The following is a 55,324-nucleotide window of genomic DNA, read 5'->3' on the forward strand; positions in this document are numbered from 1 at the left end:
CAGCGGCGGTGCCAGCGTCTACCAGACGCTCACCAGCCGGCGCGAAACACTGAGCGGCTCCATCGGGCGCGCGCAGCACGACAGCGAAGCCCTGCGCCAGCAGCTGCACGAAGTGACCGCGCTGGAGGCCGAGGAACGCAGCCGCATCGACCGCATGGCCGCCTTTCAGGTGCGTGCGATGCAACCGGGCCAGGTGAATTCGGTGCTGATGCCGCAGGGCAGCTTCGTGCCGCAAGGGGCCACCCTGGTGCGCATGACGGACTGCAGCCGCATCGAAGTGGTCGCGGTCTTTCCGCCGCGATTGGCCAGGAAGCTCAACATGGGCTCGACCATCGCCGTGAAAACCGAGGACGGCGGCACGGAAGTGTCGGCCCGCGTGACCCAACTGCTGCCGGTAGCCCCGGAAGATTTCCAGAGCCGCTATGCCGTGCCCTTCCCTTTCGCGGAACAAGGCTCGCTGTATGCGGTGGCGCGCGTCGAGTCCGACAACCCGGCCTGGATCGCGCAACGCAGCCTGTGCGCGCCCGGCAAGGTGGTGTCGGCAAGACTGGCCTCCTAGCGCGAAGCATGCATCCACGACGCCGATGAAGGCATACGATGGATCACGCAACACCCGTGCGACGATGCGCGCCGGCGCCGGCGCTGGCGATGGTGCTCACGGCAATGCTGTGCCTCCATGCGCCGCAGGCACCGGCGGCCGAGGGCATCGTGCAACAGCTGCTCGCGCGGCAGAGCTGCGACGGCCTGCGCCGCGCCGTGGCATTCAGCAGCCGGGGTGAGTCTTCGGCGCCGCTACTGCTGCCGAGCTATCGCACCGAGGCGCAGATCGACGGCGTGCCGGAACTCCCGCCGAGCCTTTCGAACGTGGCCTTCGTGTACGACAACGCGCTGGCCGGCATCGCGCTGCTTGCCTGCGGCGACACCGCATCGGCAAGACGCATCGCCGACGCGATGGTGCTGGCCGTCGAGCACGACCCGCGCTACCCCGACGGCCGCATCCGCAACGCCTACCGCGCCGGCCCGCTGGTCGATGCGAAACCCGTGCTGCCCGGCTATTGGGACGCCAGCAAGAACCAGTGGATCGCCGATGCCTACCAGGTCAGCACCGCGACCGGCAACGTGGCGTGGGCCGCGCTGCTGTTGCTGAACGTGAACCAGTCGGCGCCCTCGCCGCGCTATGCCGATGCCACCGCGAGGCTGCTGGCATGGATCGAGCAACGCACGCGCTCCAGCGCTGCGCCGGATGGCTACAGCGGCGGCTGGTACGGCTGGGACGAGAAGCAGGCCGCGCAGACCTGGAAATCGACCGAGCACAACATCGACATCGCCATGGCCGCCGCATGGGCCGCACGCTCCGGTACGCGCCCCGACCAGAAGCAGCAGGCCGCCACCGCGCTGGCCTTCGTCGAACGCATGTGGAACAAGGGCGAGCAGCGCTTCTACATCGGCACGCAGGACGATGGCGCGAGCGTCTCCAGCACGGCCTCGGGCCTCGATGCGCAGCTGTGGCCGCTGCTCGCCGCGCCGCCGGGCCACTGCGCATGGCAAGCCGGGCTTGCATGGATCGATGCCAACCATCGCTACGGTGCTGGCTACGGTTTCTCGCGTCAGCCCGACGGCATCTGGACCGAGGGCAGCGCCCAGGCCGCAGCCACGCTGGTGGCCGTCAAGGGCGCGGCGCCAGAGGCCTTGTGGCAGCTGCTGGCCGCGCAGCGCGCACCCAACGGCCTGTACTACGCCACCCCCAGCCCACGCATCTCGACCGGGCTGGCCATCGGCCCCGATTCCAAGGGCCCGGACTTCTTTTACTACCGCTGGCCCCACCTGGGCGCCACGGCCTGGATCGCACTTGCCGCCAAGGGCTGGAACCCGTTCACCGGAATCACCACCGTCGCAGGAGCAAAGCCATGTTCGAACTGATCGATACGCCTGAATTCAGGATCAATCTGATGGTCGTGGGCCTGGCCCTGATCATGATCTTCCATGCCCGCGCCGACCGCGCGTCGCACCGCGTGCTGTTCGGCTTTCTCACCGCGCTGGTGCTGGTGCGCTATGTGGCGTGGCGGCTGGCCGAAACCCTGCCACCGGCGGACCTGGGCTTCGGCACGCTGATGGGCTGGGTGTTCCTGGTGTTCGAGATGGTGTCGATCGCCTACACCCTCCTGTCGATACAGATGCTCTCGCGCCGCCGCGACAACCACGCGCATGCGGATGCCGGCGAAGCGTTGCTGCGCCAGCGCGGCGCCGACGTGCCGGCGGTCGACGTCTTCATCTGCACCTACAACGAAGAGATCGGCGTGCTCGAGAAGACCATCCTCGCCGCGCAGGCCATCGACTATCCGCACGTGAATGTCTGGGTGCTCGACGACACGCGGCGCGACTGGCTGCGCGACTACTGCGAGCGCAAAGGCGTGCATTACGCGCGCCGGCCCGACAACGCGCATGCCAAGGCGGGCAACCTCAACAACGGGCTGCGGCAATCGGCCGCGCTGACCAACGCGCCCTACATCCTGGTGCTCGACGCCGACTTCGCGCCGCACCGCAACATCGTCTACCGCGTGCTCGGCCTGTTCGACGACCAGAAGTCGAAGGTGGGCCTGGTGCAGACGCCGCAGTTCTATTACAACGCCGACCCCATCCAGCACAACCTGCGCGCCACCGACAGCTGGGTCGACGAGCAGCGCGTGTTCTTCGACGTGCTGCAGCCCGCCAAGGACGCGGCCGACGTGGCGTTCTGCGTCGGCACCTCGTTCATCGTGCGGCGCGACGCCATCACCGCCGCCGGCGGTTTCCCCACGGGCAGCGTGTGCGAAGACATCTACACCACCTACACGCTGATGCGCTTCGGCTGGGTCACGCGCTGGCTCAACGAGCGGCTGTCGAACGGACTGTCGGCGGACAGCGTCATCGACTACATCAACCAGCGCAGCCGCTGGTGCCTCGGCACCATCCAGGTGGCGCTGCTGCGCGACGGCCCGCTGCGCGGCAAGGGCTACAGCTTCACGGCGCGGCTGCACTACGTGCACGGGCTGATGCACTGGCTCACCAAGCCTTTCATCCTGCTGATCCTGGCGGCGCCGGCGCTCTACTGGTACATGGGCGTGTCGGCCTTCCATGCCACGCCCCGGGCCTTTGCCATGTACGGCCTGCCGCCGCTCGTCATGTTCTGGGGCTACACCTACTGGATCAGCCAGCGCCGCTGCCTGCCGGTGTTCACCGAGGTGACGCAGATCGTGGCCGCGATGGCGGTCACGCGCACCATCGTCTCGGCGCTGATCCGCCCTTTCGGGCGGCCGTTCAAGGTCACGGCCAAGGGGCAGGATCGCAGCAGGACGGTGGTGCACTGGAACCTGGTCGCGGTGTTCGGCGCCCTGATCGCGGCGATGTTGATGGGTGCGCTGGGCGCCATCGGCGGCTCGATGACTGCTGGCGACGTGCTCAACGTGGTGTGGACCTTCATCGCCACCGTGTACTGCCTGGCCGCGCTGATCGCCTGCATCGACCGCCCGCGCCCCGAGCACGACGAGCGCTTTCCGTACGACGCCGCCACCGCCGTGCGCAGCGCCGCAGGCGTGGGTGCGGCCCGCTTCGCCGAGATCGCTGGCGACGGCGCACGGCTGCTCAACAGCGCCGCGGTGGGCCGCATTGCGGTCGGACAGGCGCTCGATGTCCACGTCGACCACGTCGGCTGGGTTGCGGCCACGGTGACAGGTCGCTCCGGCGCAGGCACCGAACTGGCCTTCGCGCACGACGAGGCGGTGCACGACCGGCTGGTGCGCCACGTCTTCAGCCTGCCGCCCAGCCATGTCGCCACGCAGGTGAAGCCGGGGCGCGCCGCGCTGGCCTTCATGGACAGCGCGGGCTGGCGTTGGCCCGGAATGCCGCGCATGTTCGCCGGCAGCGCGCCGATGCTGACGGTGCTGCTGGTCGCCGTGCTGGTGCTGTCGGGCTGCAACCTCACGCCGCCGCTGAAACCGGCCGACGTCGAAGTGCCCGCGCAGTGGGCCGAGGGAGCGGGCGGCGCCGACGCGGCGCCCATGGCATGGCAGGCCTTCGTGCGCGACGACGAGCTGCGCGGGCTGATCGCCACCGCGCTGGCCCGCAACCGCGACCTGCGCGTGTACGCCGCCAAGGCAAGGGAAGCCCGCGCCGTGTACGCGGGCACGCGTTCCAGCCTGTTTCCGGAGATCGGCCTCGCGGGCTCGGCCGGGCGCGGCAACCAGGTCACGTCGCTCGGCCCCAACGGCGTGGTCACCAACAGCCAGGCGGTCGGCAGCGTAGGCAACACCTATGTCGTGCAGGCCGGCATCATGGCCTATGAGCTCGACTTCTTCGGCCGCGTCGATGCTGGCGTGAAACAGGCGGGCTCGCAGGCCACGGCCAGCGACCGGGACTTTGCCGCGGCGCGCATGAGCCTCGTGGGCGAGGTGTCGAACGCCTACCTCACGCTGCGCGCCGACCGCGCGCTGCTTGCGCTGGCCGAGTCCGACCTCGCCACCCAGACCGACAGCTCCAGCCTGATGCAGCGTGCGCGCAAGGCGGGCGGCACGTCGGACCTCGACCTGCTGCGTTCGCAGTCGCTGGTGCAGCGTGCCGCCGTTCAGCGCGAGGAATTCCGCATGCGCGTAGCGCAGGACTTGCAAGGGCTTACCGTGCTGGTCGGTCAGCCGGTGCCGGCCAACACAGGCGCCCAGCGCCCGTGGCCAGAGCGTTCGGTGGCCGACGTGCCGGTGGGCCTGCCCGCGAGCCTTCTGCAGCGCCGGCCCGACCTGCTGGCCTCGTATGCGCGCGTCGAGGCCGCGAACTCGGGCATAGGCGCGGCCAAGGCAGCGTTCTATCCGAGCTTTTCATTGACTGCCGTGGGCGGCGGCCTGAGCAGCGAGTTCTCGAGCCTGCTGAGCTCCGGCAACCGCAGCTGGGCCACGGTGCTCGGCGTGTCGCTGCCCATCTTCGACTGGGGCCGGCGCTCCGCCAACCTGAGCGCGAACGAAGAGCGCCTGGCGGCCGCAATGGCGAGTTATGAATACGCCGTGCAGCAGGCATTGCGCGAAACCGCCAACGCGCTGATCGCCGACAGCCACCTGCGCCCGCAGCTCGAAGCCCAGCAGGCGCGCGTGCAGTCGCTGCAGCGGGTGGCGGCGATCTCGCACACCCGTTTTCGCAACGGGCTCGAAGACTACTTCGCCGGGGCCGATGCGCAGCGCGAGCTGTACATCGAGCAGCGGCAATGGATAGAGCTGCAGCTCAAGCAGGCGGTCAACACGGTGAACCTTTACAAGTCGCTCGGCGGCGGCTGGGAAGATGCGCCTGCGCCCATTGCCGCAGCAGGCGCGGCGCCGCGCCAGTGATCAAGCCGCCGGGGGTTCGGCGAACCACGCCTCGGCCCAGCCCTGCCGCTTGACGGGGTTGAACTCGCTGAATGCGAAGCTCGCGAGCTTTTCGGTGTGGAACGGGTCCTGCGCGAAGAACGCCTGCAGCGCGGCGAGCGATTCCGCGCGGGCCAGCATGAACCCGCCGGTCGCCGGCACCTTCGGCCCGGAGCAGAGCAGCAAGCCGGCGTCGTAGCCCAGTTGCAGGTAGGCGCGATGCGGCGGCACGAATTCCTGAATTCTTTCGAGCGGAACGAGATAGTTGATTTCGACGATGAAGTGCTTCATGAGGGTTGTCTTGATGGGTTCCGGAAGCCATAGCAGCGACCGTGCCCGATCGGGGCCGCACTGCTACTCCGCCTTTACCCCCGCCGTTCGAATCACCTTGCCCCACTTGGTGGTCTCCGAGGCGATGAACGCATCGAACTCCTCGGGCGTGCCGCCTGCTGCAATGGTGCCCATCGCGTCGAGCCTGGCCCGCGTTTCGTCGCTGCGGATGATGCGCGCCACTTCGTCCGACATGCGTTTGACGATGTCTCGCGGCGTGGCTGCCGGCGCCAGCATGCCGGCCCAGGTGCTGCCGGTGAAACCCGCGAAGCCCTGCTCGATGAAGGTCGGCACCTCGGGCACGGCGGCCAGTCGCTTGTCGCCCGCCACGCCGATCAGCCGCACCTTGCCTGCCTTGGCCTGATTGATGAGCCCGGTGGGCGCATCGAAGAAAAGCTGTATCTGCCCGCCCATGAGGTCGGTCAGCGCCGGCATCGCGCCGCGGTAGGGGATGTGGATCATGTACGTCTGCGTGAGCGACTTCCACAGCTCCGTGGTGAGATGCGCTGCCGAACCGTTGCCCGAAGAGCCGAAGCTCACCTTGCCCGGGTTGGCGCGGGCGTAGTCGATGAGTTCGCGCGCCGTCTTGAAAGGCGCCTCGATGTTGACCGCCGCCAGCAGCGGCGACACGCCCATCAGCGACACCCCGGCCAGGTCTTTTCGCGGGTCGTAGGGCAGCTTCGGGTAGAGCGTGGTGTTGGCCGCATAGGCCGCGATGACAACACCGAAAGTGCTGCCGTCTGGCGGCGCCTTGGCGACGGCGTCGACACCGATCAGGCTGTTGGCGCCGGGCTTGTTGTCGATCAGCACCGGCTGGCCGAGCCGGGTCTGCAAGCCCACCTGCACGAGCCGCGCCATCTGGTCGGTGAAGCCGCCTGGCGTGTACGGCACCACGATGCGCACCGGCTTGTTGGGCCATGCGCCCTGCTGCTGCGCGAACGCCGGAAGTGCAAGGCTCGCGGCGGCCGTAGCAAAAGTGAAGCGGCGGCGCGAGAGCAGCGTGGCATGAGGCATGGTGGGGGTCTCCTTCGTTGGTTCGGAATGCATCCGGCCATTCTCGGAAGGGCCGGCCATACCCGCGGTCAGGGTTTGCCCGCCGCGCCTTTCGTATTCAGCGCGCCAGCCGCAACCGCATGTCGAAGCGCGCACCGCCGCCCGCTTCGTTCGCCGCCTCCATGCGCCCGCCATGCGCATGCACCACCGCCTGCGACAGCGCCAGCCCCAGGCCGAGGCCGGGCGTCTTCTCGTCGGAACGCGCGGCGGCGCCGCGGTAGAAGCGCTTGAAAAGGTGCGGTAGCTCGTCGCCGCGAATGCCCGGCCCGTGGTCCGACACGCTGACGATCGCCTCGTCGGCCTCCAGGTCGGCGCGCACGCTCACGTTCACCACCGTGTCGGGCGGCGAGAACTTAAGGGCGTTGTCCAGCAGGTTGGCCAGCGCCAGGCTGGCCGCACCGCGGGCGACGCGCGCATCGACGGGGAATGGCGCGTCCAGCGACAGGGCGAGCCGGCGTTCGCGCGCCAGCGGCTCCAGGCGCCGCAGGGCCTCCTCGGCGAGCTGGTTCAGCGACACCGTTTCCACCGCGTCACGCTCCTGGCCGGCGTCGAGGCGCGCCAGCACCAGCAGTTCCTCGACCAGCAGCGTGAGCGATTCGACCTCCTCCAGCGAGGAGCGCAGCGTCTCCACGTACTCGGCGGGCTCGCGCGGCCTGCGCAGCGCCAACTCGAGCTCGGTGCGCAGGCGCGACAGCGGCGAGCGCAGCTCGTGCGAGGCATCGGCGGTGAAGCGCCGCTGCGCCTCCATCCCTTGCTCGATGCGCGCGAGCATGTCGTTGAGCGTGTCCACCAGCCGGCCGATCTCGTCCCTGGTGCCGGGGTGCGGCAGCCGCTCGCCGAGGTTTGCGTCGCCGATTCGGTGGGCCTGCAGCACCACGTCGTCGATGGCGCCGAAGGCGCGCCGGGTGATGAGCGCGCCTGCCGCGCCCAGTGCCAGCAGCAGCGCGCCGCCGAGGATGATGAACAGTGCGCTGGCCATGGCCACGGTGCGGTTCACGTCGTCCAGCGATCCCGCCACCTGCACTGCGAGCAGCGAGTGGTGGCCCGGCACGGGCACCGAGACCATGCGCGTGGGCTCCTCGCCGTAGCCGTCCAGCGTCTCGAAGACGGTCTCGCCCGCTGCGAGCCGCTCGCGCAGCGCGGCCGGAATGGGCAGCTGCGCCTCGCCGAGGTTGCTGCTGCGCGCAAGCACGCGGCCGTTGGCATCGACGATCTGCACCAGCCGGTCGAGCCGCACGAACGAAGGCGCGCCGGGGCCCGGCGGCGCCTCGTGGACGATGACGGTGTCGCCCTCGCCGGCCGCCAGCAGCATGCCCATCTCGGTCTCGGCCAGCGCCAGCAGTGCGGCGTCGAGTTCGCGATGCACGTTGCGCGAGAACACCAGGTAGGAGGCGAAGGCGGCGACCGCCATCACCACCACGATCACGCTGACGTGCGCCAGCGCCAGCCGCTTGCGGAAGCTAATCATGAAAGACGCTTCCGCCCCCGTTGGCATCCTCGGCCAGCGCCAGCCTGAAACCGCGCCCGCGCACCGTGTGGATCAGCGGCACGCACGGCGGTGCATCGACCTTGCGGCGCAGGTTGCTGATGTGCACATCGATCAGGTTGTCGATGGAGATCAGGTCGTCCTTCCACACCTGTTCGGCCAGGCGCGAGCGGCTGACCACCTCGCCGGCATGGCGCAGCAGGATCTGCAGGATCGCGAACTCCTTGTGCGTCAGTTCCAGCACCATGCCGCCGCGCAGCACGCGCTGGCTCATCGGGTCGAGGCTCAGGTCGGCCAGTGCGAGCACCACCGGCCGCACAAGCTCGGAGCGGCGCAGCAGCGCGCGCACGCGGGCCAGCAGCTCGTCGAAGGCGAAGGGCTTGGTCAGGTAGTCGTCGGCGCCGGTGTTGAGGCCGGCCACGCGGTCGCTGAGCGCGTCGCGGGCGGTCAGCATGAGCACGGGCGTCTTGCAGCCGCGCTGGCGCAGGTCGCGGCACAGCGTGAGGCCGTCTTTTCCGGGGAGCATCCAGTCGAGCACGATCAGGTCGTACGCGACGACGAACGCCTCCTCGTCGCCCTCCTCCGCGGTATGGACCACGTCGACCACGAAGCCCTCCTCCTGGAGGCCCCGGGCCAGCAGCCGGGCGGCCTTGCGGTCGTCTTCGATCAGCAGAATTCTCATGGCACGGATCATGCCGTGCGTTCCTGACTCCCGGCCACCGGGCCACCGGGCCACCGGTCCGGATCCTTAAGAGAACTTCAGGATTTCTTGGGAGCTTCTTCAGGCGCCTTTTCCTACGCTCTGCGGCAGGAGACGGGAGCGGATCGAGGGCATGGGAAGGCGTCCCGTGCACGGCGCGCCCGTCCCGCGAGATCCGTATCGCGATGAAGAAGAAATCCCTCTACCAGATCACCCCCGCGCGCATCGTCTTCGGCGTGATGACCTGCGCGGCCCTGTGCGTCGACTCCTTCGACGGCGCCGCCCATGCAGCCACCACGGTGGCCGCCGCCCCCGCGCCGTTGCTGGTGCGCCAGGGCAACCGTCTGAGCGTGCCCGCCGGCTCGCCGCTGCGCGACCGGCTGCTGGTCGCCACCGTCGGCCAGGACACGCTGCCGCACGAGGTGAGCCTGCCCGCCACGGTGGAAGCCAACCCGGCGAGCACCGTCAACATCCTGCCGCCGCTGACCGGCCGGCTGCTCGAGCTCAAGGTGCGCCTGGGCGATACCGTCAAGCGCGGCCAGGTGCTCGCCACGATGAGCTCGCCCGACCTCGCGCAGGCCGTGGCCGATGCCCAGAAGGCCCGCGACGCGCTCGACCTGGCTCAGCGCGCGCTGGTGCGTGCGCGCGGCGTGAACGAGGCCGGCTCCAACGCCGCGAAAGACGTGGAAGCGGCCCAGAGCGCCGTCGCCCAGCAGACGGCCGAACTGCGCCGCAGCGAGGCGCGCCTGCGCAGCCTGGGCGCGGACGGCGGAGGCACCCAAACCGGCCAGGCCGGGCAGGTGCTGAAGATCGTCGCGCCCGCCTCCGGCACGGTCACGGCGCTGAATGCGGCCGCCGGCTCGAACCTGAACGACGCCAACGCGGTGCTGATGACGGTGTCGAACCTGGATTCGGTCTGGGTCACGGTCAACGTGCCCGAGAGCGCCGTGGGCACGGTCGCGCCCGGGCAGAACGTGGTGGTCACGCTGGCCGCCTACCCGGGCCGCAGCTTCAGCGGCAAGGTCGCCTTCGTGAGCGCGGTGCTCGACGCCGACACGCGCCGCGCCCGCGCGCGCATCGTGTTCCCGAACCCCGACGGCATCTTCAAGCCCAACATGTATGCGACGGCGGTGCTGGGCGTGCCGCAAGGCGCGCAGCCGCAGGTGCCGTCGTCGGCATTGCTGATGAACAACGACAGCGTGAGCGTCTTCGTCGAGGCCGAGCCCTGGACCTTCGTGCGCCGCACGGTGGAGCTGGGCCGGGAAGACGGCGACAAGGTCCGCATCCGCAGCGGCCTGGCCGCGGGCGAGCGCGTGGTGGTGCGTGGTGGTGTGCTGCTGAATGATTAACCTCATCATCACCCAGTTCTTCCGCCGCAGGCACCTGGCCTGGGCGATGTCGGTGGCGCTGGTGCTCTTCGGCGCGTGGTCTTGGACGCAGATGACCGTGGAGGCGTACCCCGACCTCGGCGACGTCACCGTGCAGGTGACCACGCAGGTCAACGGCCTGGCCGCCGAGGAGATCGAGCAGCAGATCACCACGCCGCTGGAGCGCGCACTGAGCAATACGCCGGGGCTGGCCTCGATCCGCTCGAGCAGCACCTTCGGCCTCTCGCTGATCACGCTGACCTTCAAGGACGGCACCGACGACTACTTCGCCCGCCAGCGCGTGACCGAGCGCATCGGCCAGGTCAGCCTGCCCACCGGTGCGCAGCCCGGCCTGGGCCCGGTGGCTGGGCCGGCCGGCGAAATCTATCGCTACACGCTGGAGTCGGACACCAGGAACCTGATGGAGCTGTCGGAGCTGCAGCGCTGGAAGGTGATTCCCGCGCTCAAGCAGGTGGCCGGCGTGGTCGACATCAACAACTTCGGCGGCTTCACCCGCGAGTTCCAGCTGGAACTGGACCCGGCGCGCCTGCAGAAGTACGGACTGGTGCTCAACGACGTGGTTACGGCCATCAACAACAACAGCGCCAACGCCGGCGGTGGCCGCATCGCGCGCGGCGACCAGAGCTACGTGGTGCGCGGCATCGGCCAGATCCGCACGCTGGACGACCTGGGTTCCGTGGTGGTGGCGCAGAGCAGCGGTTCGCCGGTGCTGGTGCGCGACCTCGGGCGGCTGCAGTTCGGCCACCAGGAGCGCGGCGGCATCCTCGGCAAGGACACCAACCCGGACACCATCGAGGGCATCGTGCTGATGCTCAAGTACGAGAACCCCTCGCGCGTGCTGGAAGGCGTGCACAAGAAGATCGACGAACTGCAGGCCGAGCTCGCGCCCATAGGCGTGAAGATCGTGCCCTACATCGACCGCGACGACCTGGTGAAGCTCACCGTGGACAAGGTGACGCACACTGTGCTCGAAGGCATGGCGCTGGTTTGCTTCGTGCTCATTCTTTTCCTGGGCAGCCCGCGCAGCGCGGTGGTGGCGGCGGTGGCCATTCCGATGTCGCTGGTGACGGTGTTCATCGTGATGCACTTCACCCGCATGCCGGCCAACCTGTTCTCGCTGGGCGCGATCGACTTCGGCATCATCGTGGACGGCGCCATCGTGGTGATGGAGGCCATCCTGCGGCGCCGCGAAGAAGAGCCGCACGCCACGCTCACCGAGGGCAACATCCTCGAGACGGTGAGCCATGTGTCGGGGCCGATCTTCTTCGCCACGCTGATCATCATCACGGCGTACTTTCCGCTCTTCGCCTTCGAGCGCGCCGAGGGCAAGCTGTTCAAGCCGATGGCCTTCACGGTCGGCTACGCGCTGGTGGGGGCCCTGCTCTGCGCGTTGACGCTCATTCCCAGCCTGGCCTACGTGGCGCTGCGCAAGCCGAGCAAGCCCTTCGTCAACAAGCCGCTGGTGTGGCTGACCGGCGCCTACCGCCGGGTGCTGGCGCGGCTGCTGGAGCTGCCGGCCATCGCCTACGGTCTGAGCGTGGCGGCGCTGGCAGCGGTGGTGGTGCTGGGTGCCACGGCCGGGCGCGAGTTCCTGCCCGACATCGACGAAGGCGCCTTGTGGCTGCAGGTGCAGCTGCCCTCGGGCCTGTCACTGGACAAGGCCAGCGAGATGGCCACCGAGCTGCGGCACGTGCTGCTCGAATACCCCGAGGTCTCGTACGTGGTGACGCAGCTCGGCCGCAACGACGACGGCACCGATCCGTGGACGCCCTCGCACATGGAGGTACCGGTGGGCCTCAAGTCGTACGGTGAATGGCCGGCCGGCGTGAAGAAGGCCGACTTCGTGCGCACGCTGACCGAGCGCTTCGCGCGCATGCCGGGCTTCGACGTGGGCATCAGCCAGCCGATCATCGACGGCGTGAACGACGCCGTGGGCGGCGCGCACAGCCCCCTGGTGCTGCGCATCTATGGCGACGACCTGAAGGAAAGCCGGCGCATCGGCAACCAGATCGTCGACCTGCTCCAGACCGTGCGCGGCACGGCCTCGGCGTCGCTGTTCCAGGAGCCGCCGATTCCGCAGGTGGTGATCCAGCTCAACCGCGAGGCGGCGGCGCGCTTCGGCGTGAACGCGAACGACGTCGCCAACCTGATCCAGACAGGCATCGGCGGCGCGCCCGTCATCACCGTCTACTCGGGCAACCGCACCTACAACGTGTCGGTGAAGATGCCCAAGAGCGCCAAGGGCAACACCGAAGCCATCGGCGCATTGCTGCTCAACAGCTCCAGCGGCGCAAAAGTGCCGCTCGCGCAGGTGGCCGACATCCGGCTGCAGACCGGCGAAAGCACGATCTCGCACGAGATGAACGAGCGCCAGATCACCGTGCGCGTGGACAACCGCGACCGCGACCTGGCCTCATACCTCGACGAGGCACGCGACCGCATCGCGAAGGAAGTGAAGTTCGACCCGGCGAAGTTCCGCCTGCAGTGGGCCGGCCAGTTCGAGAACCAGCAGCGCGCGCAGGCGCGGCTTGGGGTCTCGCTGGCCATCGTGGTCGGCATCATGGCCGTGCTGCTGTTCTTCCAGTTCGGAAAGATCCGGCAGGTGGCGCTGATCCTGGGCGTAGTGCCGATGGCCACGCTGGGCGGGCTGATCGCGGTGCACGTGGCGGGCGAAACGCTCAACGTGGCCACTGCCGTGGGCTTCATCGCGCTCTTCGGCGTGTCGATACAGAACGGGATCATCATGGTTGCCAACTTCCGCCGCGTGCGCGGCGAAGGCCTGGCGCTGCAGGCCTCGGTGCTCGAAGGCGCGACCGAGCGGCTGCGGCCGGTGCTGATGACGGCCACGGTGGCCTCGGTGGGCATGCTGCCCGCCGCCCTGGCAACCGGCGTGGGCACCGACGTGCAGCGCGGCCTGGCGACCGTGGTGGTCGGCGGGCTGGTGGTGTCGACGCTGCTCACGCTCTTCATCCTGCCCACGCTGTACTTCGCGATGGAACGCCTGTTCGAACGCAAGGGCTGGGGCACGCGCTCGCGGCGCGACCGGTAAGGGGAACAGAGAAATGAAAAAGAAGACGAACCTGGCGGCGCCCATCCCGGCTGGCATCACGGCCGGCATCGCGGCGATGCTGCTGGCCGGCTGCGCGGTCGGCCCCGACTACGCCCGCCCGCAGCTGGACCTGCCCGAACGATACACGGCTGAGCCACCCACGAGCGAGGCCGCCGAGGGCGTGCCGCTCGCACACCTGTCGAGCGATGTGGACGTGCCAGCCCAGTGGTGGCAGGCCTTCCGCAGCGAGCCACTGAACGCGCTGGTCACCCAGAGCCTCGCCGGCAACCCGACCATCGAGGCGGCCGACGCCGCTCTGCGCGCCGCACAGGAGAACGAAGCCGCCGACCGCGCCGCCTTCTGGCCGAGCGTGGCGCTGGGCTATTCGCCCACGCGGCAGCGCGTGGCCAGCGCGGTAGCGAGCCCGGTGTCGTCCAACGCGAGCCTCTACACGCTGCATACGGCGCAGGTGACGGTGTCGTACACGCCTGACGTGTTCGGCGCCACCCGCAGGCAGGTGGAAGGCGCGCAGGCCAACACCGAACTGCAGCAGTTCCAGAGCGTGGCCGCAAAGCTCACGCTCAGCAGCAACGTGGTGACCGCCGCCATCACCGAAGCCTCTTTGCGCGCGCAGCAAGCCGCCACGCTGAAGATCATCACGGGCCAGAAAGAGGTGCTGCAGGCCTATCGCAGGCAGCTGGCGCTGGGCCAGGCGGCGCCAGCCGACGTCGATGCTCAGGAGGCCGCGCTGGCCGCCACCGAAGCGACGCTGCCGCCGCTCGACCGGCAGCTGGCGCAGCAGCGCAACCTGCTGGCCACGCTGGCCGGCCGCTTCCCGAGCCAGGGCGTGGAGGCGCGCTTCGATCTCGACGCCCTGCAGCTGCCGACGGAGCTGCCGCTGACCTTGCCTTCCAGCCTGGTCGAGCACCGCCCCGACGTTCGCGCGGCCGAGGCGCAGCTGAAGTCGGCGAGCGCCGCCATCGGCGTGGCGGTGGCCGCACGGCTGCCGAACGTGACGCTGGGCGTGAATTCGTACGGCTCCTCGGCCTACCGGCTGGCGGATCTCTTTAAGTCGTCCTCGCTCTTCTGGACGGTGGCCGCGAGCGTGACACAGCCCATCTTCGACGGCGGCGCGCTCAAGCACCGCGAGGCCGCCGCGCGTGCTTCCTTCGATCAAGCCGCCGCGCAGTACCGCGCGACGGTGCTCGCCGCCTTCCAGGACGTGGCGAACACGCTCGAAGCCATCGACGCCGACACCCGCGCGCTTCAGGCGGCCGTGAAGGCCGAACGAACGGCCTCGCAAAGCCTGGCGCGCACGCGGGCGCAGGTGCGGCTGGGCGATGCCAGCGCGCTTTCGCTGCGCATTGCCCAGCAGGCACAGCAGCAGGCGCTGCTCAACCTGGTGCAGGCCCGCGCGCTACGGCTGACCGATGCGGCCGCCCTCTTCCAGGCGCTGGGCGGCGGCTGGTGGAACGCGCAGCAAGCCGCCATCGTCTCGTCTTCCTCCAAATCTCCCGCATCGCCATGAACATCATCCGCCACGACATGGGCCCCCGCTTCAGCGAGATGGTGACCGTCGACCTGGGCGCCGCACGCCTGCTGTACCTCTCGGGCCAGGTGGCCGAGAACTCGTCGCTCGACATCACCGGGCAGACGCGCGAGATCCTCCATCACATCGACCGCCTGCTCGCCACGCAGGGCGCCACCAAGCAGGACCTGGTGAGCGTGACGATCTACCTGCGCACCGTGGGCGACTACGCCGCGATGAACTCGGTGTGGGACGAATGGGTGCCAGCGGGACACACCCCGGCGCGCGCCACGGTGGGAGCGAAGCTGATCGACTCCGAGTACCGCGTCGAGATCCAGGCCACGGCAGCGATCGCAGCGACAGGGCCGGTGCCATGATGCGACTGTTCCTGCTTGGGGTGCTGATGCTGGGCGGCTGCTCGTCCTTCGATGCGCATTCCTTCGACCGCTCCGCCGGCTGGCGCGCTGCCGAGGTCGTCAGCGTCGGGCGCGCGGACGAGCTTGCCGCCACGGCCGATCGCGATTGCGGCTCGGACGGCGGTGCCGCGGCGCCCTATGCCGTCGTGCGCTACCGCAACACAGGCGTGCACAGCCGCTCGCTAGGCACCGGGCGCTGGCCTGCAGGCGCCCGGCTCAATGTCGGCGATGCGGTGGAAGTGAACGTGCTCGACTGCGCCGTGCCCCTGGCGCTGCCGGGTCAGAGCGGCAGCAGCTCCGGCACGCCGTCGCGCTGAAGCCAGCCCTCGAACTCGTCGGAAAGCCGCCGCGCCTCGCGCGTGGCGCGGCCCCATGCGGCGATGCGCGCCTGCGCGTCGTTCGCGAAATGGATGAAGTCCTTGCGGTCGGGCAGCTTGCCGTTGGGCAGTGACCGAACCCATTCCGAGTCGGGCGCAAGCACCACCATCCGGTCGAGAAAACCGCTGGCCTTGTGGCGCCAGCGCAGGCCCTTGTCGAGCCAGCCCGGCACCACCGCCTGCTGGAAGTGCGGGTACAGCACGATGCCTTCGTCGGCCGGCTGGTAGTCCAGGTGTAGGTGGTAGTCGGTGATGCCGCCGTCCCAGTAGGCGCCGCGCGGCGCGCCGGGGATGTCGTGCACCGCCGCCAGCAGGAACGGGATGGAGCACGAGGCCTGCAGCACCATGTTGAAGTTGGCCTCGCTCAGCGCATGCTGGCGCGTGCGGAAGTCACGTGTGGCGAAAGGCAATGGCGCGCCGGGCGTGGAGAACACGCAGCGCTCCAGCCACGCGCCCAGGCTCTTGCGGTGCAGGCTGTTGGTGGCGAAGGCGCCCAGGTAACCCACCGGCGTGCGCGCCCTGCCCTCGCGCCCCAGGATGTGCCGGCCGCGCGACGTCACCACATGCAGTCGGTAGCGCGGATGGCTCAGCACCTCGGCGATGCGCCCGCCGTAGAACGATTCGAGGCTCTCGGCGAAGCGCTCGCTGAGCTGGCTCGGACTGAGCTTCTTCTGCCCGGGCGGCACCTCAAACTGCTGGTGCACGTAGTCGTGCTCGAAGCGCTCGAAGGCGGAATCGGGATCCGACAGGCAGGCCGTCGACAGCCGCCACGCGCCGATCGACGCGCCCACCAGGTGCACCTGCTGGCTCGACTGCGGCAGCCAGCGCCCGAAGATGAAGCGGTCGAGCGGCCCGAGGATCAGCCCCTTCGGTCCGCCCGCCGCGCCGGGAACGGTGCGCACGTCCTGCGGTCGCAGGCCATGCTGCTCGATGTGCTTGCGGGCCGCAGGGCCGGCGTAGATGCGCAGGGCTTTCATGCCTTCGCCTGCTCGAAAGGATTCAGAACCTCGACGCCGAATCCGGCGAAGTCGCTGACGTTGCGGGTCACCACTGTCAGCGCGTGCTGCCTGGCGGTGGCGGCGATCATCGCGTCCTCGTACAGCGTGTCCGAACTGCGATGCATCAGCTTCGCCCAGAGCCTGAAGGTTTCCGCATCCATGGGCAGGACGTTGTACGAGGCGGCAACCATGGCCGCCCATTGCTCGATCTCGTCGGCCTTGGCTGCGTCCTGCTCGCGCGTGAGTTCGATGCCGGCCTGGATCTCTCCGAGCGTCACCGCCGAGAGATGCAGGTCGCCGTCCGCGATGGGGGCGATCCACGCGAGCACCGCGCCATGCGGACGGGGCCTGCGGAGTTCGGAAATGACGTTCGTGTCCAACAGGTACATGCCGACCTCAGCGCATCGGGGTGACGCGGCGCCTGCGAGCGCTACCCCGCTGAGGGACGAGAAATTCGGTGCGGGCTTCTTCCGAAAGCAGCAGATCCTTGAGCGACGGCTTGGCGCTCGCGTGCAGGCGCCGCCACTCAGCAGCCGGAACGAGCACGGCTGCTTCGGCGCCGCGCTTCGTCACCATCTGAGGCCCGTCGACCAGGCAAGCCTCCAGGAATTCACTGAAACGCGCCTTGGCGTCTTGAACCGGCCAGGTTTTCATGGCGGATCACCCATTCATAACTAGTTAGATGACTAGTTTAATGGGCAATCGTTCTTTCAGCCGGACTTACTTGCGAAGCCCCTGCAGCTTGGCGAAGGCATTGGCCATCTGGCCGGCCGGTTGCGGCGAGCTGTCGCGGCGGCCGTGCTGCTGCTGGCCGCGTCCCGCCCCTTCGAAGCGGTTGTCGCGCGGCCCGTCGCGGCGTGCGGGGGCGGCGTCGAGCTTCATCGACAGGCCGATGCGCTTGCGGGCCACGTCCACTTCCATCACCTTGACCTTGACGATGTCGCCGGTCTTCACGACCTCGCGTGCGTCGTTCACGAACTTGTGGCTCAGCTGGCTCACGTGGACCAGGCCGTCCTGGTGCACGCCGAGATCGACGAAGGCGCCGAACTGGGCCACGTTGCTCACGGTGCCTTCGAGCACCATGCCCTCCTTCAGGTCGGCGATGTCTTCCACGCCGTCGTTGAAGCGCGCCACCTTGAAGTCGGGGCGCGGGTCGCGGCCGGGCTTCTCGAGTTCGCCCAGGATGTCCTTGACGGTGATCACGCCGAACTTCTCGTTGGCGAACAGCTCGGGCTTCAGCGTCTTGAGCATGTCGGCGCGCCCCATCAGCTCGGTGATGGGCTTGCCGGTCTTGACGATGATCTGCTCGACCAGCGGATAGGTCTCGGGGTGCACGCCGGTGATGTCCAGCGGGTCGGCGCCGCCGCGGATGCGCAGGAAGCCCGCGCTTTGTTCAAAAGCCTTGGGGCCAAAGCCGGTCACGTCCAGCAGCTGCTTGCGGGTGGAGAACGCGCCGTTGGCTTCGCGCCAGCGCACCACCGCCTTCGCCACGCTGGACGACAGGCCCGACACGCGGCTGAGCAGCGGCACGCTGGCGGTGTTGAGGTCCACCCCGACGGAGTTCACGCAGTCTTCCACCACGGCCTGCAGCGTGCGCGCGAGCTCGCTCTGGTTCACGTCGTGCTGGTACTGGCCTACGCCGATGCTCTTTGGGTCGATCTTCACGAGCTCGGCCAGCGGGTCCTGCAGGCGACGCGCGATGGAGGCGGCGCCGCGCAGGCTCACGTCCACGTCGGGCATTTCCTGCGAGGCGAATTCGCTGGCGGAGTACACCGAGGCGCCGGCCTCGCTCACCACCACCTTGTCGACCTTCAGTTCGGGCGCGCCGGCCTGCGCGGCCATCTTGGCCAGCAGCTTGATGAGGTCGGCAGCTAGCTTGTCGGTCTCGCGGCTGGCGGTGCCGTTGCCAATGGCGATCAGGTTCACGCCGTGCTTGGCGCACAGCTTGCCCAGGGTGTGGAGCGAGCCCTCCCAGTCCTTGCGCGGCTCGTGCGGGAACACGGTGGCGGTCTCGACCAGCTTGCCGGTGGAGTCGACCACGGCCACCTTCACGCCGGTGCGGATGCCGGGGTCCAGGCCCATCACCACGCGCGGGCCGGCGGGCGCGGCCAGCAGCAGGTCGCGCAGGTTGTCGGCGAACACCTTGATGGCGACCTTCTCGGCGTCTTCGCGCAGGCGGGTGAACAGGTCGCGCTCGGTGGACAGCGCCAGCTTCACGCGCCAGGTCCAGGCCACGCACTTGCGGATCAGGTCATCGGCCGGGCGGCCCGAATGGCTCCAGCCCAGGTGCAGCGCGATGCGGCCTTCGGCGATGCTGGGCTTGCCCGGTTCGGGCTCCACGGGCAGCACCAGCTTGGCGTCGAGGATCTCGAGCGCGCGGCCGCGGAACACGGCCAGCGCGCGGTGCGAGGGCACGCGGCCGATGGGCTCGTCGTATTCGAAGTAGTCGCGGAACTTGGCGACGTCGGCGTTGTTCTCGTCCTTGCCGGCCATGAGGCTGGAGCGCAGCAGGCCCTCGTTCCAGAGCCATTCGCGCAGGCTCTGCACCAGCGCGGCGTCTTCGGCCCAGCGCTCGGAAAGGATGTCGCGCACGCCGTCGAGCACGAGCGGCACGGTGGAGAAATCGGGGCCCGGCTTGCCGTCGTCGAGCGTGGTGGCGGGCTGCAGGAAGGCCTTGGCTTCCACGGCGGGGTCGAGCGTGGGGTCGGCCAGCAGCTTGTCGGCCAGCGGCTCGATGCCGAACTCGCGGGCGATCTGGCCCTTGGTGCGGCGCTTCTGCTTGAACGGCAGGTAGAGGTCTTCGAGTTCCTGCTTGGTGGGCGCCAGCTCGATGGCGGCGCGCAGATCGGGGGTCAGCTTGCCCTGTTCGTCGATGGCCTTGAGCACGGCCACGCGGCGGTCTTCGAGTTCGCGCAGGTAGGAAAGACGCGCTTCGAGTTCGCGCAGCTGGGTGTCGTCGAGGCCATCGGTGGCTTCCTTGCGGTAGCGGGCGATGAATGGAACCGTGGCGCCTCCGTCGAGCAGTTCGACGGCGGCCTTCACCTGGTTCTCGCCGACCTTGATCTCGACGGCGAGCTGGCGAATGATTTTCTGCATGTCTTGAGCGCGTCCCTGGCAAAGCGCGGGAGTTTGCCATAGGCGGGAACGGCATCCGCGCCGGGTCGCCCGGCGGGCGTGTTACAGCATGCTTTCGTGTTCGGGCCGTGCTTCGGGCTGCTGCGGCGGCTGGCCAGCCGCCTCGCAGGGCACCACCAGCCGCACGCACAGGCCGTGCGGCGCCACGGGAGAGATGTCGAGCTCGGCACCGATCGCCTCGGCGCGCGAATGCATGCTGCGCAGCCCCTTGCCGAGGCTTTCGGGAAAGTGCCCTTCCCCGGCCGGCAGGCTGCCCGGCGCGCCCAGCCCCCGGCCGTTGTCCCGCACTTCGAGCGACATCGCCCGGCCGCGCTGCTGCGGCTCCACGCGCAGCTCGACGCGGGTCGCACGGGAGTGGCGCAAGGCGTTGGACAAGGCCTCCTGCGCCACGCGGCAGACCTGTGACGCGGTTTCAGTCGGCATGGGGAAGGTTTCGGAATCGGGCGAGACGCTCCAGTCGAGCGCGATGCCCATGCGCTCGAACGCGGGCCTCAGCCGGTAGCGCAGATGGCCCAGCCGCTCGACCACGGTGCTGTCGCCCTGGTCGTCCAGGTCGTCCACGGTCATCTGCAGTTCGAGCAGGCAGGCCTGCAGCGCCATGGAGAGGCTGTCGGACCCGCCCGACCTGGGGTCCTGGCTGGCCAGCAGCGCCACCAGCCTGGAGCCGACGCCGTCGTGCAGGTCGTTGGCGATGCGGCGGCGCTCGGCCATCACCGCCTGGGCCTGGCGGCAGCGCGATGCGCGCCGCTGCGAGAAATACCAGATGCCCAGGATCATGCCCAGCACCAGCACGTTGACCACCTGCAGCGCCCAGAAGGTGAACGGCATGTCCTGCGCCATGACCGTGATGGCCGACCCCGCCCTGATGACCTGCGCGGCAACCGGCGTCAGGTGCAGCGCGCCGGCCAGCGCGGCCCACATCAGCAGCCGCCGGCGCGAGACGCGCGAGTAGAGCCACGTCAGCAGCAGGAGCCACGAGCCGATCGACAACCACACGAACTGGTCTTCCAGAATGTGCGGAAGCTGAAGCACCTGCGGCGCGAGCATGGCATGCCCTACAGGAGTCCCCGGTGGGAGGCGAAGCTCACGGCCTGCGCGCGGGTATGGGCGTGCAGCTTGCGATAGATGTTCTTGACGTGCGCGTTGACCGTCTGGGCGCTGATGGTGAGCTGCAGCGCGATCTCCTCGGTCACGTAGCCCGTTGCTACAAGTCGCAACACTTCGCGCTCCCGGGTGGATAACGTGGCCTTGCTGTCCGGCGGGCGCACCGGGTTCACGTTGGAGCGCTTGTGGTCGAGGTGCACGAGCAGCCGGCGGGCCAGCCGCGGCGTGATGGCGGCGCCCCCGTTCACCACCTGCAGCACGGCCTGCGCATAGCTCTGGAACCACGCGTTCTTGACGAGGTAGCCTGAAGCTCCGAGCTCGAAGGCATGCAGCACCTGGGGTTCGTCCTCGAGCGCGGAGATGACGATGATCTCGGCCGCGCTGCGGTGGCGCTTGGCCTCCTCGATCAGCTCGAATCCGCTGCCGTCGCCGAGGCGGATGTCGACCATGAGAACGTCGAATTCATGCTGCATCAGCAGCCGGCGTCCCTCGCGCAGGGTACCGGCCTGGCCCTCGATCTGGATGCGCAGGTCGCCCAGCAGTTCCTGGGCGATGACGCGACGCACGAAGGGGTCGTCGTCCACCAGCAGGACGCGTACTGGTTTGGTTTGCTGCCCTGTAAGGAAATCGGGCCACGGGAGGGTATCGGCGGAGGGAGCGAGGAGCCCTCCGAACTGCCCCGGGTTCGCATATTTCCTAGACCCATTCCCTGAATCTGTCAACGAAATGTCGAGATCGCTTTCCATTTCAGCCCCTTTGTGACAACAGGTTCACCTTGTTCGTGACGAAAAGTTAATCCATTTCCATTCAGATTTTTGGTTTCAGTTTTTTTGATTACTTTGGTTGCATTCTGTTTCGATTCGAGACTGCTGTCCATCGGAAGTTGTACTTTTCCCTTTGTCCCGGCACGTAAAGATGTCCTCCGGGTCGCTCGCGGGAGGGGCTGGAACACGCCTTTCGCCATAGCCTCCCTCTACCCAGCACTGGGCATTCTTCATTCGCTTCCCCGCCAAGAAACTGCATCCCGGTCGACGCGGAAACCACTTCAGCCCCCGCTTCTGACCGTCAGCTGATGGCCGGATGCTCCGGCGATCGGGTTCGTTTCACCACCATCTCTCGAGGAAGCATCATGAAGAAGACTCTCATCGCCATCGCAGTGGTCCTGGTAGGAAGCGTCGCCTCTGCCACGAGCACCACGGCCCTTGCCGCCACCAGCACGACGACCGGCTCTTCCAGCTCGGCCGGCTCGGTGGCAGCCAGTTCCGGCACGGGCAGTGCACTGAGCTACAACGCGGCAAATTCCAGCTCGTCGGCCTCGGCCAACGCGGGGGGCGGCGCCGTGAGCTTCCCGGGCCTGCGCATCGGCGGCGCCACCGCCAGCGGCACGGCAACGACCCAGGGCAGCGTGACCAGCATGGCCGTGACGACCGGCAACGGCCTCGCGACGGGCGGTGCCAACGCCCAGGCCAATGCAGGCGCATCGGCCAATGCCAACTACAGCGCGGGCGGCCCGAACTCGGTGAGCGGCAGCGCCGGCGGTACCGCCTCCTCCACCACCAACAACACGGCGGCAACGGCCGCCGGCCCCGGCGGCGGCATTGCCATCGTGACGCGCACCTCCGGCACGACGTCGGGCTTCAGCGCCTCCTCGGGCGCCATCAACGGCTTCATCAACGGCACCACCACCTCGGCCACCGCGGGCTCCACCGGCGGCTCCTTCGGCGTGACCAATGTCAGCTTCGGCAATGCCGGCGGCTTCAGCAACGGCGGCGGCACCGGCGGCCTGGCCGGCGCCGGCTCGACGGCTTCGGCACCCTGAGCTTCACCGGCATCCGGTTGTTGCATTCGGAAATGGGGAGGGGTGCGCCCCTCCCCCGCCACCAAAGGAGTCGAGAAAATGAAAAAACTTATCGTCCTGGCCTTGCTGGGCCTGTCCGCGGGCGCGATGGCGCAAACCACGGCGGGCGGAGCCAACAACCAGTCATCGAGTTCGGCCACCACCTCGGCACAGGGCAACAGCCAGGCCGTGAACTTCAACACCACCAACCCGTCGACGGTGACCCAGAACGTCAACAGCAGCGGCGCGACGACCAGCACCATCGACTACCGCGGCAGCTACACCATCAAGAACGTGCCGTCGGTCAACGGCCCCAACCTGACGACCAGCAACGACACCTGCATGGGCAGCACCAGCGCCAGCGCGAACGGCCCGGGCGTCGGCCTCAGCTTCGGCACCACCTGGACGGACGAGCACTGCAAGCGGCTGAAGATGAGCCGCGAGCTCTGGAACAAGGGCATGAAGGCTGCCTCGCTCGCCATGGACTGCATGGACCCCGCGGCCTTGGCCGCCCTGGAGATGACGGGCACGAAATGCCCGCAGTCGATGACGGCGGAAGAGCGCGTCTCGGCCTACGGCCCGCAGGCATCGGCCAGCGGTGCGCCGGCCTCGCCGCCTCGCCCGGTGGCCGCCGCGCCTGTCGCACCTGTCGTGCCAGCCGCGCCTCCTGCATCGCCGGCGATCGTGCCCGCTTCGGCCGCCCCGTTGCCGCCGCCACCGGCTCCCGTCGCCGAGGCGGCGCCGCAGCAGGTGGCCGCCGCGCCCGTTGCCGAGCAGGAGCCGCTCGCAGTGACGACCCCGGTCGCCAGCGCGACGGTGACGCCGATCGACCCGCGCGACGCTGCCGCCATCCGCGCCGCGCACCTGCTCGACGGCCGGTTCGACGACGGCCCCGGCCCGCGGACGGTTCCGCAATGACCGCGCGGAGCCTGAAATGACCAGGACCGTACTTCTCCTCTGGCTGGTGGCCTGCTGCGCGACGACGGCGGCCGCGGCCGCTTCCGTCGCGCAGCCCACGCTGCGCGTCGAGCGGATGAACATGGGTAGCGGCCTTCAGAACGCACGGGGTACCGAGAATGCGGAAGCGGTAGGCTCCCTGGGTGTGTGGCACGTGCCGCAGTACATGCCGGGCTACCCCACCGCGGCGACGATCTGGCCGCGCGTGATCGTGATCCAGTGCACCAGCGACCTGTGCGCCGGCTACGAGGTCACGCCGGAGATGGGCCGCGGCGAATACCTGTTCTTCGTGCCCGCCGGCAAATAGACGGGCAGGCGTGGCGGGCAGACTGGGGATGGGGGGACGGGGCCGCGTTGCCTTACGCTAGCGGGATGCCCACATTCCCGCGCGTCTTGCGCGCCCTGCTCCGCGCCATCGGCACCGCGCTGGTCGTTCCGCTGCTGCTCTTCGAGGAATGGGGCTGGGAGCCGCTGGCCGCGCTCGCGGCCCGGCTGTCGCGCCTTCCCTTCTGGGCCGCTCTCGAAGAAAGGCTTCGGCGCCTGCCGCCCTGGGGCGCGCTGCTGGCCTTCTTCGTTCCGGTGCTGTTGCTGCTGCCGGTGAAGGTGCTGGCGCTGTTCCTGTTCAGCCGGGGCCATGCCGCCACCGCCCTCACCGTGCTGGTGCTGGCCAAGCTCGTGGGCACCGCCATCGTCGCGCGGATCTTCCAGCTGGTCGAAGGGCCGCTGATGCGCATTCCCTGGTTTGCCCGCTGGTATCCCCGATGGAAGGCGTGGAAGGACCACGTGCTCACCATCGTGCGCCAGAGCCGCCCCTGGCGCGTGGTGCGGGCGCTCAACCGGCGGATCGCCCGCGGCTGGCGGCGGTTGAGGGAAGGTTGAATGAATTTACCCGGGTTATATTGCGATTCTTATTTAACCCGGGTAATATAAGAAGAATGAACCTCTCCACGGAAAGCCGCCGCGCCCTCGTGCGGCAATACAAGGAAACGCCGCGCCCCGCAGGCGTCTACGTCATCCGCAACGGCTCGAGCGGCCGCGTCTACGTGGGCGGAAGCCTGGACGTCGAAGGTGCGATGAACCGCGCGCGCTTCGAGCTGAACATGCGCAGCCACCGCAGCAAGGCGCTCGGGCAGGACTGGATCGCGCACGGCGCAGGCCATTTCAGCTTCGAGGTGATCGACCGCGTCAAGGAGCGCGAAGACCCCGCCTTCGATCGAAAGGCTGAACTCGAAAGGCTTCTTTCGCTCTGGCAGGAAGAGCTGCAGTGCTTCGGGCCGAAGGGCTACAACACGCGTTGAAACATGCACCGGGCACCCATGCGACACATGGCGAAGAGATGACGCGCACCAAAGCGCGGCAGCGAGTAGATTACGCACCTCGTTTCGCTTGGTACCCCCAGGAACAAACACCCGAATGTCATCCGACACCCCCACCACCCTGACCGTTTTCTTCGGCTTCCAGCGCGTCGCACAGGGCAGCAAGGCCGAAGTGCTCGACCAGCTGCGCCGCCGCGACGATCCCGGCCCCTATCTCGTGTTCGACGACCAGACCGGCGCGCAGCTCGACCTCGACATGCGCGAGCTTCCGCCCGAGCTGCGCGACCACGAAACCGAGCATCGCGACGATGCCCCGCGCGGCGTCGGCCGTCCCAAGCTCGGCGTGGTCGCGCGTGAAGTCACGCTGCTGCCGCGCCACTGGGACTGGCTCGGCCGCCAGCCCGGCGGCGCCTCGGTCGCGCTGCGCAAGCTGGTCGACGACGCCCGCCGCGTGAACGCGGAGCGCGACATCGTGCGCGCCGCACAGGAAGCCGCCTACCGCTTCATGACCGCCATCGCGGGCAACCTGCCGGGCTTCGAGGAGGCCACGCGCGCATTGTTCGCCGGCGAGGAGCAGCGCTTCGCCAACCTCATAGAAACCTGGCCCGCGGACGTGCGCGCCCATCTGCAGAAACTGTCGGCCGCCGGCTGGCGCACCCAATGAGAACGACAACCGAGACAACAGGGTCCGGCGGCGCCGCCGACCCGAGCGGAATGCAAGGCGTGCCCGTGGCGCCGGTCAACGCGCCAAGGCCTCTGTGGAAGGTCTTTCTTTTCTTCCTCGCGCCGATGTTGCTCAGCAACATCCTCCAGTCGCTCTCGGGCACGCTGAACAACGTGTACGTGGGGCAGATGCTCGGCGTGGGCGCGCTGGCGGCGGTGTCGAGCTTCTTCCCGGTGATGTTCTTCTTCATCGCCTTCATCATCGGCCTGGGCGCCGGCGCCTCGGTGCTCATCGGCCAGGCCTGGGGCGCGCGCGACGTCGCCAAGGCCAAGGCCGTGGCCGGCACCACGCTCACCGTCGGCGTGCTGATGGGGCTGGTGATCGCCGTGTTCGGCGGCGCGTTCACCACGCCGATGCTGGCCGCGCTGGGCACGCCGCCCGACGTGCTGGCCGACTCCACGCGCTACGCCCGCATCATGCTGATCGCGATGCCGGGCGTGTTCGTCTTCCTGCTGGTCACCGCCATGCTGCGCGGCGTGGGCGACACCGTCACGCCGCTGCTCACGCTGCTGATCTCCACGCTGATCGGGCTGGTGGTCACGCCCGCGCTCATCCGCGGCTGGGGCGGCCTGCCGCAGCTCGGCGTGGCCAGCGGTGCATGGGCGTCGGTGCTGTCGTTCGCGGTGGCGACGACCTGGCTGGGCTTTCGCCTGCGCCAGCGCAAGAGCCCGCTCGCGCCCGACGCGCAGTTCATGCGCAACCTGCGCATCCAGCCGCAGCTGCTGAAGGCCGTGCTGCGCATCGGCGTGCCCACGGGCGTGCAGATGATCGTGGTGGCGCTGGCCGAGGTGGTGCTGCTGTCGATGGTCAACGGCTTCGGCTCGAACGCCACGGCGGCCTATGGCGCCGTGAACCAGGTGGTGGCCTACGTGCAGTTCCCGGCCATCTCCATCGCGATCACCGCGTCGATCCTCGGCGCGCAGGCCATCGGCGCGGGCCGGGCCAACCGGCTCGGCGCCATCGCGAAGACGGCGCTGCTGATGAACCTGGTGCTGACCGGCGGACTGGTGCTGCTGGGCTACCTGTTCTCGCGGCCGCTGATGGGCTTCTTCATCACCAGCGCGCCGGTCATCGAGATCGCGCAGACGCTGCTGCACATCATGCTGTGGAGCCTGGTGGTCTTCGGCATGGCCTCGGCGCTGTCGGGGATCATGCGCGCCAGCGGCTCGGTGCTGGTGCCGACGCTGATCTCCATCTTCTGCATCCTGGGCGTTGAGGTGCCGGTGGCATGGGTCATGAGCCACCGCATCGGCCTCGACGGGATCTGGGTCGCCTACCCGGTGACCTTCGGCGCGATGCTGCTGCTGCAGACCGCGTACTACCAGCTGGTCTGGCGCAAGAAGTCGATCCGCCGGTTGGTGTAGTCGCCGCGCCCTTCGACCGTTTTCCTACTTGCCGTCGAAGGCGCGCTGCACCTCGGCAAGGTCGAGCTTGACCATCTTCATCATGGCCTGCATCGCCCGGTTGGCCTTGGCCTCGTCCTTGTCCTGGAACATGCGGATCATGGCCATAGGCGCGACCTGCCATGAGACGCCGAAACGATCGGTGAGCCAGCCGCACTGCACCGGCTCGCCGCCGCCTTCGAGCAGCCTGTCCCAGTAGTAGTCGACCTCGGCCTGCGTTTCGCAGGGCACGAACATCGAGATGGCCGGGTTGAACTTGTATTGCGGGCCGCCGTTGAGAACCATGAACTTCTGCCCGTCGAGCTCGAAGGTGGCGGTGAGCAGCGAGCCCTTGCGCTCGGGGTTGGCGTCGCCCCAGAGCAGCGTGTCGGTGACGCGCGAATTCGGAAAGATGCTGCTGTAGAACTTCAGCGCCTCCTCGCCGTTGGTGTCGAACCAGAGACAGGGAATGATCTTCTGCATGGGGTCTCCTTTGTTCAATGATGAACCTGAGAGTTCAGTATCGAAGCACCAGGAGAGCCTTGTCAACCTGTGCCACAGCTGTCAGTGGGAAGTTCCCATGCGCCGATGCGGGCCACAATGCCCGATGCCTGACCCGATCCCGAACCACTCCAGGCGCCGCAGCGCGATGCTCGCGGGCCTCATCGCCTCCGCCCTCGCATCGGCTTTGGCAGCGCACGCGGCCGACGCTGCAGCCTTTCCCGATGCTGCCGCCAGCGACCCCGCCACGCTGGGCTGGATGACCGGATCACCGCCCCCCGCCGACCGCACGCTGCGCTTCGAGGACGGCAGCTACTTCCGGTTTCCGGAGATGCGCTGGAGCGTGTCGAACTTCCGCCAGCTGATGCCGACGATGAACGTCTCGCGCGGCCTCGGCGCCCCTGCCATCGTGCCTCAGGCCCTGCGCAGGGACATCGATGCGCTCGGCTTCACGCCCATCGGCGCGACCGAGCCAATGAGCTGGGAACAGTCGCTCGCCGCCACCTACACCGACGGCATCGTTGTGCTGCATCGCGGGCGCATCGTCTACGAGCGCTATTTCGGCGTGCTGAAGCCGGACGGCCAGCATGGCGCGATGTCGGTCACCAAGTCGGTGGTCGGCACGCTCGGCGCGATGCTGGTGGCCGAAGGCACGCTCGACGAGCGCAGCACGGTGGCCGACTACGTGCCCGAGCTGTCGAAATCCGCCTTCGGCAACGCCACCGTGCGGCAGGTGCTGGACATGACCACCGGCCTGAAGTTCAGCGAGGACTACGCCGATCCCAATGCCGAGGTCTGGGCCCATGCGCAGGCCGGCAATCCCTTGCCGAAGCCCAAGGACTACACAGGGCCGCGCAGCTACTACGAGTTCCTGCAGACGGTGCAGCCCGAAGGTCGCCACGGCGAGGCCTTCGGCTACAAGACCGTCAATTCCGACGTGCTGGGCTGGGTGATCGCGCGCGCCACCGGGCGCAACGTGGCACAGCTGCTGTCCGAACGCATCTGGAGCCGCATCGGCGCCGAGCAAGACGCGTACTTCACCGTCGATTCGATCGGCACGCCCTTCGCCGGCGGCGGCCTGAACACCAGCCTGCGCGACCTCGTGCGTTTCGGCGAGCTGCTGCGCAACGACGGCCGCTTCCAGGGCCGGCAGATCGTGCCGAAGGCGGCCATCGACGACATCCGCCGCGGCGGCGACAAGGCCGCCTTCGCCAAGGGCGGCTATCCGCTGCTGCAGGGCTGGAGCTACCGCGACATGTGGTGGGTCACGCACAACGACCATGGCGCCTACATGGCGCGCGGCGTGCATGGCCAGCGCATCTACATCGACCCGAAGGCGCAGATGGTGATCGCGCGCTATGCCTCGCACCCGGTGGCCAGCAACTCGGCCAACGACCCGATCACGCTGCCGGCCTTCGAGGCACTGGGCCGGCACCTGCTGTCGCAGGACAAGCCTCAGGCGATCCGGTAGAAGCCCTGGTCGGGCCGCACGCCCGCGTTGCTGGTGAACGCCACGGGGTCGAAGCCCTCTTCGGCGAACTTCTTCTTCACGAACTCGGCGGCCGAGGCCACGGCCTGCTCGTCGGCCCATTCGACCAGCGTCAGCACGTTGAATTCGCCGTTGCCGCCGGTCTGGTCGAGCACATGGGCACGCAGGCAGCCCGGCAGGGCGCGCAGCGTCTGCTGGATGCGCCGCATCTGCGCGATGAATTCGGCGCGCACGCCGGCCGGCACGACGAACTTGTCGACGCGAAAGACAGGGCCGGATGCGGAAACGGTGGCGTTGTTCGACATGAAGCGGATTCCTTGAAGAGAAGAAAGAAGAAAGAAAAAAGCGCACGGGACCGGCGCGCTGGAAGTTATTCTCAAACCTCAAGTAAACCTGAGGTCAAGCGCTTTCAAAGCTTTTCTCTTCCCCATGAACGAAGCATTGCAAAAAGCCGGCATCTCCCCTGCGCTCACCGTCGGCGAGGTCGCGCGCCGCAGCGGCGTCACCGTGGCCACGCTGCATTTCTACGAGGCGCAGGGGCTCATCGACAGCACCCGCACCGCGGGCAACCAGCGACGCTATCCACGCACGGTGCTACGGCGCGTGGCTTTCGTGCGGGTAGCCCAGAGGGTAGGCATTTCGCTTGCCGAGATCGGCGCCGCACTGGCTACCCTCCCCGCGTCCGCCGCGCCCAGCCGCGAGGATTGGGCCCGGCTCTCGGCCTCGTGGCGTGCCGAACTGGACGAGCGCATGACGCAGTTGCAGAAGCTGCGCGACACCCTCGACGACTGCATCGGCTGCGGCTGCCTGTCGATCGACCGCTGCAAGCTGCGCAATCCGCTCGATCGGCTCGGCGCCGAGGGCCAGGGGCCGCAGCGGCTGCTGGTGAAACGAGGCGCCTGAAAAAACCAGGCGCCCGCGCCGAAGACACTCCGCCAGCGAGAGGTCTCGGCCGCATTGACCGCGCACGCCTGCGGCCGCAGGCGCCAAAGATAGTGCGTCGCCACGAAGGCAGAATGGAAAAAACAAAGGACGCCGAATGACGAGTACTTCATCCACCCCCGAGGCTGCCCGCGCCTACGCCGTCGAGATGCACGGCGACCAGAAGTACGGCACGCATCCCTACGTGCACCACCTCGACGCCGTCGCCGCCCTGCTCCAGCCCTACGGCGACAAGGCGCGCATCGTCGGCTACCTGCACGACGTGGTCGAGGACACGGCGGCGACCGTGGCCGACGTGCGCTCGCGCTTCGGCGACCTGGTCGCCTCCTGCGTCGCGCTGCTGACCGACGCACCCGGTGCCAACCGCAAGGAGCGCAAGGCCAGGACATACGCCGCGCTGGCCGAGGTGAAGGGCGACGAGGAACTCGCGCTGCTGGTGAAGGCCGCCGACCGGCTGGCCAACGTGCGCGCCTGCGTGGCCGACGGCCACCGCGCCCTGTGGGACACCTATCGAGGGGAGCACCCGACCTTCAGGGCTGCGGCATTCAGGGCCGGGCAATGCGACCCGCTGTGGAGCGAGCTCGACACGCTGCTTTCGCCACCGCCCGCGCCCTAGCCGACACGCGGGTTCGCGAACTCCATCACCCCGTCATCCACCCGGCCGAAGCGCAGGCTCACCAGATCGCGCGCGTAGTTCTGGTACGCCCGCCACGGCGCGCGCGAGCCCTGCTTCGGAAAGCTGTCCACCGCGCGCCGCACGTAGCCCGACGAGAAGTCCAGCCAGGGCTCGGGCACCAGGGACGGGTCGGTGTTGCGGGGCGTGCATTGCCTCCAGCCGTGCTTCTGCATGTGGTTGAGCACGCGGCAGACGTACGCGCATGTCAGGTCGCTCTTGAGCGTCCACGAGGCGTTGGTGTAGCCGAACGACGAGGCCAGGTTGGGCACGTCGCTGTACATCATTCCCTTGTAGTTGAAGGTCGCGGCCGGGTTCACGCGGCGGCCGTCCACGTCGATCTGCACGCCGCCCAGCACCTGCAGTTCTAGCCCGGTCGCGGTGACGACCACGTCGGCCTCCAGTTCCCTGCCCGACTTCAGCCTGATGCCGCCCGGCGTGAAGGCGTCGACGTGGTCCGTGACCATCGACGCGCGCCCTGCCCTGATGGCCGCGAACAGGTCGCCGTCGGGCACGAGGCACAGGCGCTGGTCCCACGGGTTGTAGCGCGGCGTGAAATGCGTGGCGACGTCGTAGCCGGGCCCCAGGGCCTGCCGCACGCCGCCGAGGATCAGTCGCTTCACACGATCGGGCTTGCGCCGCGCGAGGCGGAAGAAGTACATCGACAGCAGCACGTTCTTCCAGCGCGTGAGGCCGTAGGCGATTCCGGCCGGCAGGAAGCGGCGAAGCCGATGGGCGATGGGGTCCCGCGCCGGCCGCGCGACTACGTAGGTGGGCGAGCGCTGCAGCAGCACCACGTGCGAGGCCGTCTTGGTCAGCGCCGGCACCAGCGTCATCGCGGTGGCGCCGCTGCCGATCACGATCACCTTCTTGCCGCTGCAGTCGAGATCCTCGGGCCAGTGCTGCGGATGGACGATGCGACCCGTGTAGTCGCCGACGCCGGCGAACTCGGGCGTGTAGCCGGCCTCGTACCTGTAATAGCCGCTGCACAGGAAGAGGAAGTTGCAGCGCATGCGCAGCGGAGTCCGTTCAGGCCCGCGCTCGACATCCACGCTCCAGCAGGCGTCAGGCGTGGACCACGAGGCGCGCACCACGCGGTGGTTGAACCTGATCCTCTGGTCGATGCCGTACTGCTGCGCCGTCTCGCGCAGGTAGCCCAGGATCGACGGCCCGTCGGCGATGGACTTCTCCTGCGTCCACGGCCTGAACGAATAGCCCAGCGTGTACATGTCGGAATCCGAGCGCACGCCCGGATAGCGGAACAGGTCCCAGGTGCCGCCGCTGCGCTCGCGTCCCTCGAGGATCGCGTAGCTGCGCCCCGGGCAGTTCTTCTGCAGGTGGTAGCCGGCGCCGATGCCGGAAAGGCCGGCGCCCACGACCAGCACGTCGACGTGCTCCTGCCGATCTTCTTCCTGCATCGACATGTCTCCTTGTCTGCTCAGTTCTTCCTTTCCGCACCTCCCGCCGGAGCGCCCCGGATCATCAGCCACGCGCTCACCGCACTCAGCACGGCCAGCGCAGCGCTCGACAGCATCACCCAGCGAAAGCCCGCGACGAAGGATTCGGCCACCGCCCGTTTCGCGGCCGCGGCCGTGGCCGCATCCACGCCCGGCGGCATCGCCGCGCCGGCCAGCTTGCTGCGCTCGCCTTCGAGAAATGCTGCCACCTGCGCCGAAGCGCCCATGTCGCGCAGGTGATCCGCCAGCGCCGCGTCGAAGGCCCAGGCCATGAGCGCGCCGAACACCGCGATCGCCAGAACCGCCGCCGCGCGCGACACGGCGTTGTTCACGCCCGATGCCACGCCCGCCAGCTCGGGGCCGACCGCATTCATGACCGTTGTTGTCAGCGGCGCCACCGTCACCGTCATGCCGAAGCCCAGCACCACCACGGCGGGCAGGAAGCCGCTCCAGTAGCTCGCCCCCACGCCCGGCAGCGCGAAGAGCGCGAAACCCGCCGCCGCGATGGCGGGGCCGACGACCAGCGGCATGCGCGGCCCGAAGCGGTCCACCAGCTGCCCGGCCCACCCCGAGAGCGCGAACATGATGAAGATGAAAGGCAGCAGCGCCGCACCCGCCACCGTCGCCGAGTAGCCCTGCACCTGGATCAGGTTGAGCGGAAAGAAATACAGCCCGCCGCCCAGCGCCGCATAGAGCAGCAGCGTCAGCAGGTTCGCGCCGCTGAAGTTGCCGATGCGCAGCAGCTCCAGCGGCAGCATCGGCGCTCGCACCCTGCGCTCGGCAACGAAGAAGCCCGCGCCGCCCAGCGCGCCGATGGCCAGCGCCGAAAGCACGGCCGGCGAACGCCATCCCTGCGTCGGCGCCTCGATGAAGGCGTAGACGATGCCGCCGAGCCCGGCCGTGGCCAGCAGCGCGCCCCACAGGTCGAGCCCGCCGCTGGCGGAAGCGCCGCGGCTTTCGGGCACGTGGCGCCACACGATCCACAGCACCAGCAGCGCCATCGGCACGTTGATGAAGAAGGCCCAGGTCCAGGAAAAGTGATCGACCAGGAAGCCGCCCAGCACCGGCCCCACCGCCGCCGTGATGCCGCTGAAGCCCGACCAGGTGCCGATGGCCTTGCCGCGCTCCTTTTCGGGAAAGGCCGCGCTGATCAGCGCGAGGCTGCCCGGCACCAGCAGCGCCCCGCCGATGCCCTGCACCGCCCTCGCGGCGATGAGCTGCTGCACGTTGGCCGCAAGCCCGCAGGCCACCGACGACAGCGCGAAGATGCCGACGCCGATCGCGAAGATGCGCCGACGCCCGTAGTGGTCGCCGAGCGCCCCGCCCACCAGGAGCAGCGCCGCCAGCAGCAAGGCGTAAGACTCGACCACCCACTGCGCCTGGAAGGCCGTGGCGTGCAGGTCCGACTGGATGGCCGGCAGCGCCACGTTGACGACCGTGCCGTCGATGAAGGCCATGCTGGAGCCCACGATTGCCGCAGCGAGCACCCAGGGCTTGGAGGCGTCGGGGCAGCCGCCCTCCTCCGGGCGGGCGCCGTGCAGGATCAGCGTGTCATCGCAGGGCGCCTTGCCGATCTGAGCCATGGGGTCTCCTTTTCATGGGATTCCGTCTTGCGCCTTCCTCCTCTGGGGGGAAGGTTGGGATGGGCTGCTCCTGCACGATACGCCATGCTTCATCGAGCGCTGCCGTGCCCCCACCCCTGCCCTCCCCCGGAGGGAGAGGGAGAAACAGCCAGGGTCAGGTCGTGCAGGCAGTCGCCGAGGGATTCGCCCGCGCCGCGCTCACGCTGCGCGCCATCGCGGCTGCCGCCGCCGCCGTGACGCGCTGCGCTCCTTGCGCCACCGCGTCCATCCCGCTGCCCACCGCTTCGCCCAGGTTCAGCTGGCACACCACCGTGCGCGCCTCGTCCGAGCGCCGCAGCGTCCAGCTGAAGCCGGCGTCGACGCGGCCGCCTTCCACCGCATCGAACTGGCGCAGCTGCACCGCGATACGCCACACCGGCTGCGAGCCCTGTTTGCCGCCCCTGGTCACGTCGAGCGCGCCCAGCCGCCCGGCGATGCCGTTGGCCAGCGCGTCGCGCAGCTCGTTCTCGAAGGACGAGGCCCAGCGGTGCTGCTCCAGCACCTCGACCTGCACGCTGCCGTTGGGCTGGCGCACCACCATCTGCGGCCGCGCGAAGCGCTCGGGCACGGCCACGGGCGCGAGCTCGATGTAGAGCGGCGCGGCGCCGCCGACGGTCGAAGGCGCGGCATCGGCCGCGGCCAGCGGGCTCGCCAGCGTGTAGTAGTTGTCGGGCTTGCTGGCGCAGCCCGCGAGCACGGCCAGCAGTGCCGCTGTCGCGGCCGCGGATGCGATGTGGTTCTTCTTCATTTCTTGCCGTCGTCCGGTTTGCCGCGCAGCAGCGACTCTGGGTGGCGCTCGAGGTAGTCGGTCAGCACGCGCACCGAGCCCGCGGCCCGCGTGAGCTCCTGCAGCGTCTGGCGCATGTCCTGCTGCAGCGGCGAGTCGTCGGCCAGCGTGCGCTCGGCGCTGTTCACCGTCTTGCGCACGTCCTTCATGGCCGCGGCCAGTTCGGGCGTGACGTCGTTGTTGATGCGGCTGACCGTCTGCTCGGTGGTCGTGAGCGTCTTGTTGAGCGAGGCGAGCGTGGTGCGCAGGTCGCCCGCGATCTGCTCGTAGGGCACCTTGTTGAGCTTGGTCGCGATCTCCTGCACCTGCGACTGGATCTCGTCGAGGCTGTTGGCCACCGTGGGCAGCTCGATCGGGTTCTTCGACAGGTCGATCTTCGCGGGCGGCGCCTTCGGGAAGAAGTCGAGCGCCACGTAGACCTGGCCGGTCAGCAGGTTGCCGTTGCGCAGCTGGGCGCGCAGGCCCTTCTCGGCCAGGAAGCGCAGCCGCTCCTGCTGGGTGGCGCGCGACTCGGTGCCGCTCTCGCCCGCGCGGCGGCGCAGGCGGTCGGGGTAGACCTGCACCAGCACCGGCATGCGGAACTCGCGCTCGGCGCGGTCGAATTCCACGCCGATGGACTTGACCTCGCCGATCACCACGCCGCGGAAGTCCACCGGCGCGCCCGGCGTGAGGCCGCGCAGCGACTGGTTGAAGTACATCAGCAGGGTCTGCGAGGGCCCGTCGGGCTCCTTCATGGCGGAAGACTCGTCCTGCGCCAGCGTGAAGGCCGCGTTCTCCTTGGCGACCGGGCCCATGGCGTCGTCGGGCGCCTGGAAGGCGATGCCGCCGAGCAGGATGGTCGCCAGCGACTGCGTGCGCAGCGTGAAGCCGCTGGCGCTGAGCTGCGCGTCGATGCCGCTGGCCTGCCAGAAGCGGGTGTTCATGCCCACGAACTTGTCGTACGGCGCGTTGACGAACACGCGCAGCGTCACGCCCCGTCCGTCGCCGTCGAGCTCGTAGGCCGCCACCTGGCCGACCTTGATGCGCCTGAAATACACCGGCGAACCCACGTCGAGCGAACCCACGTCGTTGGCGCGCAGCAGGAACTGCTTGCCCGAGTCGTCGCGCGTGACGATGGGCGGCGTCTCCAGGCCGGTGAACTCGCCTGCCGTCTCCTTCGACACGCCCGCGTCGGCGCCGATGTAGGCGCCCGACAGCAGCGTGTTGAGCCCCGAGATGCCCGAGGTGTCCAGGCGCGGGCGCACCACCCAGAAGCGCGAGTCCTGCGCCGTGAAGCTCTGTGCGTCCTTGTTGAACTGCACCAGCACGCGCACGTGCGAGCGGTCGCGCGCCAGACGAAGGCTGGTGACCAGGCCGATCTGCACGTCCTTGTACTTGACGGCGGTCTTGCCGGCCTCCAGGCCCTCCGCGGTCTTGAAGGTCAGCACCACCTCGGGGCCGCGCTCCATGATGATCCGCGCCACCAGCGTGATGCCCACCAGCGCGGCCACGATGGGAATCAGCCAGATCAGCGACGGCAGCCACTCGCGCCGGCGCACCACGCGCGGTTTGGGCAAGGGCGACTGGTCGGGCTGGCCGGACGGCGCCGCCCCGTCCCTGGATTGGTCTTCTTCACTCATGCTGGTTTCTCGTCCCTGTTTCCATGTGTCTGTGCACCTTCCTCTTCGTCGCGCAGGATGGCCTGGTCTTCCCTGCTGTCCCAGGTGAGCTTCGGGTCGAAGCTCAGCGAGGCCAGCATCGTCAGCACCACCACCGAGCCGAAAGCCGCGATGCCCACGCCCGCGGTGATGACCGCGAAGCCCTGGATCTGCACCAGCCCCGTCAGCAGCGACACCACGAACACGTCGAGCATCGACCAGCGGCCGATGATCTCGATGATGTGATAGAGCTTCGCCCGCTCCCGCCGCCGCCAGCTGCTGCCGCGCTGCGCCAGCACCACGAGCAGCAGCAGCACGGCCAGCTTGAACAGCGGCACCAGGAAGCTGGCAATGAAGACGATGGCCGCGAGCCCGTAGGCACCCGACACCCAGAAATAGATCACCCCGCTCAGGATGGTGTCGTTCTGGGTGCCGAACAGTGTGCGCGTGATCATCACCGGCAGCAGGTTGGCCGGTATGTACATCATGCAGGCCGCGATGAGGAAGGCCCAGGTGAGCTTCAGGCTCTGCGGCTTGCGCGTGTGCAGGTGCGTGCCGCAGCGGCCGCAGGGCTCGCCGTCCTGCGCGTCCTTCCAGACGGCGCCGCAGTGGCGGCAGGCCATGTAGCCGAGCGAGGCAGCGGTGGGAGCCCGCGAGTCCTCGTCGTGATGGTGATGATCGCTGGAGGCCGCGAGGCTTCCGAGGCGCTGTCCGAAGCGGCCCAGCGGCTTCATGCCGATGCCCCACCCTTCTCTTCGGCCTTCGGCCGGAACGCCATTCCCCAGAACGCGCCCGGGTCGAACGACAGCACCGCCGTCAGCATCACCGTGAGCGCCATGAAGGCCCACAGCGCCGGCCCCGGCACCACCGTCGCCATGCTCGAAAGCTTGACGATGGCCACGAGAACGCCGAGCAGGAACACCTCGATCATTCCCCAGGGCCGCAGCGACTGCATCGCCCGCACCAGCAGCGCGAAGCCCACCGGCCGGTGCTCGCGGCTCAGCGGGATCAGCAGGTAGGCCAAGATGCAAAGCTGCAGCAAGGGAAAGAGAATGGTCGTGGCCAGCACCAGCAGCGCAACCAGCGACATGCCTTCGGCGCTCAGCGCCACCACGGCGCCGGCCAGCGTGGTCTGGCTGCGCAGGCCCTGAAGCTCGATCTCGACAATGGGAAACAGGTTCGCGATGGCGAACATGATGAGGCAGGCCACCGTCAGCGGAAGGATGCGGCGCTCCTGCTGGCCCGGGTGACGGTCGAGCTCGGTGCCGCAGCGGGGACAGCGCGCCACGTCGCGCGGCTCGAGCGGCGTGCGGGCGTAGACCGCGTCGCAGCCCGGGCAGACCACCGTTTCAGGTACTTCCTTCATGGGTGAGTACCCTAACTCATTCAGCCGCCGTGGCTTGTCGTCCTGAGTCGCAGCGTGCTGAAAACCGCCGCAACCGCGGCAAAACTCGCCGCCAGCACCAGCGCCACCACCGGTCCGTGGCCGCCGTGCGGGCTCCAGACGCTGAAGACACCCGCCAGCACCACGGCGCCCAGGGTCTGCCCGGTGAGCCGGGCCGTGCCCAGCATGCCGCTGGCTGCACCACTGCGGTGCGCCGGCGGCGAGGTCACGATGGTGTGGTTGTTCGGCGACTGGAACAGCCCGAAGCCCAGCCCGCACAGCGCCATGCGCCAGGCGATGTCGGCATTGCCCGGATGTGCCGGCAGCGCCGCCAGCAGCGCCAGCCCGGTGGCCAGCAGGCCCAGCCCGATGCCGCCCAGCAGCCCGTCGGGGTAGCGCCCGATCAGCTTGCCCGCGATGGGCGCCATCACCACGATGGCCAGCGGCCAGGCCGTGATCAGCAGGCCCGCCTCGATATGGCTGCGCCCATACACGTCCAGCAGCAGGAAAGGCAGCGCGATGTAGGCCAGCATCTGCGCGCAGAAGGCCGCCACCGAAGTGCCCATCGACAGCGCGAACACCGGAATGCGCAGCAGGTCGATGGGGAAAAGCGGCACGGCCAGCTTGCGCTGGCGCCGGAGGTAGACGAAGCCCACGGCCACGCCGGCGAGCAGGATCGCCCAGGCCGAAGCCTGCGAACCGCCCGCGCCCTGCACCGCACCCTCGCGCACGCCCAGCCGGTCGGCGCCCAGGAACACCAGCGAGAACATCAGCACGTTGAGCGCCACGTCCACCGGCGAGAAGCGCAGCCCGGCGGCAGGCGCCACCCGGTTGAACGGCAGCGCCTTCATGCCCAGCGCGAAGGTGACGATGCCCAGCGGCACGTTGATGGCGAAGAGCCAGGGCCACGAAGCCACCGACAGGATCGCCGCCGCCACCGAGGGCCCGGCCACCGACGAGGTGGCCACCACCAGCGAATTGATCGCCATGCCCTTGCCCAGCTGCGACGACGGGTACGTGAGCCGCACCAGCGCCGCGTTCACGCTCATGATGCCGGCCGCGCCCAGGCCCTGGAAGGCGCGCGCCGCGATCAGCGTGCCCAGCGAGTTGGCAAAAGTGGCTGCCAGCGAAGACAGCGTGAACACAGCCATGCCGACCAGGTACACGCGCCGGTAGCCCACGAGGTCGCCCAGAGAGGCCAGCGGCAGAAGCATCACCAGCGTGGCGATCTGGTAGGCGTTGACCACCCAGATCGATTGCGACGGGCTGGCGTTGAGCTCCCGCGCGATGCCCGGTAGCGCCAGGTTGACGATGGTGCCGTCGAGCACTGCCACGATCAGCCCGAGGATGATGACCAGCATCGCCCAGCCGCGCTCCGGCTGGGACAGTCCGTCGACGGGCCTTGGCGCCGTGTTGCCGCCGATGTTGTCGCCGTTGTTGTTGTCTTCGGCGGCCGGGAGCGCGGCGCCTGCGCGTACCGTGTTCATCAGGCTTGCTGCGTCCTTCCTGTCTTGTCGGTCCGGCCCGTGGGCTCGGAGCGCACGCCGCCCAGCGTGAGCCAGGTCAGCACCAGCGCGATGAGCGCGCCGCCGGCCATGCCGGCCACCATCGGCAGCGGGCGGCCGTCGGTGAAGAGGCCCACCACCGCCATGGCCAGCGCACCGGTGAGCATCTGCAGCGTGCCCAGCAGCGCAGAGGCCGTGCCCGCGATGGCGCCGTGCATCTCGAGCGCGAGAACGCCGGTGGTCGGAATCACCAGGCCCATGAAGCCCGAGGCGATAAAGTACAGGACGATGAGCACCCAGATGCTGTCGCCGCCCATCGCGAAGTAGGCGAACATCGCGATCATCGCGGCGCCGCAGCACACCACGCCGAACTTGACGAGCTTGACCAACCCGTAGCGCTCGCCCAGCGCGCCGGTGAACTGCGAGGCGCCGATGAATGCGGCCGCGTTCACGCCGAAGGCCACGCTGTAGAGCGCGGGCGAGAGTCCGTAGTGGTCGATCATCACGAACGACGAGTTCGCGAGGTAGGTGAAGAAGCCCGCCATCGCGAAGCTGCCGATGAACACCAGCCCGAGGTAGTGCGTGTCGCGCAGCAGCAGCCAGTAGGCCGACAGCGCACTGCCGAGGCTGCTTTCCACGCGCTCCGAAGCCGGGCGGGTTTCGTCGAGCAGCTTGACCATCATCGCGAGGCCGGCCACGGCCGCGATGGTCACGGCCCAGAACACGCCGCGCCAGCCGGCGAACGCGATCACGGCGCTGCCCGCGAGAGGCGCGAGGATCGGCGACACGCTGAACACCAGCATCAGCAGCGACATCAGCCGCGCGGCGTCGGTGCCGGTGTGCAGGTCGCGCACCACCGCGCGCGGAATCGCCATGCCGGCCGCGGCGCCCAGGCCCTGGATGAAGCGCAGCACGATCAGCGTCTGGATGTCGGTCGCCAGCGCGCAGCCGATGCTCGCCAGCGCGAACAGCAGCAGCCCCGCGTACAGCGGCGGCTTGCGGCCCACCATGTCGGAGACCGGCCCGTACAGCAGTTGCCCCGCACCCAGCGAAAGGAAGAAGGCCGTGAGGCTCATCTGCACCGCGCCGATGTCGGCGTGCAGGCTCTGTCCGATGGCCGGCAGCGCCGGCAGGTACATGTCGATGGCGAATGGCCCTATGGCCGAGAGCAGGCCCAGCAGCAGGGCCATCTTGAAGAAGGGGGAAGAACGCATTGAACCGATTGTCGCGAAGCGCGGCGATCGGTGCAGGCGTGGGGTCGGCCGGGGGCGGTTCAGCCCGCCTTGCTAATTCTGGGCAAAGAAACGGTTGCCGGGCCGTGGCAGCCCGAGATTCTCGCGCAAGGTACGACCTTCGTATTCGCGCCGGAAGATGCCGCGGCGCTGCAGCTCGGGCACCACCTTGTCGACGAAGGCGTCGAGCCCGCCGGGCAGCCAGGGGAACATCACGTTGAAGCCGTCGCAGCCCTCGCTTTCCAGCCACTCCTGCATGCCGTCTGCAATGGTCTGCGCGGTGCCGACGAAGGCCAGGCCGCCGTAGCCGCCCAGGCGCTGCGCCAGCTGGCGCACGGTGAGGTTCTCGCTGCGGGCCAGCTCGATCACGCGGGCGCGGCCGCTCTGGCTCGCGTTGGTCTCGGGCACATCGGGCAGCGGGCCGTCGGGGTCGAACTTCGACGCATCGTGGCCCAGCGCGATCGAGAGCGACGCGATGGCGCTGTCGTAATGCACGAGGCTGTCGAGCTTCGCGCGGATGGCGCGTGCCTCTTCCACCGTGTCGCCCACCACCACGAAGGCGGCCGGCAGGATCTTGAGGTGGTCGGGGTCGCGTCCTATCGCGCGCATGCGGCCCTTGATGTCTGCATAGAGACTGCGCGCGCCGGCCAGCGTGCCCGGCGCGGCGAACACCGCTTCGGCGGTCTCGGCCGCAAGCTGCCGCCCCGCCTCCGACGCGCCCGCCTGCACGATCACCGGCCAGCCCTGCACCGGCCGCGCGATGTGCAGCGGGCCGCGCACCGACAGGTACTTGCCCTTGTGGTTCAGCACGTGCAGCTTCGCCGGATCGAAGAAGCGGCCGCTTTCGACGTCGCGCTCGAAGGCGTCGTCGGCCCAGCTGTCCCACAGGCCGGTGACCACGTCGTAGAACTCGCGGGCGCGGGCATAGCGCTCGTCGTGTTCCATGTGGTCGTCGCGGCCGAAGTTCAGTGCGGCGTCGGGGTTGGAAGTGGTCACGATGTTCCAGCCCGCGCGGCCTTCGCTCAGGTGGTCGAGCGAGGCGAAGCGGCGCGCGATGTGGAACGGCTCGTCGAAGGTGGTCGAGGCCGTGGCCACCAGCCCGATGTGCCGCGTGTGTTGCGCCAGCGCCGACAGCAGCGTGAACGGCTCGAACGATGTCACCGTGTGGCTGCGCTGCAGCGCGGCCACCGGCATGTTCAGCACCGCGAGGTGGTCGGCCATGAAGAAGGCGTCGAATCTGCCCCGCTCCAGCGTCTGCGCCAGCTGCTTCAAGTGCGCGAAGTTGAAGTTCGCGTCGGGCCACGCGCCGGGATAGCGCCAGGCGCCGGTGTGGATGCTCACGGGGCGCATGAAGGCGCCCAGCCGCAGTTGCCTTGCGGTGCTCATCGGACAGGCGCTACTCGCCGGCGGGCCAGAACACGAGCGCGCGCAACTCGATGCTGCGGCGCGGCGGCGCTTCCGGCGAACCCGTCGGGTCTTCGAAGGCGGTGTGCGCGGTGTAGCGCGCCACGCCCTTTTCGAGCGAGTCGTAGATCTTCAGCAGCAGCGCCTCGTCGGGCCTCAGCCTCGGGAACCAGTACCACTGGTGCTCGGGGTTCCAGGTGAAGGAATAGGTCTCGCCCACCTTGTCGGGATAGACCAGGTCGCTGGGCACCAGGTCCTTCGGCGAGATGGAACGCGCGTCGCACAGCGCGAGCGGCAGGCGCTCCACCGTGGCCAGCGGCCGCCACAGGTTGACGATCGCGAAGCGGTGCTTCAGGCGCTCCTCGGCCTCTTCGGGCGGCAGGTGGTCGCGCACGCGGCGCGGCGCCGAGACGAAAGTCTGGTCGTTGTGCACGCGCCGCACCGGTTCGCGCAGCTCGGCCGTGCGACGCGAGCCCTGCGCGCTGTCGCGCAGCGTGTGGTCGAACACCACGATCTTCTCGGCGCCCGTCACGTCGCGCAGCAGCGCCTCGGCCTCGCGGTAGTAGATGTCGCGGATCGCGGCGTCCTGCGAGAAATCGGCGAGCACGCTGCGGTGCGATATCTGCGTGAAGCCGCTGCGGTCGAGCGTCAGCTCGTTCAGCGCCACCAGCGGCCGTCCGTCGCGGATCGTCACGCGGCGCGGCTCCAGTTCGCCGGTCACCCAGGGCGTGCCGGGCGGCGGCTCGAATGTGTAACTCACGGGCCGGCCCTGGCCCGCCTTCAGGTAGTTGAGCTCCGCTTCCACCGAGGGCAGCGTAGCGGCCAGCATCTGTCCATTGGACCCAACGCTCATGCGATGTGACTCCTCAAAACGGTTCCTTGAACGGCCGCAGGTCCAGCTCCTGCGTCCATGCGCTGCGGTGCTGCACGTGCAGCTGCCAGTAGCTTTCAGCGATGGCTTCGAGCTGCAGCAGACCGTCGTCGCCGGCCTGCTCCACGCGTTGCGGCGCGTTGTTGCGCAGGCGCTCGCCGTCGATGCCGCCATCAATGACCACATGCGCCACGTGAACACCCTGCGGACCGAATTCGCGCGCCAGGCTCTGGCTCAGCGAACGCAACGCGGCCTTGGCCGCGGCGAAGGCCGCGAAAGGCGGCTTGCCGCGCAGCGCCGCGGTGGCGCCGGTGAACAGCAAGGTGCCGCGTGCGTGCGCTCCGCCCGCCTCGAAGGGATTGGCCAGCAGGCCGCGCAAGGCCTCATGCCCGAAGATGAAGCCGCCCAGCGCGCTGGTGCGCCAGGCCTGCGTGAACTGTTCGACCGAGAGCTCCAGCGTCGGCGCGCGCACCGCGCTCGCTGCGTTGAAGATGGCCACCGTGAGCGGGCCGAGCGCCCTCGCCTTCTGCGCGATGCCATGAATCTCGGCCTCGCTCGCCACGTCGCCCGCGAATGCATGGGCCCGGCCGCCGGCTGCGACGATTTCGCCGGCCACCGCATCGAGCTGGGCCTGCGTCCGGCCGGTCAGCGCAACGACGAAGCCTTCGGCCGCGAAGCGCCGCGCGAGCGCCGCGCCCAAGCCCGCGCTGGCGCCGACACCGGCGATCCACGCAACGGGCGACGGCCCGGAACCAGACGGCAACGAAGATGGAGTGATGGAGGTGGCAGCCATGAATGAGCACGAAGGCTATACCTGCACCCCACGGCGCGGAACGATGCAAAAGGGATAACCTTATTCGTTGCAGGCCGGTGCCTCGTGCCGCTTGACGCAGCGCCCCGCTTCACTGCATGCGCCGTGCCCGCTACGCTATCGCCTTCCCGGACCGTTCATAACAACTCACAGCACTAGTCATCCAGGAGAAGATTGCCCATGGCCCTTGCCCGCACGGTACACGCCGACCTCTTTCGCGTGTTCGTTCTCACGCTCGTCTCGCTGTTCGCCATTCCGGCGGCCACGCTCGCCTTCACCGAATACGCACTGCGCTCGCAGGACGCCGAGTTCCTGCAGGCAATGGAAACCCGCATCGCCAAGGACGCACGGCTCTCCGCCGCGGACAAGGCCGAAGCCACCGCGTTCTACCGCAGCCACCAGCTCTCCAAGGCCTGCGACGCCACCGCGCCGGAAGACAAGAACTTCCACGACAAGGTGTGCACCCCCTACTCGATGCACTGGCAGTTTCATTGGGCCGACCGCGCCGCCATCTGGACCATCGTGCTCGGCGCCGCGCTGCTCGCCGCGGCGCTGGTGCTGGGCGCGCTGGCATTCGCCAATCGGGGCCTGCGCTACGCCAGCTTCCTCGCGGGCTGGCGGCTCATGACGGTGTCTAGCGCGGTCGAGGTGGTGCTGCAGAGCGCGATGCTGGTGTGGCTGTCTTTCTGGCTCACGGCGTATTTCTGGCACAGCTACTACGTCAAGCTCATTGCGCTGGCGGGCATCGCGGCCGGCGCGGCGGTGTTCTATGCGATCTACACGCTGTTCAAGAAGCTGCCCTCGGGCAACGAGATCGAGGGCGAACTGGTCTCGCAGGCCGACGCGCCGCGCCTGTGGGAGCGCATCCGCCAGCTCGCCACCCGCGTGAAGACGGCGCCGCCCGACCAGATCGTGGCCGGCATCGACACCAACTTCTTCGTGACCGAGGCGCCGTGCGAGGTCAAGGGCCGCGCCCTGCAGGGCCGCACGCTCTTCGTGAGCCTGCCGCTGTTGCGCGTGCTCGACCAGACCGAAGCCGACGCCGTGCTCGCGCACGAGCTCGCCCACCTGGGCGGCGGCGACACCCGCAGCAGCGCGGCGCTGGGCCCCAAGCTGCTGCAGTTCGACCAGTACACCTGGAAGATGCGCAGCGGCGGCCTCACCATCGTGGCGCACTACCTGCTGCGCCTGTACCGCATGATCTTCGCCTTCGCGCTGGCCCGCGACAGCCGTGAGCGCGAATTCAAGGCCGACCGCGTGGCCGCCGGGCTCACCGCGCCACACGCCATCGTGCAGTCGCTCATCAAGATCTCGGCCTACGCAAGCTACCGCAACGACGTGGAGCGGAAGCTCTTCGAGCAGGACCGCGAGCACGACGGTGCGCTCGGCATCGCCCGCTTCGTTGCCGACGGCCTGCCGCCGTACGCGAACTCGCCGGCCTTCATCGAGGCGATGAAGACGGCGGACGTGCCGCACCCCTACGACACCCACCCGCCGCTGCTGGAGCGCATGCGCAACGTGGGCCATCACGTACCCGAGAGCGCCTACGGCGGCATCGTCGCCACCGCGCCGCAGGCCTCGTGGGCCGACGAGATCGAGACCGCCCACGCCATCGAGCAGCGCCTGTGGAGCGAGTACGAGCAGCGCTTCGTGCAGAACCACGAGCTGAGCCTGGCCTACCGCTACGAACCCGCCACCGAGGAAGAGCGCGCCGTGGTGCTGCGCCACTTTCCGCCGGTGGGCTTCGCGCTGAAGAACGGCGAGCGCGTCGACATCAGCTACGAAGGCATCCACCCCAGTGCCAACGGTGCCGACACCGGCTCGACCATCCCGTGGGACGAGGTCAAGAACCTGACCTACAAGGACGGCAGCTTCGGCGACACCCTCATCGTCACCCACTTCGACAAGGGCATGCTGGGCGCGCGCACCACCAAGGTGAAGCTCGCGGGCCTCGGCAAGCAGAAAGAGAACTTCAAGGACGTCGTCGGCCATTACTGGCGTCGCCACCAGATCATGAGGGCCCAACAACAGCAGCATCGACAACAGCAGTGACACCGGCGGCGGCAGCCGCCTTCCCCTCCCCGCTTTCCCATCGGCCTCTACAAAATCATCCAACACCGGAGACAAGCAACCATGAACCCCGTAGAACAGAGAACCATCTCGAAGATCAGCTGGCGACTGCTGCCGCTTCTGATGGTGAGCTACTTCATCGCCTACCTCGACCGCGTGAACCTCGGCTTCGCCGGCGCGGCCATGTCCAAGGACCTGGGCTTCACCGCCGCCGTGTTCGGCAGCGCGGCCGGCATCTTCTTCCTGGCCTACTTCCTCTTCGAGGTGCCGAGCAACATGGCGCTGGAGCGCTTCGGCGCGCGCCGCTGGATCGCCCGGATCATGTTCAGTTGGGGCATCCTCTCGGCCGCGCAGGCCTGGGTGGGCGGCTCGACCAGCTTCAACATCGTGCGGTTCCTGCTGGGCATCGCCGAGGCCGGCTTCTTCCCGGGCGTGATCTTCTACATCACGCTGTGGTTTCCAGCGGCGTACCGGGCGCGCATCGTCGGCTGGTTCATGTTCGCCATCCCGATCTCGACCGTGATCGGCTCGCCCATCTCGGGCTACATCCTGAACATGGACGGCATCGGCGGCATGCACGGCTGGCAGTGGCTGTTCATCCTGGAGGCGCTGCCCTCGCTGGTGCTGACCTTCTTCGTGCTGATGTACCTGCCCGACGGCCCGAAGGACGCCAAGTGGCTGACCGACGAGGAGCGCAACTGGCTGCAGCGCACGCTGGACGCCGAGCGCGCCAACCGCGAGTCGATCAACAAGATCTCGTGGAAGCAGTCGCTGCTGAACCCGCGCGTGATCGGCCTGGGCTTCGTCTACATGGGCATCACGGTGCCGCTGTACGGCCTGAGCTTCTTCCTGCCGCAGATCATCAAGGGCTTCGGCGGGCTGGGCAACGTGGAGATCGGCTTCATCAACGCCTTCCCGTACCTGGTGGGCGCCATCGCCATGCTGTTCTGGACGCGGGCTTCCGACGCGCGCAAGGAGCGCAAGTGGTTCCTGCTGATTCCGCTGGCCTGCATCTTCCTGGGCCTGGTGCTGGCTGCCCAGACCTCCGCGCCGGTGCCGAAGATGGCGGCGGTGACGCTGGCGGCCTTCGGCATCTTCAGCGCGCTGCCCACCTTCTGGACGCTGCCTACCGCGATCCTCAGCGGCACGGCCGCCGCGGCGGGCATCGCGTGGATCAACTCCATCGGCAACCTGGGCGGCTACATCGGCCCGACCATCTTCGGCACGCTGAAGGACAGGACGGGCAACGACTTCTACGCGGTGCTCTTCCTGGCGATGCTGTCGGCGGTGGCCGTCGGGCTGGTGCTGATCATCGGCCACGATGCGCGCACGGAGCAGGCAGCGCCCGGACAGACCTGACGCGGCGCTGCCCGGGCGTCATTCCAGGTACTGCGATCGGCGCGGTTTTAACGCCCGCGCCGTCATCAACTGTCATCTGAATGTTGCATCGAACGTTTTACAGGAGCGCCCGTTCAACGACGCAAATCCTCGATCGATGCCTTTGCTTAGAAAGAACCTCATGAAGACCAAGCATTTCATCCTCTCCAGCATCCTCGCGTTCGCCGGCCTCGCCGTACTGGCACCGAGCATCGCCTCCGCCGCGCCGCACCATCACCCGAAGAAGCACAAGGTGTGCAAGTGGGATGCGCGTCATCACCACCGCGTCTGCCACTGGGTGCGTTGATCCGGCCCATCGGTCCACGGACCGCAAGAAGAAGCCCGCTGCCGCGGGCTTTTTCGTTACCGGAGACTCAGTAAAGCGTCGCCCGCTGCCGCGCCGGCAGCTCCCGGTCGTAGGTTTCCCCGTCGAAAGCCGCTTCGGTCAGCGCCGAGAGGATGGCGCCGGGCGTCGGCACCTCTCGCTTCGCATCCGCCGGCAGCGGCGTCCATAGTTTCGAGCGCTGGATCGCCCGGGCGCACTGGAAGAACACCGTCTCCACGGTGATGCTGATCACGCATTGCGGCGGCTTGCCTTCCATGGCAAAGCGCTCCAGCAGCGCCGGCTCGACCGAGATCTGCGCCCTGCCATTGACCCGCAGCGTCTCGCCCACGCCGGGAATCAGGAACAGCAGCCCCACGCGCGGGTCGGCCACGATGTTGCGCAGGCTGTCGATGCGGTTGTTGCCGCGCCGCTCGGGCATCAGCAGCGTCTTCTCGTCCTGCACCACGACAAAGCCCGGCGGATCGCCGCGCGGCGATGCGTCCAGCCCGCCCGGGCCGATGGTGGCGAGCACCGCGAAAGGCGAAGCGGCGATCAGCGCCTGGTAGCTCGGGTGCAGGTACGGCACCTCCTTCTTGAGTGATGCCTCGCCGGGCAGCCCGAACAGGGCTTCGAGCTGGGCGACGGTTTCGATGGCGTGGTCGGTTGTCATGTGCTTCCTTCCTGGATGCTGGTGGATTGTGGCGATGCGGCGCTCCATCCGCAGGCCAGCGCCGCCAGCGCAAGCAGCAAGGCAGCCACACCGTAGATCCACGGCGGCGAGGCGATCGGCAGCAGCAGCCCCGCGATCAGCGGCCCGGCCCCCGCGCCGATGTCGCGCCACACCGAGCGCGCCGCCAGCGCCTGCACGCGCTCCGGTCCCGGCGTGCGGCGGGCGACGATCGGCGACAGCAGCGGCAGCTGAAGCGCGCGCAGCACCACGACCAGCGCCGCGCAGCTCCAGAGCCAGCCGAACCCGAAGCCGACGAGCGCGATGGTGGTGACGAGCGACAGGCTCACCAGCAGGCGCTCGGCGCCGAAGTGCTCGGCCATGCGCCCGCCGACCGGGCTCAGAAGAATCTCCGCGAGGTAGCGCAGCGCCATCAGCACGCCGGCGACGATCACGGCGCCGCCGGGCAGCAGGTCCTTGCCCAGATAGGAAAGGCCGACGATGAAGAGCCCGTCCAGCGCCAGCCCTTCCATGAACGACCAGCTGTCCAGGCTGTTGGGCAGCTTGAAGCGCCTGGCCGGCTTGGTCACCGGATGGGGCGCCGCGGGCAGCCGCCGCGTGACGAAGCACGCCAGCAGCGAAAACACCGCGAGGATCGCGAAGATCGCGCGCGGCCCTGTCCAGTGCGCCAGCAGTGCGCCCAGCGGCAGCGCGAGCACCGGCCCCATCGCGATGAAGGCGCGCGAACGCCCGTTGCGCCGCGCCGCGCCCACCGGGTCGGCCGTGGCCAGCGCCTGTGTCGACAGGTTCAGCGCCGCGAAGCACAGGCCCCACGTCAGCCGCAGCGGCAGCAGCGCCCAGAAGCCCGAGAGCGTGGCGTAGCCCAGCCCGCACACGGCCGCCGCCACCACGGCGATGGTGCAGGTCAGCCGGTCGCCGTTGCGGGCATAGAAGCGAGCGACGAAGCCGTAGCCCGCGATTCGCACCAGCCGGTTGGCTGCGAGCAGCATGCCCGCTTCGGCGAGCGTCACACCGAACTGGCTCGCGTACATCGGCAGCAGCAGGTAGAGAACCACGTCGGCCGGCAGCGAGAGGCCCAGGGCCATCGCCGCATGGCGGGAGTTCAAATCAGTAGGGGATGTTGGAGAAGCGGGTGCTGTGTGTGACATCGAGCCTCGATGGTGCGCCGCCACGCGCCGTGGCGACAAACGACATTAACGCCCCTCATGCGTGAGAAAATCGCACGCATGCCGCTTCGTGAGCCTCCTTTGAACGCCGTGCGCGCCTTCACCGCCGCGGCTCGCCACCTCAGCTTCACGCGCGCGGCCCTCGAACTGCACGTCACGCACAGCGCCGTGAGCCGGCAGATCAAGAGCCTGGAGGAAGTCCTCGGCGTCGCGCTGTTCGAGCGGCGCATCCGCCAGGTCGCACTCACCGCCGAGGGCCAGCAGTTCTTCGCCGAGGTGCAGCCCGCGCTGGCGCAGATCAGCGCCGCCGCGCGGTCGCTGCAGTCGCAGGGGCCGGCGCGCGCGGTGCGCATCAACGTTCGGCCCTCCTTCGCCGTGCGCTGGCTCATTCCGCGCCTGCCCTCCTTCGTCGAGCGCTTTCCCGAGATCGAACCGCAGGTCGTGACCAGCACCGTCATGCCCGAAGAAGCCGTCGGCAGCTTCGACATCGCGGTGCGCCGTGGCCTCGAAGGCTGGCCTTCGTCGATGGAGGTGCGGCCCTTTCTCGAAGACGAGGTGCTGGTGGTCGGCGCGCCCGCGCTCTTCAAGACCCATCCGCTGCCCGACCTGCGCGCCCTCGCCTCGCACGTGCTGCTGTCTGCCCGCACCCGCAAGGACGACTGGGACGACTGGAAGAAACAAGTCGGCGCGCCGCGTGCCCGGCCGGCGGGCCGGCTGCAGTTCGACCACCTTCACTTCGTGCTGCAGGCCGCGGTCGACGGACTGGGCATCGCGCTCGCGCCGACCTCGCTGGTGTCCCACGACCTGGCCTCGGGGCGCCTGCAGTCGCCGCTGCCCGAGTTGCGCATGACGCTGGAGCGCTACTACTACGGGCTCACACCCGATGCCGCGCCGGAGGCGGCCTATGTGGCCGAGTGGTTCGAGCAGATGCAGGCCCGGAGCGCCTAGCCGACTTGGGCGATCAGCGAGCGGATCACATCCGCCACGCCCACCCCGCCCTTGCGCACGCTCGCATCGTTGCCCTCGAAGCGGATCCATCCTTCGTTGAAACCGTCGAGCATCTGGATGCGCGGCACCGGGTCACGCATGCCTTGCGCCCGGAAGATCGCACCCCAGTTCTCGCGGGGGACCGCCTCGGCGCGCACCGGTCGGCCCAGCACTTGCGAGAGCGCCGCGGCAATGTCGTGCTGCGTCAGCCGCTGCGGTCCTTCGAGCTCGACGACGCGCGGCAGCTCGCCCTTGTGCAGCAGGAGCTCGGCAGCGAGGCGGCCCACGTCGGCCGTGGCCACCATCGGCACCGCGCGGTCGAGCGGCTGAAGGTAGCTGGACAACACGCCATGCTCGCGGGCCTGCGCGATGTCCCAGCGCAGGTTCTCCAGGAACCAGGCGGGCCGCAGGAAAGTGATCGCGAAAGGCAGCGAGCGCAGTGCCTCTTCCATCAGAGTGCGCTGGCTCAGCAGATTGGGCTGGGCCGCCTGCGCGCCGACCGTAGACAGGCACACCACGCGCGGCGGCCGGGCGGTGTCGAGCGCCTGGCGCAGCGCGGCGTTCTCCGCCTTTACTTCGGGAAAGCCCGGCTCGGGGTCGAAGTTGGGTGGCGGCAAGACGAAGACGCCGGCCGCGCCCGAGAAAGCGCGCGTCAGCGCCTCGGCATCGTGCATCTCGGCGACGGCGGTCTCGCAGCCGAGTGCGGCCCAGGGGCGGCCCTTGCTTTCATCGCGGACGACCGCGCGAACCGGCTGCCCTTCGGCCAACAGGGCGCGCGCGACTGCGCCGCCGACCTGGCCCGTGATTCCGGTGATTGCGTACATGAGAGTTCCTTGTTCCTGGCTTGATTCGATGGGTTGGCATTGGTGACGCATGCGACGGGACGAATCGTAGGAACGGCTTATCTTTGAGTAAAGCGACCTCACGGCATATCATTCATGACACCTGATCACGAATAGAAAATGCCCCTCGACGGACGCCTCCTCTCCAACGTCAGCGTGCTGGCCGCCGTGGTCGAAGGCGGCAGCTTCGCCAGCGCCGCCAATGCACTGGGTCTCACCCCATCCGGCGTGAGCCGCGCCATCGCCCGCCTCGAGGGCCGCATCGGCATCCGGCTGTTCGACCGCACGACCCGCTCGCTGAGCCTCACCGACGAGGGCCGGCAGCTCTACGCCAACATCAATCCGCTGGTGCTCGGCATCGAGGACGCGGTGACGATCGCCGCTGGCGCATCGGGCGCGGTGCGCGGGCGCCTGCGCGTCAACACCGACGCCTTCACTTCGCGCCTGCTGCTCGCGCGGCACCTTCCGCGCTTTCTCGCGCAGTACCCCGAACTCACGCTGGAGCTGATCGCACGCGACCAGCTCGGCGACCTGGTGGCCGAGGGCTTCGACATCGCGGTGCGCTTCGGCGAGCCGCCTTCGTCGTCGCTCGTTTCCCGCAAGCTGATGGATTCGCGCGTGGTCACGGTGGCTACGCCGGCTTACCTCGCGCGGCACGGCCGTCCTGCAAAGCCGGCCGACCTCGCCGGCCATGCCTGTCTGCAGGTGCGCAACCCGGCCACGGGGCAGCCGTATGCGTGGGAGTTCCAGCGCGGACGCAAGCTCGTCGAAGTGCCGACCGCGGGGCGGCTGCTGCTCACCGATCCGGGCACCGTGCTGGCGACGGTCCTTTCCGGCATCTGCGTGGCACAGATCAAGGCGGTGGGCATCCAGCCGCAGCTCGACAGCGGCGAGCTGGTCGATCTGTTTCCCGACTGGCCCGACGAGCAGCTCCCGCTTTACGCGCTCTATCCGTCGCGCCACCTGCCGGCGGCGAAGGTGCGTGCCTTCATCGACTTCGTGATGGAAGTGGTCTCGCCGGCAGCGAAACCGATGCCGAAGCCACAGCGCTGACGCTCGCTGGTCCGGAAACGGCCAGCCCGCAACGCCTTCCGCCCGCACGATGCGGGCATGACTCCAACATCCCTGCCCCGCTCCTTCCGAAACCTCGCGTGGTCCAACCTCGCCGCGCAGTCCGCCGAACAGCTGAGCCTCGCGGCCGTGCCGCTGGTCGCGGTGCTGGCGCTCGGCGCCGGGCCCGGCGAGATCGGTTTTCTCGCGGCCGTGCAGACGCTGCCCTTCCTGCTGGTCTCGATGCCCATGGGCCTGCTCGCGGACCGCATGTCGCGTCGGCGGCTGATGGTCTGGGCCGAGGGGTTGCGCGCAGTGTCGCTGCTCGTGCTGCTGGCGATGGTGTTCGCGTCGAAGCTCGGCATCGGCTGGCTGGCGGTGCTCGGTTTCCTGGGGGCCGTCGGCACCGTGGGCTTCAGCGTTGCGGCACCCGCGCTTGTGCCGGCGCTCGTGCCGCGCGGCGCATTGGCGGCGGCCAACGGCAGGCTGGAGCTGGCGCGCAGCGCGGCCTTCACCGCCGGGCCTGCGCTGGCGGGTGCACTGGTCGCGTGGGCTGGCGCATCCGCTGCGTTCGTCTTGGCCGCCGTGCTCTCGGCGGCAGCGGTGGCCCTGCTGCTGCGATTGAACGAGGCGCCGCGCCAGCCCTCCAGCGGACGGCATCCGTTGCTGGAAGTGCGCGACGGCGCGCGATTCGTCTGGCAGCACGAGATGCTGCGCCCCATGCTGCTGACCGGCGCGGTCTTCAACATCTCCTGGTTCGTGCTGCAGGCGGGTTACGTGCCGTATGCCGTGCGCGTGCTCGGGCTCGGCGCCCAGGCAGTCGGCTTCACGCTGGCGATGTATGGCGCGGGCATGGTCGTGGGTGCGTTGCTCACGCCGCGCGTGGTGGCCCGCCTGCCGTTCGGCCGCGCGATACAGGTCGGCCCTTCTGTCGCCGTTCTGGCCGCCGCGGCGATGGCCGCCACGCTCGTCGTGCCGACCGCGACGCTGGCGGCGCTCTCGTTCTTCCTGTTCGGCGCGGGGCCGATGGTCTGGGTCATCACATCGACCACGCTGCGCCAGAGCGTGACCGCTGCCACGATGCTGGGCCGCGTGTCGGCCGTGTTCCTCACGATCAATGCCGGAGCCCGGCCCATCGGTGCCGCGCTGGGCGGCCTGGTCGGCGCGGCATGGGGAGAGCCCGCGTGCCTGCTACTGGCGCTCGCAGGGTTCGGGCTGCAGGCGGCGATCATCTTCGCCTCGCGCATCGCGATGCTGCACAGGCTGCCGGTGCCGGTCGGCTAGGGCCTGTTCACACTATTTCCGGGGTCACGAAGGGCAGCAAGGGCGGGCCAATCAAGGCGCGTGACGACGCGTGTGCATGCGCACACGCTAGGAGCGCAACGCCGAGTGGCCCGCCCTTGCTGCCCTTCCCGCAGGGTTGGCGCTCCAAGGGGCCGTCTGCGGCGTTGCCCGCGCTTGCAAGGCTTCAGCCTTGCTGCGCACAGGCGCCTTGCAGCCAGCCCCTTGGAGCACCAACGCGACCCCGGAAATAGTGCGAACAGGCCCTAGTCCTGCTGCTCGGGAAGCACCATCGATTCGAGCGAATCCAGCGGCAGCCAGCCGTCCGGCGCTTCGGCCAGCGCCGATTCCTGCGCGCGAACCCTCGTGCGTCTTCTCACGGGCTTCTTCGCAAGCGGATCGACCGTGGAAAGCGAAAAGATCCTCCTGGCGGGGCCACCGGTGAAGCTGAGCCCGGTGAGCCGCTCGACCTCGTCGATGCGGACCTGGAATGTCTTGTAGGCATCGAATGGGACCTCCCGCGCCGCCTCGATGCCGAACTCATCGATGACGCCGGACTGATCGAGGATGTAGGCCGTGGCGAAGAGCGCCCCCTTCGACGTGATCGCCGCGACGACTTTCCAGAAGCGCACCGGATACTGGATCTTCGGATACCTGTCCCAGACCGGGTCGCTCTCCTCGAGGATCGGCCCCGTGATGACCTGGGCCCTGAACTGGTCGAGCTTGATCGCGTCCTCGAAGATGTGGCGCTCGATGCCCTGCCAGAGCTCCTTGTTCTGGTTGAACTTCGAGTGCTGCGGCGTGCAGTTGGTCCAGTGGCAGGTGTCGGCCGCGCTGGTGAGCGCGGCGAGCCGGCTGCCGCCGTACTCCATGTCCTCGCGGCGCGTCAGGTGCCCGCGGTCGAACTGGTTGTTCTCGTAGTAGAAGTTCGTCAGTTGCGCGCTGGCGGGAATGCGCGGGTCCTGCCTCCACACGTCCGCCGGCCGGGGCAGCTCGAAGCGGCCGCTGAAGTCGACGTTCGCGGCCGAGTAGAGAGCCAGGCGCCGTGCCTTGTGCATCACGAGGCTGTAGCCGTGATAGTTCAGCACGTTCTCGCCCCGGGCGGCGTCGACCAGTTCCGCGGTCTCCTTGGCGAGGGCCTTTCCGAGCAGCGGCAGGTGGATCGACAGTTCAGGCTTGCCGGGCGCGAGGAAGCCGCTGTCGAAGCCCTTGCGGTCGTCGTAGGTCGCATTGAAGGGTACGTCGATGGCCGGCGCGGGTTTCTTCTTCGCCTTGGCGCCGGACGCTTCGAAGGCGTCCAGCGATTCGCGGGCCGCGGGGCCGGAACGCAGCACCGCGACGCTTCCGTCCGCCTCGATGCCCAGCGTGACCGTGAGCGTCCTTCTTCCACCAGATTGCATGTCGTTCATGGTCGTCTTCCGGTTTGGGGGTTGCTGAATGAGCGGGCCGGGAGCCGGCGTGGTCCCGGGAACGTGAGTCGACGTCGACTGCAGCAGGTCGACCGAAGGCAGCATCAGCCGCGAGTTCTCCGGGGTGGCCCCGAAGACCGGCTGCAGCAGCGGATGCGCGGGAAGAGCCGACTGCAGCGTGTCGACGATGCGCGAGATGCGGATGCCCTCGTTGGCGATCCACTTGATGTCCTGCTCGCCGTCCGTCCTGGGGTCGTAGTCGCGGCCCGAGATGGTCTGCGTCCGGCCGTCGCGTTCCTGAGGTACGCCGCTGTGGTGGAGCGCGACCACATACCAGTCGTTGCTGAAGACCGGGAAGCCCGATGAGCCGCCGAGCGTATCGGTCGAATACCAGAGCACGTCGTCCGTGCGCTTGAGAAGCTTGTTTTCGCGCACGCACACCTGTTTGCGGTCGCCGTTGGGGTGCTGGATGATCGTGAGCCACTCGCCGTCCGAGACCTTGCCGGTGGCGCCGACGAGCGGCAGGAACCCGTAGTGCGCGAGCTGGCCCTCTCCCACCGTCGAGGCGGCGGCGACGGCCACGACGGTGAAGTCGAGCCCTTTCGACGTGAAGAAGAGCGCCTGTGTCTCCAGGCCGTAGGTGACCGCGTTGAGCGCCGTGCCGTCGA

At 68.7% G+C, this 55,324-nt stretch carries 51 protein-coding genes (2 of these 51 cut by a window edge); 24 read left to right on the plus strand and 27 right to left on the minus strand.

The window, feature by feature from the left end; translation table 11 throughout:
* The 3 genes in view from FHT32_RS08100 to FHT32_RS08110 are tightly spaced (at most 38 nt apart) and all read left to right on the plus strand, a layout consistent with a single transcriptional unit that may run on beyond the window.
* Positions 1–559 carry the 3' portion of an HlyD family secretion protein gene (locus tag FHT32_RS08100; protein WP_176664118.1) on the plus strand. It extends 722 nt beyond the left edge of the window, so only the last 559 of its 1,281 coding nucleotides appear in the window; the start codon falls outside the window, past its left edge; it ends in the stop codon at positions 557–559.
* A gap of 38 nt (positions 560–597) precedes the next feature.
* Positions 598–1,920: a hypothetical protein gene (locus tag FHT32_RS08105; RefSeq protein WP_256098919.1), complete on the plus strand. Its 1,323-nt coding sequence runs from the start codon at positions 598–600 to the stop codon at positions 1,918–1,920.
* Positions 1,908–5,348: an efflux transporter outer membrane subunit gene (locus tag FHT32_RS08110; protein ID WP_176664119.1), complete on the plus strand. Its 3,441-nt coding sequence runs from the start codon at positions 1,908–1,910 to the stop codon at positions 5,346–5,348. Before FHT32_RS08105 ends, FHT32_RS08110 begins: the two co-directional genes overlap by 13 nt.
* Here the strand turns inward: FHT32_RS08110 and FHT32_RS08115 are convergent, their stop codons facing one another.
* The 4 genes from FHT32_RS08115 to FHT32_RS08130 form a co-directional block, all read right to left on the minus strand.
* Positions 5,349–5,657, minus strand: a complete 309-nt coding sequence (locus FHT32_RS08115) for a YciI family protein (RefSeq protein WP_176664120.1) — start codon at positions 5,655–5,657, stop codon at positions 5,349–5,351. It lies immediately after the preceding gene.
* Positions 5,658–5,720: 63 nt separating this feature from the next.
* Positions 5,721–6,710 carry a tripartite tricarboxylate transporter substrate binding protein gene (locus FHT32_RS08120; protein WP_176664121.1) on the minus strand — a complete coding sequence of 330 codons (990 nt, stop codon included), beginning with the start codon at positions 6,708–6,710 and terminating at the stop codon, positions 5,721–5,723.
* 97 nt (positions 6,711–6,807) lie between these two features.
* Complete coding sequence (locus FHT32_RS08125; protein WP_176664122.1) at positions 6,808–8,217, minus strand: cell wall metabolism sensor histidine kinase WalK; 1,410 nt, start codon at positions 8,215–8,217, stop codon at positions 6,808–6,810.
* Positions 8,210–8,917 carry a response regulator transcription factor gene (locus FHT32_RS08130; protein WP_176664123.1) on the minus strand — a complete coding sequence of 236 codons (708 nt, stop codon included), beginning with the start codon at positions 8,915–8,917 and terminating at the stop codon, positions 8,210–8,212. Before FHT32_RS08130 ends, FHT32_RS08125 begins: the two co-directional genes overlap by 8 nt.
* Positions 8,918–9,120: 203 nt before the next feature.
* Here FHT32_RS08130 and FHT32_RS08135 point away from each other — a divergent pair, with 203 nt between their 5' ends.
* Genes FHT32_RS08135 through FHT32_RS08155 form a run of 5 tightly spaced genes read left to right on the plus strand, consistent with a single transcriptional unit; the run spans position 9,121 to position 15,633 of the window.
* Positions 9,121–10,284 carry an efflux RND transporter periplasmic adaptor subunit gene (locus tag FHT32_RS08135; protein ID WP_176664124.1) on the plus strand — a complete coding sequence of 388 codons (1,164 nt, stop codon included), beginning with the start codon at positions 9,121–9,123 and terminating at the stop codon, positions 10,282–10,284.
* Positions 10,277–13,372, plus strand: coding sequence for an efflux RND transporter permease subunit (locus FHT32_RS08140; RefSeq protein WP_176664125.1), 3,096 nt, complete (start codon positions 10,277–10,279; stop codon positions 13,370–13,372). The genes FHT32_RS08135 and FHT32_RS08140 overlap by 8 nt, the downstream gene beginning before the upstream one ends.
* A 13-nt stretch (positions 13,373–13,385) precedes the next feature.
* Positions 13,386–14,900 carry an efflux transporter outer membrane subunit gene (locus FHT32_RS08145; protein ID WP_176664126.1) on the plus strand — a complete coding sequence of 505 codons (1,515 nt, stop codon included), beginning with the start codon at positions 13,386–13,388 and terminating at the stop codon, positions 14,898–14,900.
* Positions 14,897–15,277: a RidA family protein gene (locus tag FHT32_RS08150; protein WP_176664127.1), complete on the plus strand. Its 381-nt coding sequence runs from the start codon at positions 14,897–14,899 to the stop codon at positions 15,275–15,277. Before FHT32_RS08145 ends, FHT32_RS08150 begins: the two co-directional genes overlap by 4 nt.
* Positions 15,274–15,633, plus strand: coding sequence for a hypothetical protein (locus FHT32_RS08155; protein WP_256098920.1), 360 nt, complete (start codon positions 15,274–15,276; stop codon positions 15,631–15,633). Before FHT32_RS08150 ends, FHT32_RS08155 begins: the two co-directional genes overlap by 4 nt.
* Here the strand turns inward: FHT32_RS08155 and FHT32_RS08160 are convergent.
* The 6 genes from FHT32_RS08160 to FHT32_RS08185 form a co-directional block, all read right to left on the minus strand.
* Positions 15,597–16,670 (minus strand): phospholipase, encoded by a 1,074-nt coding sequence (locus FHT32_RS08160; RefSeq protein ID WP_176664128.1) that lies wholly within the window; start codon positions 16,668–16,670, stop codon positions 15,597–15,599. The two genes, FHT32_RS08155 and FHT32_RS08160, sit on opposite strands and share 37 nt — an antisense overlap.
* Positions 16,667–17,080 carry a type II toxin-antitoxin system VapC family toxin gene (locus FHT32_RS08165; protein ID WP_176664129.1) on the minus strand — a complete coding sequence of 138 codons (414 nt, stop codon included), beginning with the start codon at positions 17,078–17,080 and terminating at the stop codon, positions 16,667–16,669. The genes FHT32_RS08160 and FHT32_RS08165 overlap by 4 nt, the downstream gene beginning before the upstream one ends.
* Before the next feature lie 7 nt (positions 17,081–17,087).
* Positions 17,088–17,345: a type II toxin-antitoxin system Phd/YefM family antitoxin gene (locus FHT32_RS08170; protein WP_176664130.1), complete on the minus strand. Its 258-nt coding sequence runs from the start codon at positions 17,343–17,345 to the stop codon at positions 17,088–17,090.
* Between the two features lie 66 nt (positions 17,346–17,411).
* A complete protein-coding gene (locus FHT32_RS08175; protein ID WP_176664131.1) occupies positions 17,412–19,787 on the minus strand; it encodes a Tex family protein in 2,376 nt (791 codons plus the stop codon).
* Between the two features lie 81 nt (positions 19,788–19,868).
* Positions 19,869–20,873: a sensor histidine kinase gene (locus FHT32_RS08180; RefSeq protein ID WP_176664132.1), complete on the minus strand. Its 1,005-nt coding sequence runs from the start codon at positions 20,871–20,873 to the stop codon at positions 19,869–19,871.
* Positions 20,874–20,881: 8 nt separating this feature from the next.
* The gene (locus FHT32_RS08185; protein ID WP_176664133.1) at positions 20,882–21,676 is read right to left on the minus strand and encodes a response regulator transcription factor; all 795 of its coding nucleotides are present in this window, start codon (positions 21,674–21,676) and stop codon (positions 20,882–20,884) included.
* 383 nt (positions 21,677–22,059) lie between these two features.
* Between FHT32_RS08185 and FHT32_RS08190 the strand changes: the two genes are divergently transcribed.
* The 7 genes from FHT32_RS08190 (at position 22,060) to FHT32_RS08220 (ending at position 27,128) form a co-directional block, all read left to right on the plus strand.
* Complete coding sequence (locus FHT32_RS08190) at positions 22,060–22,749, plus strand: hypothetical protein (protein ID WP_176664134.1); 690 nt, start codon at positions 22,060–22,062, stop codon at positions 22,747–22,749.
* Positions 22,750–22,827: 78 nt separating this feature from the next.
* Positions 22,828–23,685, plus strand: coding sequence for a hypothetical protein (locus tag FHT32_RS08195; RefSeq protein WP_176664135.1), 858 nt, complete (start codon positions 22,828–22,830; stop codon positions 23,683–23,685).
* Between the two features lie 16 nt (positions 23,686–23,701).
* Positions 23,702–24,031 (plus strand): hypothetical protein, encoded by a 330-nt coding sequence (locus tag FHT32_RS08200; protein WP_176664136.1) that lies wholly within the window; start codon positions 23,702–23,704, stop codon positions 24,029–24,031.
* 65 nt (positions 24,032–24,096) lie between these two features.
* A complete protein-coding gene (locus FHT32_RS08205) occupies positions 24,097–24,603 on the plus strand; it encodes a hypothetical protein (protein ID WP_176664137.1) in 507 nt (168 codons plus the stop codon).
* Positions 24,604–24,659: 56 nt separating this feature from the next.
* A complete protein-coding gene (locus FHT32_RS08210) occupies positions 24,660–25,022 on the plus strand; it encodes a GIY-YIG nuclease family protein (RefSeq protein ID WP_176664138.1) in 363 nt (120 codons plus the stop codon).
* A gap of 115 nt (positions 25,023–25,137) precedes the next feature.
* Positions 25,138–25,704 carry a DUF2239 family protein gene (locus FHT32_RS08215; protein WP_176664139.1) on the plus strand — a complete coding sequence of 189 codons (567 nt, stop codon included), beginning with the start codon at positions 25,138–25,140 and terminating at the stop codon, positions 25,702–25,704.
* Positions 25,705–25,754: 50 nt separating this feature from the next.
* Positions 25,755–27,128, plus strand: coding sequence for an MATE family efflux transporter (locus tag FHT32_RS08220; protein ID WP_176664370.1), 1,374 nt, complete (start codon positions 25,755–25,757; stop codon positions 27,126–27,128).
* 24 nt (positions 27,129–27,152) lie between these two features.
* Here FHT32_RS08220 and FHT32_RS08225 read toward each other — a convergent pair whose 3' ends face one another.
* Positions 27,153–27,629, minus strand: a complete 477-nt coding sequence (locus tag FHT32_RS08225) for a VOC family protein (protein WP_176664140.1) — start codon at positions 27,627–27,629, stop codon at positions 27,153–27,155.
* 166 nt (positions 27,630–27,795) lie between these two features.
* Here FHT32_RS08225 and FHT32_RS08230 point away from each other — a divergent pair, with 166 nt between their 5' ends.
* Complete coding sequence (locus FHT32_RS08230; protein WP_176664371.1) at positions 27,796–29,118, plus strand: serine hydrolase; 1,323 nt, start codon at positions 27,796–27,798, stop codon at positions 29,116–29,118.
* Here FHT32_RS08230 and FHT32_RS08235 read toward each other — a convergent pair.
* Positions 29,103–29,441, minus strand: a complete 339-nt coding sequence (locus tag FHT32_RS08235) for an antibiotic biosynthesis monooxygenase family protein (protein ID WP_176664141.1) — start codon at positions 29,439–29,441, stop codon at positions 29,103–29,105. The genes FHT32_RS08230 and FHT32_RS08235 overlap by 16 nt on opposite strands.
* 124 nt (positions 29,442–29,565) lie before the next feature.
* Between FHT32_RS08235 and soxR the strand changes: the two genes are divergently transcribed.
* Both soxR and FHT32_RS08245 read left to right on the plus strand, forming a co-directional pair.
* Positions 29,566–30,039, plus strand: a complete 474-nt coding sequence (soxR, locus tag FHT32_RS08240; RefSeq protein WP_176664142.1) for a redox-sensitive transcriptional activator SoxR — start codon at positions 29,566–29,568, stop codon at positions 30,037–30,039.
* Positions 30,040–30,175: 136 nt separating this feature from the next.
* The gene (locus FHT32_RS08245; protein WP_176664143.1) at positions 30,176–30,694 is read left to right on the plus strand and encodes an HD domain-containing protein; all 519 of its coding nucleotides are present in this window, start codon (positions 30,176–30,178) and stop codon (positions 30,692–30,694) included.
* Here FHT32_RS08245 and FHT32_RS08250 read toward each other — a convergent pair.
* The 11 genes from FHT32_RS08250 to FHT32_RS08300 form a co-directional block, all read right to left on the minus strand.
* Entirely contained in the window at positions 30,691–32,169 is a 1,479-nt protein-coding gene (locus FHT32_RS08250; protein ID WP_176664144.1) for an NAD(P)/FAD-dependent oxidoreductase, read from the minus strand. The two genes, FHT32_RS08245 and FHT32_RS08250, sit on opposite strands and share 4 nt — an antisense overlap.
* Positions 32,170–32,189: 20 nt before the next feature.
* Positions 32,190–33,791 carry an MFS transporter gene (locus tag FHT32_RS08255; RefSeq protein ID WP_176664145.1) on the minus strand — a complete coding sequence of 534 codons (1,602 nt, stop codon included), beginning with the start codon at positions 33,789–33,791 and terminating at the stop codon, positions 32,190–32,192.
* Between the two features lie 154 nt (positions 33,792–33,945).
* Positions 33,946–34,578 (minus strand): membrane integrity-associated transporter subunit PqiC, encoded by a 633-nt coding sequence (locus FHT32_RS08260; RefSeq protein WP_176664146.1) that lies wholly within the window; start codon positions 34,576–34,578, stop codon positions 33,946–33,948.
* Positions 34,575–36,236, minus strand: a complete 1,662-nt coding sequence (locus FHT32_RS08265) for an intermembrane transport protein PqiB (RefSeq protein WP_176664147.1) — start codon at positions 36,234–36,236, stop codon at positions 34,575–34,577. The genes FHT32_RS08260 and FHT32_RS08265 overlap by 4 nt, the downstream gene beginning before the upstream one ends.
* Positions 36,233–36,988, minus strand: coding sequence for a paraquat-inducible protein A (locus FHT32_RS08270; RefSeq protein ID WP_176664148.1), 756 nt, complete (start codon positions 36,986–36,988; stop codon positions 36,233–36,235). Before FHT32_RS08270 ends, FHT32_RS08265 begins: the two co-directional genes overlap by 4 nt.
* A complete protein-coding gene (locus FHT32_RS08275) occupies positions 36,985–37,620 on the minus strand; it encodes a paraquat-inducible protein A (protein ID WP_176664149.1) in 636 nt (211 codons plus the stop codon). The genes FHT32_RS08270 and FHT32_RS08275 overlap by 4 nt, the downstream gene beginning before the upstream one ends.
* Positions 37,621–37,640: 20 nt before the next feature.
* Complete coding sequence (locus tag FHT32_RS08280) at positions 37,641–39,125, minus strand: MFS transporter (RefSeq protein WP_218088126.1); 1,485 nt, start codon at positions 39,123–39,125, stop codon at positions 37,641–37,643.
* A complete protein-coding gene (locus FHT32_RS08285) occupies positions 39,125–40,357 on the minus strand; it encodes a multidrug effflux MFS transporter (RefSeq protein ID WP_176664150.1) in 1,233 nt (410 codons plus the stop codon). Before FHT32_RS08285 ends, FHT32_RS08280 begins: the two co-directional genes overlap by 1 nt.
* 72 nt (positions 40,358–40,429) lie before the next feature.
* Positions 40,430–41,761: an LLM class flavin-dependent oxidoreductase gene (locus FHT32_RS08290; RefSeq protein ID WP_176664151.1), complete on the minus strand. Its 1,332-nt coding sequence runs from the start codon at positions 41,759–41,761 to the stop codon at positions 40,430–40,432.
* Positions 41,762–41,771: 10 nt separating this feature from the next.
* Positions 41,772–42,632, minus strand: a complete 861-nt coding sequence (locus tag FHT32_RS08295; RefSeq protein ID WP_176664152.1) for a CmcJ/NvfI family oxidoreductase — start codon at positions 42,630–42,632, stop codon at positions 41,772–41,774.
* A gap of 13 nt (positions 42,633–42,645) precedes the next feature.
* Positions 42,646–43,443, minus strand: coding sequence for an SDR family NAD(P)-dependent oxidoreductase (locus tag FHT32_RS08300; RefSeq protein WP_176664153.1), 798 nt, complete (start codon positions 43,441–43,443; stop codon positions 42,646–42,648).
* Positions 43,444–43,641: 198 nt separating this feature from the next.
* On the opposite strand from FHT32_RS08300, the gene FHT32_RS08305 reads away from it, so the two are divergent.
* The 3 genes from FHT32_RS08305 (at position 43,642) to FHT32_RS08315 (ending at position 47,215) form a co-directional block, all read left to right on the plus strand.
* Positions 43,642–45,513: a M48 family metallopeptidase gene (locus FHT32_RS08305; RefSeq protein ID WP_176664154.1), complete on the plus strand. Its 1,872-nt coding sequence runs from the start codon at positions 43,642–43,644 to the stop codon at positions 45,511–45,513.
* Between the two features lie 81 nt (positions 45,514–45,594).
* A complete protein-coding gene (locus tag FHT32_RS08310; RefSeq protein WP_176664155.1) occupies positions 45,595–46,890 on the plus strand; it encodes an MFS transporter in 1,296 nt (431 codons plus the stop codon).
* Between the two features lie 160 nt (positions 46,891–47,050).
* Entirely contained in the window at positions 47,051–47,215 is a 165-nt protein-coding gene (locus FHT32_RS08315) for an HHHH-motif protein (RefSeq protein ID WP_176664156.1), read from the plus strand.
* A gap of 67 nt (positions 47,216–47,282) precedes the next feature.
* Here FHT32_RS08315 and FHT32_RS08320 read toward each other — a convergent pair whose 3' ends face one another.
* Positions 47,283–47,903, minus strand: coding sequence for a pyridoxamine 5'-phosphate oxidase family protein (locus FHT32_RS08320; protein WP_176664157.1), 621 nt, complete (start codon positions 47,901–47,903; stop codon positions 47,283–47,285).
* The gene (locus FHT32_RS08325; protein WP_176664158.1) at positions 47,900–49,069 is read right to left on the minus strand and encodes an MFS transporter; all 1,170 of its coding nucleotides are present in this window, start codon (positions 49,067–49,069) and stop codon (positions 47,900–47,902) included. Before FHT32_RS08325 ends, FHT32_RS08320 begins: the two co-directional genes overlap by 4 nt.
* Before the next feature lie 78 nt (positions 49,070–49,147).
* Here FHT32_RS08325 and FHT32_RS08330 point away from each other — a divergent pair, with 78 nt between their 5' ends.
* Positions 49,148–50,035: a LysR substrate-binding domain-containing protein gene (locus FHT32_RS08330; protein ID WP_176664373.1), complete on the plus strand. Its 888-nt coding sequence runs from the start codon at positions 49,148–49,150 to the stop codon at positions 50,033–50,035.
* Here FHT32_RS08330 and FHT32_RS08335 read toward each other — a convergent pair.
* Positions 50,032–50,898, minus strand: a complete 867-nt coding sequence (locus tag FHT32_RS08335) for an NmrA family NAD(P)-binding protein (RefSeq protein WP_176664159.1) — start codon at positions 50,896–50,898, stop codon at positions 50,032–50,034. The genes FHT32_RS08330 and FHT32_RS08335 overlap by 4 nt on opposite strands.
* A 138-nt stretch (positions 50,899–51,036) precedes the next feature.
* Here FHT32_RS08335 and FHT32_RS08340 point away from each other — a divergent pair, with 138 nt between their 5' ends.
* Positions 51,037–51,969 carry a LysR family transcriptional regulator gene (locus FHT32_RS08340; RefSeq protein WP_176664160.1) on the plus strand — a complete coding sequence of 311 codons (933 nt, stop codon included), beginning with the start codon at positions 51,037–51,039 and terminating at the stop codon, positions 51,967–51,969.
* Positions 51,970–52,026: 57 nt separating this feature from the next.
* Complete coding sequence (locus FHT32_RS08345) at positions 52,027–53,250, plus strand: MFS transporter (protein ID WP_176664161.1); 1,224 nt, start codon at positions 52,027–52,029, stop codon at positions 53,248–53,250.
* A 263-nt stretch (positions 53,251–53,513) separates the two neighbouring features.
* Here FHT32_RS08345 and FHT32_RS08350 read toward each other — a convergent pair whose 3' ends face one another.
* A protein-coding gene (locus tag FHT32_RS08350) for a DNA/RNA non-specific endonuclease (protein ID WP_176664162.1) crosses the window boundary here: on the minus strand, positions 53,514–55,324 show its 3' portion. 415 nt of this gene lie beyond the right edge of the window; 1,811 of the gene's 2,226 nt are visible here — the last part of the coding sequence; the start codon falls outside the window, past its right edge; its stop codon occupies positions 53,514–53,516.

Origin of the sequence: Variovorax sp. SG517 (assembly GCF_013376045.1) — a bacterium.
GTDB lineage: Bacteria > Pseudomonadota > Gammaproteobacteria > Burkholderiales > Burkholderiaceae_C > Variovorax.

What these genes read in the sequence shown, in the direction of transcription:
- FHT32_RS08170 (WP_176664130.1), bottom strand. Translation starts at nt 17,345, where the DNA reads ATGAAAACCTGGCCGGTTCAAGACGCCAAGGCGCGTTTCAGTGAATTC.
- soxR (WP_176664142.1), top strand. Translation starts at nt 29,566, where the DNA reads ATGAACGAAGCATTGCAAAAAGCCGGCATCTCCCCTGCGCTCACCGTC.
- FHT32_RS08320 (WP_176664157.1), bottom strand. Translation starts at nt 47,903, where the DNA reads ATGACAACCGACCACGCCATCGAAACCGTCGCCCAGCTCGAAGCCCTG.
- FHT32_RS08200 (WP_176664136.1), top strand. Translation starts at nt 23,702, where the DNA reads ATGACCAGGACCGTACTTCTCCTCTGGCTGGTGGCCTGCTGCGCGACG.
- FHT32_RS08150 (WP_176664127.1), top strand. Translation starts at nt 14,897, where the DNA reads ATGAACATCATCCGCCACGACATGGGCCCCCGCTTCAGCGAGATGGTG.
- FHT32_RS08225 (WP_176664140.1), bottom strand. Translation starts at nt 27,629, where the DNA reads ATGCAGAAGATCATTCCCTGTCTCTGGTTCGACACCAACGGCGAGGAG.
- FHT32_RS08145 (WP_176664126.1), top strand. Translation starts at nt 13,386, where the DNA reads ATGAAAAAGAAGACGAACCTGGCGGCGCCCATCCCGGCTGGCATCACG.
- FHT32_RS08330 (WP_176664373.1), top strand. Translation starts at nt 49,148, where the DNA reads ATGCCGCTTCGTGAGCCTCCTTTGAACGCCGTGCGCGCCTTCACCGCC.
- FHT32_RS08280 (WP_218088126.1), bottom strand. Translation starts at nt 39,125, where the DNA reads ATGAACACGGTACGCGCAGGCGCCGCGCTCCCGGCCGCCGAAGACAAC.
- FHT32_RS08180 (WP_176664132.1), bottom strand. Translation starts at nt 20,873, where the DNA reads ATGCTCGCGCCGCAGGTGCTTCAGCTTCCGCACATTCTGGAAGACCAG.
- FHT32_RS08120 (WP_176664121.1), bottom strand. Translation starts at nt 6,710, where the DNA reads ATGCCTCATGCCACGCTGCTCTCGCGCCGCCGCTTCACTTTTGCTACG.
- FHT32_RS08310 (WP_176664155.1), top strand. Translation starts at nt 45,595, where the DNA reads ATGAACCCCGTAGAACAGAGAACCATCTCGAAGATCAGCTGGCGACTG.
- FHT32_RS08125 (WP_176664122.1), bottom strand. Translation starts at nt 8,217, where the DNA reads ATGATTAGCTTCCGCAAGCGGCTGGCGCTGGCGCACGTCAGCGTGATC.
- FHT32_RS08300 (WP_176664153.1), bottom strand. Translation starts at nt 43,443, where the DNA reads ATGGCTGCCACCTCCATCACTCCATCTTCGTTGCCGTCTGGTTCCGGG.
- FHT32_RS08325 (WP_176664158.1), bottom strand. Translation starts at nt 49,069, where the DNA reads ATGTCACACACAGCACCCGCTTCTCCAACATCCCCTACTGATTTGAAC.
- FHT32_RS08250 (WP_176664144.1), bottom strand. Translation starts at nt 32,169, where the DNA reads ATGCAGGAAGAAGATCGGCAGGAGCACGTCGACGTGCTGGTCGTGGGC.
- FHT32_RS08175 (WP_176664131.1), bottom strand. Translation starts at nt 19,787, where the DNA reads ATGCAGAAAATCATTCGCCAGCTCGCCGTCGAGATCAAGGTCGGCGAG.
- FHT32_RS08260 (WP_176664146.1), bottom strand. Translation starts at nt 34,578, where the DNA reads ATGAAGAAGAACCACATCGCATCCGCGGCCGCGACAGCGGCACTGCTG.
- FHT32_RS08190 (WP_176664134.1), top strand. Translation starts at nt 22,060, where the DNA reads ATGAAGAAGACTCTCATCGCCATCGCAGTGGTCCTGGTAGGAAGCGTC.
- FHT32_RS08210 (WP_176664138.1), top strand. Translation starts at nt 24,660, where the DNA reads ATGAACCTCTCCACGGAAAGCCGCCGCGCCCTCGTGCGGCAATACAAG.
- FHT32_RS08115 (WP_176664120.1), bottom strand. Translation starts at nt 5,657, where the DNA reads ATGAAGCACTTCATCGTCGAAATCAACTATCTCGTTCCGCTCGAAAGA.
- FHT32_RS08105 (WP_256098919.1), top strand. Translation starts at nt 598, where the DNA reads ATGGATCACGCAACACCCGTGCGACGATGCGCGCCGGCGCCGGCGCTG.
- FHT32_RS08215 (WP_176664139.1), top strand. Translation starts at nt 25,138, where the DNA reads ATGTCATCCGACACCCCCACCACCCTGACCGTTTTCTTCGGCTTCCAG.
- FHT32_RS08195 (WP_176664135.1), top strand. Translation starts at nt 22,828, where the DNA reads ATGAAAAAACTTATCGTCCTGGCCTTGCTGGGCCTGTCCGCGGGCGCG.
- FHT32_RS08290 (WP_176664151.1), bottom strand. Translation starts at nt 41,761, where the DNA reads ATGAGCACCGCAAGGCAACTGCGGCTGGGCGCCTTCATGCGCCCCGTG.
- FHT32_RS08295 (WP_176664152.1), bottom strand. Translation starts at nt 42,632, where the DNA reads ATGAGCGTTGGGTCCAATGGACAGATGCTGGCCGCTACGCTGCCCTCG.
- FHT32_RS08155 (WP_256098920.1), top strand. Translation starts at nt 15,274, where the DNA reads ATGATGCGACTGTTCCTGCTTGGGGTGCTGATGCTGGGCGGCTGCTCG.
- FHT32_RS08340 (WP_176664160.1), top strand. Translation starts at nt 51,037, where the DNA reads ATGCCCCTCGACGGACGCCTCCTCTCCAACGTCAGCGTGCTGGCCGCC.
- FHT32_RS08255 (WP_176664145.1), bottom strand. Translation starts at nt 33,791, where the DNA reads ATGGCTCAGATCGGCAAGGCGCCCTGCGATGACACGCTGATCCTGCAC.
- FHT32_RS08140 (WP_176664125.1), top strand. Translation starts at nt 10,277, where the DNA reads ATGATTAACCTCATCATCACCCAGTTCTTCCGCCGCAGGCACCTGGCC.
- FHT32_RS08205 (WP_176664137.1), top strand. Translation starts at nt 24,097, where the DNA reads ATGCCCACATTCCCGCGCGTCTTGCGCGCCCTGCTCCGCGCCATCGGC.
- FHT32_RS08245 (WP_176664143.1), top strand. Translation starts at nt 30,176, where the DNA reads ATGACGAGTACTTCATCCACCCCCGAGGCTGCCCGCGCCTACGCCGTC.
- FHT32_RS08110 (WP_176664119.1), top strand. Translation starts at nt 1,908, where the DNA reads ATGTTCGAACTGATCGATACGCCTGAATTCAGGATCAATCTGATGGTC.
- FHT32_RS08275 (WP_176664149.1), bottom strand. Translation starts at nt 37,620, where the DNA reads ATGAAGGAAGTACCTGAAACGGTGGTCTGCCCGGGCTGCGACGCGGTC.
- FHT32_RS08265 (WP_176664147.1), bottom strand. Translation starts at nt 36,236, where the DNA reads ATGAGTGAAGAAGACCAATCCAGGGACGGGGCGGCGCCGTCCGGCCAG.
- FHT32_RS08305 (WP_176664154.1), top strand. Translation starts at nt 43,642, where the DNA reads ATGGCCCTTGCCCGCACGGTACACGCCGACCTCTTTCGCGTGTTCGTT.
- FHT32_RS08345 (WP_176664161.1), top strand. Translation starts at nt 52,027, where the DNA reads ATGACTCCAACATCCCTGCCCCGCTCCTTCCGAAACCTCGCGTGGTCC.
- FHT32_RS08315 (WP_176664156.1), top strand. Translation starts at nt 47,051, where the DNA reads ATGAAGACCAAGCATTTCATCCTCTCCAGCATCCTCGCGTTCGCCGGC.
- FHT32_RS08235 (WP_176664141.1), bottom strand. Translation starts at nt 29,441, where the DNA reads ATGTCGAACAACGCCACCGTTTCCGCATCCGGCCCTGTCTTTCGCGTC.
- FHT32_RS08220 (WP_176664370.1), top strand. Translation starts at nt 25,755, where the DNA reads ATGCAAGGCGTGCCCGTGGCGCCGGTCAACGCGCCAAGGCCTCTGTGG.
- FHT32_RS08130 (WP_176664123.1), bottom strand. Translation starts at nt 8,917, where the DNA reads ATGAGAATTCTGCTGATCGAAGACGACCGCAAGGCCGCCCGGCTGCTG.
- FHT32_RS08165 (WP_176664129.1), bottom strand. Translation starts at nt 17,080, where the DNA reads ATGTACCTGTTGGACACGAACGTCATTTCCGAACTCCGCAGGCCCCGT.
- FHT32_RS08285 (WP_176664150.1), bottom strand. Translation starts at nt 40,357, where the DNA reads ATGCGTTCTTCCCCCTTCTTCAAGATGGCCCTGCTGCTGGGCCTGCTC.
- FHT32_RS08270 (WP_176664148.1), bottom strand. Translation starts at nt 36,988, where the DNA reads ATGAAGCCGCTGGGCCGCTTCGGACAGCGCCTCGGAAGCCTCGCGGCC.
- FHT32_RS08185 (WP_176664133.1), bottom strand. Translation starts at nt 21,676, where the DNA reads ATGGAAAGCGATCTCGACATTTCGTTGACAGATTCAGGGAATGGGTCT.
- FHT32_RS08135 (WP_176664124.1), top strand. Translation starts at nt 9,121, where the DNA reads ATGAAGAAGAAATCCCTCTACCAGATCACCCCCGCGCGCATCGTCTTC.
- FHT32_RS08335 (WP_176664159.1), bottom strand. Translation starts at nt 50,898, where the DNA reads ATGTACGCAATCACCGGAATCACGGGCCAGGTCGGCGGCGCAGTCGCG.
- FHT32_RS08160 (WP_176664128.1), bottom strand. Translation starts at nt 16,670, where the DNA reads ATGAAAGCCCTGCGCATCTACGCCGGCCCTGCGGCCCGCAAGCACATC.
- FHT32_RS08230 (WP_176664371.1), top strand. Translation starts at nt 27,796, where the DNA reads ATGCTCGCGGGCCTCATCGCCTCCGCCCTCGCATCGGCTTTGGCAGCG.